The sequence below is a fragment of the Pseudomonas sp. FW300-N1A1 genome (assembly GCF_058789115.1).
On record NZ_JBYTBK010000039.1, the window covers coordinates 1 to 49,092 of the forward strand.

Annotated in this window: 28 protein-coding genes and 1 pseudogene; 17 read left to right on the forward strand and 12 right to left on the reverse strand. The window is 58.5% G+C overall.

Annotated elements, in window-relative coordinates:
- Both AC3WQN_RS21225 and AC3WQN_RS21230 read right to left on the reverse strand, forming a co-directional pair.
- Positions 1-4,622 (reverse strand): RHS repeat domain-containing protein (locus AC3WQN_RS21225; protein WP_492589252.1); only part of this gene is annotated, 4,622 nt, incomplete at its 3' end.
- 77 nt (positions 4,623-4,699) lie between these two features.
- The gene (locus tag AC3WQN_RS21230) at positions 4,700-5,344 is read right to left on the reverse strand and encodes a hypothetical protein (RefSeq protein ID WP_146038404.1); all 645 of its coding nucleotides are present in this window, start codon (positions 5,342-5,344) and stop codon (positions 4,700-4,702) included.
- Between the two features lie 103 nt (positions 5,345-5,447).
- Between AC3WQN_RS21230 and AC3WQN_RS21235 the strand changes: the two genes are divergently transcribed.
- The 5 genes from AC3WQN_RS21235 to AC3WQN_RS21255 all read left to right on the forward strand — a co-directional run bounded on the left by AC3WQN_RS21235 (position 5,448) and on the right by AC3WQN_RS21255 (position 21,357).
- On the forward strand, positions 5,448-7,235 hold the full coding sequence (locus AC3WQN_RS21235; RefSeq protein WP_103402237.1) for a hypothetical protein: 1,788 nt from the start codon (positions 5,448-5,450) through the stop codon (positions 7,233-7,235).
- A 50-nt stretch (positions 7,236-7,285) separates the two neighbouring features.
- Positions 7,286-9,694: an Ig-like domain-containing protein gene (locus tag AC3WQN_RS21240; protein WP_146038405.1), complete on the forward strand. Its 2,409-nt coding sequence runs from the start codon at positions 7,286-7,288 to the stop codon at positions 9,692-9,694.
- A gap of 21 nt (positions 9,695-9,715) precedes the next feature.
- Complete coding sequence (locus AC3WQN_RS21245; RefSeq protein WP_103402239.1) at positions 9,716-13,117, forward strand: hypothetical protein; 3,402 nt, start codon at positions 9,716-9,718, stop codon at positions 13,115-13,117.
- 99 nt (positions 13,118-13,216) lie between these two features.
- Positions 13,217-16,597: a hypothetical protein gene (locus tag AC3WQN_RS21250; protein WP_103402240.1), complete on the forward strand. Its 3,381-nt coding sequence runs from the start codon at positions 13,217-13,219 to the stop codon at positions 16,595-16,597.
- A gap of 83 nt (positions 16,598-16,680) precedes the next feature.
- Positions 16,681-21,357, forward strand: coding sequence for an RHS repeat-associated core domain-containing protein (locus AC3WQN_RS21255; protein WP_492589254.1), 4,677 nt, complete (start codon positions 16,681-16,683; stop codon positions 21,355-21,357).
- A gap of 75 nt (positions 21,358-21,432) precedes the next feature.
- Here AC3WQN_RS21255 and AC3WQN_RS21260 read toward each other — a convergent pair whose 3' ends face one another.
- The 3 genes and pseudogenes from AC3WQN_RS21260 to AC3WQN_RS21270 all read right to left on the reverse strand — a co-directional run.
- The gene (locus AC3WQN_RS21260) at positions 21,433-22,167 is read right to left on the reverse strand and encodes a response regulator (protein WP_103402013.1); all 735 of its coding nucleotides are present in this window, start codon (positions 22,165-22,167) and stop codon (positions 21,433-21,435) included.
- Between the two features lie 51 nt (positions 22,168-22,218).
- On the reverse strand, positions 22,219-22,503 hold the full coding sequence (locus AC3WQN_RS21265) for a helix-turn-helix transcriptional regulator (protein ID WP_103402012.1): 285 nt from the start codon (positions 22,501-22,503) through the stop codon (positions 22,219-22,221).
- A gap of 370 nt (positions 22,504-22,873) precedes the next feature.
- Positions 22,874-23,029: pseudogene (locus tag AC3WQN_RS21270) on the reverse strand (bifunctional glyoxylate/hydroxypyruvate reductase B); the annotation flags it as partial.
- A gap of 228 nt (positions 23,030-23,257) precedes the next feature.
- On the opposite strand from AC3WQN_RS21270, the gene AC3WQN_RS21275 reads away from it, so the two are divergent.
- A complete protein-coding gene (locus tag AC3WQN_RS21275; protein ID WP_103402011.1) occupies positions 23,258-25,141 on the forward strand; it encodes a fibronectin type III domain-containing protein in 1,884 nt (627 codons plus the stop codon).
- Between the two features lie 11 nt (positions 25,142-25,152).
- On the opposite strand, the gene AC3WQN_RS21280 is transcribed toward AC3WQN_RS21275, so the two are convergent.
- The 3 genes from AC3WQN_RS21280 to AC3WQN_RS21290 all read right to left on the reverse strand — a co-directional run bounded on the left by AC3WQN_RS21280 (position 25,153) and on the right by AC3WQN_RS21290 (position 30,203).
- Positions 25,153-25,794, reverse strand: a complete 642-nt coding sequence (locus tag AC3WQN_RS21280) for a DUF1345 domain-containing protein (protein WP_103402010.1) — start codon at positions 25,792-25,794, stop codon at positions 25,153-25,155.
- A gap of 136 nt (positions 25,795-25,930) precedes the next feature.
- The gene (locus AC3WQN_RS21285) at positions 25,931-29,029 is read right to left on the reverse strand and encodes a multidrug efflux RND transporter permease subunit (RefSeq protein ID WP_103402009.1); all 3,099 of its coding nucleotides are present in this window, start codon (positions 29,027-29,029) and stop codon (positions 25,931-25,933) included.
- Positions 29,030-29,045: 16 nt separating this feature from the next.
- A complete protein-coding gene (locus AC3WQN_RS21290) occupies positions 29,046-30,203 on the reverse strand; it encodes an efflux RND transporter periplasmic adaptor subunit (RefSeq protein ID WP_103402008.1) in 1,158 nt (385 codons plus the stop codon).
- A gap of 395 nt (positions 30,204-30,598) precedes the next feature.
- Here AC3WQN_RS21290 and AC3WQN_RS21295 point away from each other — a divergent pair, with 395 nt between their 5' ends.
- A complete protein-coding gene (locus AC3WQN_RS21295) occupies positions 30,599-31,300 on the forward strand; it encodes a response regulator transcription factor (RefSeq protein WP_103402007.1) in 702 nt (233 codons plus the stop codon).
- 4 nt (positions 31,301-31,304) lie between these two features.
- The gene (locus AC3WQN_RS21300; protein ID WP_103402006.1) at positions 31,305-32,606 is read left to right on the forward strand and encodes an ATP-binding protein; all 1,302 of its coding nucleotides are present in this window, start codon (positions 31,305-31,307) and stop codon (positions 32,604-32,606) included.
- A gap of 121 nt (positions 32,607-32,727) precedes the next feature.
- Here AC3WQN_RS21300 and AC3WQN_RS21305 read toward each other — a convergent pair whose 3' ends face one another.
- A complete protein-coding gene (locus AC3WQN_RS21305; RefSeq protein WP_158248622.1) occupies positions 32,728-33,945 on the reverse strand; it encodes a glycosyltransferase in 1,218 nt (405 codons plus the stop codon).
- Positions 33,939-38,585 carry a hypothetical protein gene (locus tag AC3WQN_RS21310; protein WP_103402004.1) on the reverse strand — a complete coding sequence of 1,549 codons (4,647 nt, stop codon included), beginning with the start codon at positions 38,583-38,585 and terminating at the stop codon, positions 33,939-33,941. Before AC3WQN_RS21310 ends, AC3WQN_RS21305 begins: the two co-directional genes overlap by 7 nt.
- Before the next feature lie 259 nt (positions 38,586-38,844).
- On the opposite strand from AC3WQN_RS21310, the gene AC3WQN_RS21315 reads away from it, so the two are divergent.
- On the forward strand, positions 38,845-39,060 hold the full coding sequence (locus AC3WQN_RS21315; protein ID WP_103402003.1) for a hypothetical protein: 216 nt from the start codon (positions 38,845-38,847) through the stop codon (positions 39,058-39,060).
- Here AC3WQN_RS21315 and AC3WQN_RS21320 read toward each other — a convergent pair.
- Entirely contained in the window at positions 39,050-40,447 is a 1,398-nt protein-coding gene (locus AC3WQN_RS21320) for a sensor histidine kinase (RefSeq protein WP_103402002.1), read from the reverse strand. The genes AC3WQN_RS21315 and AC3WQN_RS21320 overlap by 11 nt on opposite strands.
- Positions 40,425-41,108, reverse strand: coding sequence for a response regulator transcription factor (locus AC3WQN_RS21325; protein WP_103402001.1), 684 nt, complete (start codon positions 41,106-41,108; stop codon positions 40,425-40,427). The genes AC3WQN_RS21320 and AC3WQN_RS21325 overlap by 23 nt, the downstream gene beginning before the upstream one ends.
- A gap of 1,165 nt (positions 41,109-42,273) precedes the next feature.
- Between AC3WQN_RS21325 and AC3WQN_RS21330 the strand changes: the two genes are divergently transcribed.
- From AC3WQN_RS21330 to AC3WQN_RS21365, 8 genes are all read left to right on the forward strand, one after another.
- Positions 42,274-43,326, forward strand: coding sequence for a WD40/YVTN/BNR-like repeat-containing protein (locus tag AC3WQN_RS21330; protein WP_103402372.1), 1,053 nt, complete (start codon positions 42,274-42,276; stop codon positions 43,324-43,326).
- Positions 43,327-43,358: 32 nt separating this feature from the next.
- Entirely contained in the window at positions 43,359-45,734 is a 2,376-nt protein-coding gene (locus AC3WQN_RS21335) for an efflux RND transporter permease subunit (RefSeq protein ID WP_103402371.1), read from the forward strand.
- Positions 45,735-46,161: 427 nt separating this feature from the next.
- On the forward strand, positions 46,162-46,458 hold the full coding sequence (locus tag AC3WQN_RS21340) for a DUF5629 family protein (protein WP_103402370.1): 297 nt from the start codon (positions 46,162-46,164) through the stop codon (positions 46,456-46,458).
- Positions 46,451-47,620, forward strand: a complete 1,170-nt coding sequence (locus tag AC3WQN_RS21345) for a lactonase family protein (RefSeq protein WP_103402369.1) — start codon at positions 46,451-46,453, stop codon at positions 47,618-47,620. Before AC3WQN_RS21340 ends, AC3WQN_RS21345 begins: the two co-directional genes overlap by 8 nt.
- Positions 47,621-47,776: 156 nt before the next feature.
- Positions 47,777-47,956 carry a hypothetical protein gene (locus AC3WQN_RS21350; protein ID WP_095143565.1) on the forward strand — a complete coding sequence of 60 codons (180 nt, stop codon included), beginning with the start codon at positions 47,777-47,779 and terminating at the stop codon, positions 47,954-47,956.
- A gap of 193 nt (positions 47,957-48,149) precedes the next feature.
- Positions 48,150-48,275, forward strand: a complete 126-nt coding sequence (locus AC3WQN_RS21355) for a hypothetical protein (RefSeq protein WP_256587357.1) — start codon at positions 48,150-48,152, stop codon at positions 48,273-48,275.
- A 115-nt stretch (positions 48,276-48,390) separates the two neighbouring features.
- A complete protein-coding gene (locus tag AC3WQN_RS21360; protein ID WP_103402368.1) occupies positions 48,391-48,603 on the forward strand; it encodes a hypothetical protein in 213 nt (70 codons plus the stop codon).
- Positions 48,600-48,857 (forward strand): hypothetical protein, encoded by a 258-nt coding sequence (locus tag AC3WQN_RS21365; RefSeq protein ID WP_103402367.1) that lies wholly within the window; start codon positions 48,600-48,602, stop codon positions 48,855-48,857. The genes AC3WQN_RS21360 and AC3WQN_RS21365 overlap by 4 nt, the downstream gene beginning before the upstream one ends.
- Positions 48,858-49,092 lie beyond the last annotated feature (235 nt).

Here is a 49,092-nt window from a genome sequence, read left to right on the forward strand (position 1 = left end):
CAGGCCGACCTGGTAAAGCATGGCCTGCCTAACGGCAGGCCGTTACCGGCCCGCACACAAAATATCTGACAGTCCCGTTTAAGGCGTTTGAACGCTGGTTGATCAGTAAAGAGATTAGCGCCACTCTTGAACGTCGCCTTCCCAAGGCTTCCTAACATCGGCGCGACCCCCACCATACTTGCACTCCCAGATATTGAACTGGCTCTACTCAGAGCTGGACTCTTCGTCACCGCCGCGCCTACACCTGTTGCAACACTCGTGCTGTCTCCCACGGCACCGACTACCGTCAGTCCGGCCATCACCTTTTTAATCAAGGGGACACCCACGGTACCGAGCGCTTTGATCGAGCCCGGCAAGGCGATAATAGCGAGCGCGGCAAACACTACCATGATGGCCAGCGTAGCGATCTGGAGACCATTCACACTGGATCTCATCGACTCATAAGCGTACTGCTTCAAGGCTTCATGACCCGTCGGGTCGCGATGGTTGATGGGGTCACTCAAGCCATACAGGTACGGGTTGATCCCGCCAGTACCGAAGGGGCTGAACGAGTCGGGGCTGTGGAAGCGACGCAGGTGCGGGTTGTAGGCCCGGTAGCCTTTGCCCAGCAAGTACCAGCCATGCTGCTCTTCGCGTACTTCACCGTTGTAGCCCAGCGCGCTGAGCATGGGTTCGTCACTGTGGCGTTCGCCGTAAGCGTCATACACCGCCCTGCGCAGGGTGTCGCCCTGGCTTTCGCCCAGGACACTGTGCTTGGCATCGGTGAGGAACAACAGCGTCAGGCTGTCGTCGCCAACGGTTTGCTGGCCCACTGGCTGATCGTCGCCATAGAAGTAATTGATGCGGGTTTCACCCTGTCGGGTACTGCTCAGGCGATCATCCTGATAAAACCGCAAGGTTTCGCTGTCGGTGCCGTGTTTGACCCCCAGCAACTGGTCATGGCCGTCGTAGCGGTAACGGCTGATCGCGTTCCCCGTCATTTCCTTGACCGCGAGCAGGCGGCCCTGGGTGTCATAGTGCAGGGAATGCCCTCGCTCGTCGGTTTGCAGATGACCATCGGCGTCATAGTGCAAATGGATACCCAGAGGAAACTCCTTGAGATAATCGGCATGCGTGTGGGTGACTTTCACCAATTGGCAGGGGTCGTTCGGGGCGAACTCACTCAAGGCTTCATCCGAACGGCCATCCTTGAAGGTGGTCCAGGCGTGGGTAATGTTATCCAGTGCATCGAACGCGAACAGCTGATCGACGATTGCATTGCCGTATCGGTCCCTGGGCAACAACTCACCCGTACATTGATAATGTTCGAGACGTCCTCGGGCATCGTAGGTGAAGGTTTCCAGGAGCAGGGGGCGGTTGCCTTCGTACACGTGGCGGGTCGCCAGTTTGCTGTCGGGGCGATAGGTCTGCAGTAACGTCTGACTCGGATGCCCACTCAAGGCCAGCGTACGCTGGCTCTCCCGACCCTGCTCGTCGTACACCCAGTCAGTCAGCAGGACACTGCCGGCGTGCAGGTCCTCGCTGCGGGTCGATTGCAACTGTCCCAGGCTGTTGTAACTGAAAGTGGTCTGCAATTGACCCTGGCGCATACTCTCAACCCTGCCTTGCAGATCATAGGCATAGGTGGTGATCAAGCCGTCGTACTCCGTACGGCTCACCGGCAGTCCCCGGGGGGAGCTGGTATAGCGGGTTTCCTTGAGGGTAATGTCGGCCTCGATCCAGCGTTCACCGAGCAGGCGTCCGCTCTTGTCGTGGTCAAACACATACTCGCCCTGGTCGTTCCGCGAGCGCAGCAATTGGGCGCTGTGGCGATCATAGGTGAAGTTGACGTGTTCATCCTCCGCAATGATGGCCGTGGGCTGGTCGGTCAGGCCCAACTGGTATTCGTAGGCAATCTCCCGGCCTTTGGCGGTGATGTGCTTGCAGGCCTGCAAGTTCCCGCCCTGGTACTCATAACGCAGGGTACGCGGGCCTACGTTCAGGCATGTCAGGCGATCAAGGCCGTCGAATACCTGCTCGCCGGCGAGCACTGTGTCGGTGACGCCACCGTTCGGGCTCAGGGTCAGGCTCACGACCAGCTCAGCCGGGGAATGCTCGGCATAGTGCCGGGTTATGAGCGTCCCATCGGGCAGGGTGGTGGTGGACAATCTCGACAAGGGGTCGTACGCGAACAAGGTGGGTTCACCCATTTCGTCATACTGTTTAACGCAATTGCCCACGCCGTCATAAAAGTACTCACGTTCGCTGACGGTTTTTTGTTGACCATCGAGCTGTTGAACCTTGACCGGTTTTTCAAACAGATTGGTGGTGGTCAGCGTCCGTTCACTTAGGCGGGGTGGGGTATCGTCGCTTTCCAGCCACGTGCGTTGCTCAAGCGTGATCGGGTCGTTCTGGGTGACGCTGATGACGCCGTTCGACTCGGTGACACGATGCTCCTGGCCCCAGTCGTCGTAGCGGTAGCGGGTGGTCAGTGCGCGTTCCTCCAACAGCCCGTCGTGCTCCCACCAGTCATACGCCGTATCCTGGCTCAACTGACCGCGGGCATTGTAGCGAGCGCTGTAGGTCCGTATGACCCGCTGCGGGTCGTCAGGGTCGCTGCCTATCAGTTCCTCTTTTACCACCCGATTAAATCCGTCGAGCAGGGTTCGGGTCTGTACGCCCTTGACGTCCGTAAAGTGTTGCTCGGCCTGCTGCCCCAGCTTGTTGACGAGCGTATAGCTATAGATGCGGCTGGCCGCATAGTCGCTGCCCTCTGCCACGGTGTTATGAGTTACCCGGCCCAGCAGGTCATACTGGTTGGCGACTTTCACACCGCTGTCATCATGATCGAGCAGTGCTGCCGCGGTGAACAGCGAGTGCTCCGAGGTGGTGCTCTTCTGCACGCCGTCGAAGCCGGTCAGAGTACTTACCGTACGCTGGACAGGTTCACCATTGCGCGCATGACGGGCCTGGCTGTACTGGTAAACCGTGGTGGTGGTCTTGCCGTTGAGGGTGACCTCGTCGCGCAGCTTGCGCCCGTGTTCGAAGGGGTTGTTCGGCGCGTCGATGTAGCTGAAGGCTGTGCGTTGCAGAGGTGGTTGGTTGTTGCGGTTGAGCTCTGTCAGGGTTTCAACGGCCAATGCCAGCCAGGTACCGCGGCCTTCCAACCCCTGATAACCGGCATAGCGGTATTGGATTTGCAGCTGCGGGGCCGCGCCGTACTCGGACGGGGCCGGGGTCACGGTCATGCTCTTGAGGCTGCGCACGAAGCCCTGCGGGTCTCGCGGGCACAGCACGTTGCTATTTTCATCCTTCTCGCCCTCGGCCTTGTACCAGGTACTGGTCTCGGTCACGCCCGTGGCGTTGACCTGGACCAGCAGGTTGCCGAAGTCGTCATAGGTGGTGGTCACCGTTTCCGTGCGTTTATGGGCCGGGTTGCTTTTGCTGTACCAGGTCTGGCTCGCGGTTTCCGGCAACTGGCAGTACGCCGGCTGGTGTTCGAACTCGGTGTCCGGTTTCAGGTGGTAGAGCGTGTCGTTGCGCAGCACGTTGTCGTTTTGCGTGGTTTCTTCAACCGTCATCAGGTGAAAGCGGTTGAAGGTGCGGCTGATGCTACGGATCGCCGTGTCGCTGTTGACGTCCCACAGCGACTCGATGCTGCTGTAGACATAGCTGTCCGAGGCCCGGTAAAGGTTGTCCAGGCCGTCATCGCGCCAGACCACGTCGCTGCCATACCCCAGGAAGTTGTGGTGATCGGCCGGGTAGCTGTAGCGGGTGACGACGATGGCCTCTGGCTCGGTTCCGGGGTCGTTGTGATGGGTGTCGACCCGGGCCAGGGTACGGCCCTCGGCACCGGGAAAGTAATGCGGGATCTGGGCGTAGGTGATGGTCTCGACGCCGCCCACCGGGGTTTCCACACGCTTGATGCGCAGTCCGCCGTCGGGCTGCAGGTCGTAGCAGAAACGCCAGGAGGCCTTTTCCTCGGTGGGCAGTTCGATCCGGGTCACCCAGCGATTGGTGCCCATTTGCAGGGTGAACAGCGCTTCGTAAAGGGTGCCGGGGTGCAGGCGCAGGAACAGCTTGTCCCGCGCCTCGGCCTGCTCGAGCCTGAGCAACGCGGAGCCGTCGGCATTGTCGATGGCGACCAGGCGGCGACCGCGGCCTTCAATGTCGTAGTAGAGGGTGACGACGTGCCCCTGGGCCGTACGCATCTGGCAGGGCAGGGCTATTCTGTCGGCTCCGCCTTCGCGGAGGATCTCCTCCAGGCCGGACTTGTGCACCACGCGATAGAAGCCGCCGCCGTCGTTGAAGAAATGGAAGCTGTCGAGTTTTTTCTCGCGGATATCCGGCTGCCCACCGCTGCCGGTGACCTTGAAGGTCTCGCCGGTGCTCAGCGAAAGGATCTGGTTGGCCGGGTTGTACTGCGACAACTGCAGGTCCCAGCCCAGGCCGAAGCCGCTGTCGGTGGGGTTCAGCGGGCTGAAGCGCAGGAGCAGCGGGATGTCCGGGCCACACAGGTTGTTGGCCTTGAGTGGTGGCAGGTTGAGGGTGCAGGTGTACTGGCCGGTGCGAGGGTCGGTGCCGGTGCTGACATGGCTCAGAAAATTGAATGCGTTGGAGTGTAATGAGGTGGAAGCGGTCATGGTGCTCTCCGCAAACCGGCCGGAACACCTTGGCCGATAGAGTAATCATGAGGAATAGAGGCGCGGCCAGGTTCTGGTTACTTGCTATCGGGCACGGCTGAACGAACGATTCGCACACATCCCAGCAGATCTCGTGGATCCCTCAAGGAGTGATTTTTCTCCATTCTCAGCGTGGTACCTGGCAGCAGTTGCCCGACCGGGGTGGGTACCATCGATTTGATAGGGATTGACAGGTCTGTGGTGGTCGGGTTCTTGACCGATTTCAACGTATAGATAAAAACCTGATTATCCCTGTCGCTGCAGTTTTCATCGTCGTAGAGTGTGAATGTACTGGCGGAGGGAATGCCGATAACTTTGACCCGGGTAACGTCGTCCCACTTTCCTTTGCAATTGTTTTCGTCATACCTGAATGAGTAAGTACCACTGACAAAAGTGAGTGAACATTGAAGCTTGCCGTCTCCGCCGCCGCCACCTTCGGGTTCTTGGAAAAACTGAATAATTCCATCTGGATAGGCTGAAATTTCTGTCGAAGAATTAACAGCTGAAGAAGTTTGTGCAGTGGCCGGGCCTGAGCAAATGCACGCGACTATTAGTGTGGCTCCGGTAATGCTGTTTCTTATTGATAACATAACGATAAACCTCTTTCGCAAGTGGTTGGCCACGTCATCGTACGGTGGCGGGATGGCTTGTATTTTCACCGTTACACTAGCAGCAAAAAGCATTCGTACAACCTAGCAGTTCTGCTAGTTCCCAGTGCCAGGAAACAAGCGTAAAAACGGTTCAACGTTAACAAGCAGGTTTCCTGAGTCACGGGAGTGTTGTGTTATGAGCAGTCGTCCACCTGCACCGGTTATTCCTGTTTATTTGAAGAATAACGCCATTGATCCTGATGAGCTGGGCAGCGCCGATCTGATCACCTACGCCGGCTATGATGGTCCAATCGATGGTGATTTGCTTTACCCTTCGTGGTGGGGGCGTGGTGCCGAAGGTGAGGCAGTCGACTACGGCAACGGGGGTGTTCTGCCTATTCATTATGACAGCGCTATTGCTGATCCGACGCTTGGCATGCCGATGGAGATTGAGAACTCTCTGGTGCGCAGGCTGGTCAATGGAGAAGTCTTTTACTCCTACTTGTTGGAGCGAATGCCTGGCGAGAAAGTAGAGTCATCGCGGATATTTTTTCGTGTCGGGAAACCAGACGCTCTGTCGGCACCGCAAGTAAAGGAATCCCATGACGAACAACTTGACCCGGATTTTCCGGTGTCGAGTCTTACCCTGGTAGCCTCCCCTTATCGGGCCATGGCCGCGGGTGATGTTGTGACACTTCGTTGGCAAGGAGAGCGCCAGGACGGTACCCAACTCCCCGCCATAACTCGTATGCTGCGGATAACGAATACTCATGTAGGAAAGGTCATGAGTTGGTTGATTTCACGAACCGAGGCGGTAAAAGTCCGAGGTGGGAAAGTCAGCCTGAGTTATACCATCAACTATGTGGCACCCACGTTGAAACCCACCGCTGTTTCGGCTTCCCGACAATTATTGATTACCCCCCCAGGCACGCGTCGGCTTGAGCAACCACGGATTAAAAATTTCTCAGGGAATGAGCTGGATCCCAGCGCTTTTCCACAAGGGATTACGTTATTGATCCCGCCGTGGCCCGGTCTGCGCAGTGGTGATTGGCTGGTGGTGTACGGTATTGGAAATCGGGAGGACCGAACTGTTATCAGGCACCAACAAATAGATATGTCCAGCCTTGATACGGGGAAAATCGAAGTATTGCTTGAGCATGGATGGCTTCAGGCGAATAACGGCCTGCCGGTTTCAATCAGTTATCAGTTCCTTCGAGCCGATGCCAGTGGTGCATCCGACATATTGCTACTGGATGTACTAGTGCCAATGAACCTGACCATAGTCGTTGTCGAGGGCGTTGAATTGGGGGACACCACCGTACACGGAAAGTTGGATACTCAATTTTTTGCGTCCACCGGTGTCACTGTCAACGTCCCGGGCTCAGTCAGTTTACCTAACGACGCCACGGTGAGAATGTGGTGGGAAGGCTTCGGTGAACTGGTTGAGGCTGATCCCGTGGTAGGCCAGCCGAAAAAGTTCAAGGTTCCTGCCCAGGCGATACCGGCAAACATTGACCGGATCGTAGAAATTTATTACAGCGTCAGGAAAAAGGACACTCATCCTGAAATACCTGATTCCCAATCTCAACGCTACAAGTTGGGGGTGCTGAAAATCCCTCAGATTAGGTTGGGCACCCTGGTTTGTGAAAAAGCCAGTACAGGCAACCCCGGTACCCTCAAACGCTCCGACGTACCCGAGTCGGGGGTCCAGGTTTACTTTAATCCGGCGAAGTGGATTTATCTCGCGGATACGCAATACATCGAGATGTGGCTGACTGGTGTTAGTGGTGTAAATGAAACAATCATCGAACGTCGCAGAGTAACGTCCACAGAAGTGAGTGCGGGTGTTCGCGGGCGATTACTGCCCAAGCACTTGGCCCCGCTGGAGCTCAATAAGGACTTCACGATCCATTTTATTGTCAGCTTCGATGAAAATGAATCGGATACGCCCTTCAGGTCACTGCCATTGAGGCTGCAAGCTTGAACGCGGATGAGCGGAATTAACGAATGTCGTGAAGTTCAAGGGGAATGGAAATGGCTAATTACACGGTACAAGAGTTGCTAGCCTGGATGGACGGGAAATCCAAAACCTACGGTTGGGATGCAATTGTTGCTTATGATCGACGCAAAACCAATACATTGTTGCACCAGCAATATGTTGAGCGGTTCAATAGCGAAAGTTATATCCCGTCAATCACCATCGGGCTCTCCTCCAGTGTTTATACAACAGAATATTTATACGGCTTGAAACTCAGTGTTCCAAAGTTGTCCTTTGCCAATGCCAACCTGAGCTCATCCCGGGCTGATCTGACCATGGATATGGTCGGCGGGTTGATTGTAACCAAACTCGCGGCGGCCGGCCTGCCGCCGCGAGTTGACAGTATCAAGCAAGTACTGCCCCTTGGCGGTCCGCAATTGACCATGACCTTGCCACTGGAAAACACGCAAGGCACGGTTAATGAACGGCAAGTCACATTGAACATTGCCGCGGGAGAGGACTTCAGGGCAAATTTTGTGATCGGTGACCTCGCGCAGGAAACTGTCGGCCTGATGTTCAAAACCCTCTTTCAAAGTCTTACCCCTAAACAGAAAATCTTTTCACTGGGTGGTCTCAGCGGTGAATTGAATGATGTCCTGACACCTGAAAGCTTTCAAATCCGCACCATGGCGAGCCCATCGGGGGACCGCAAAGCTGATGTGGATTATGGTAATGGGGGGGTGTTGATGTTCATCCAGTTTAAAGGAGGATCCGTTGGCGATATCCCTCCGATGCCGCAGCCGGGTAATCCTGATGGATTCAGGTACCCGATTCCGCGGGCTGATGGGCTCAATAATTATTCCGGGACGATGTTGCTGTCGAGCCAGGTATTGTTCAAAAAGATACTTTCTCCTTATCTGACCAAGACTATAGGAAAGGGGCTGGCGTATAAAGTGGATCCGTCGACCTCCGATCGTGCGAGTACGCTGGAAGCGATATCCGGAACGACGGATGATACTTGGTCATTTTATTTCAAATGCCTGACGACTCCGGGCGGCCAGCCTTCGAATCTTCGATGCAGCGTGACCAATTTCAGAATTCCTCTTTCTTATCAAGCCTCCAACGATGTAGGACATCGGGTATATGCGCAGAACAGCTGGCTCACGATAAGCTGGAATGGTTCGTTGGTTTCCACGTTCAGGCCCTTTCCGGAAAATCAATATTGGACAGACGTTTACTTTGACTTGAATTTCACGGGCACCCTCCAGTTACAAGCCAAAATTGAGGGAGAACGAGGGATTGTAAAGCTAACGCCCAATAGTTTTCCCACATTCCCGGTTCACGTGAATCCTCACGATGCGAACGATATGCCCTGGAACCGGGACCTGAAAGAAGTTAGTCAAAGCCAGATTTCTGCCAAGACCATTGCCAATGTCTGGGGCACTTTAAACTCAATCGATATTCCGGGCATCGACACCTTTCTGGCGCGTAATCTCTTGTTTAATGGTCATGACGCCCTTCAGTTGTTAAATGCGCACGTACCGGGCGATCTTGCCATGTTCGGCCATATCGACCCGGTCCGGACCAGCATGACCCTGACCCCATCCCAATCGTTGATCGAAGCCGGGAAAGAGCAGCAGTTCGATGTGTATGGAGACGGGATATCGAACATTCTCTGGAGTGTCCAGGATACCGATGGCGACATCGTGGATGTTGGTACTATCAGCGCTAGCGGGTTGTATCGGGCCCCTGCGCTCAGTGCCCTGGGTAAAGGTTATGTCACGGTATTGATAACGGCTGAGGGCAGCCAGAATAATCAACCTGTCAAGGCCTCGGCGCTGGTATCGATCATCGACGGCACCATTGCGGTAAATCCGATTTTTCAGGTGCTCGCCCCTGGACATGAGACCTCATTCAGTGCCAGTACCATAGACGGCAGTGCTCCAGAGTGGACATTGTTAAAGCCTGAACTGGGTGCGACGTTGACGCCAGACCCAGTCAACCCCCATCACCGTACCTTTAAGGCCGGACCAAAGGGCAGCGATGCATTTACCCTCGATATGATTCAGGTTCAAGCGACAAACGGATCACCGAAAGTATTGAAGATACTGGTTCCTAACTTCTCAACTGCGTTGATGCTTAAAGTGGCTGACTCAAGTAATCCGGCGTCCGGTGAAGTAAAACTGCAGGTGCTGATAAATGACGAGGTACTCGATCCGGAGGAGTACACACTAACGTTGTTGGATGGTGGTGGGGAGTTGGATGTGAGGACGGGCATTTACAAAGAGCCGGCTTCTGATAAAACAAGCTTTGCCATTATCACTGCTCGTATTGGTCGGGGCTCTCTCGGACACTATGGATTTCTTGCTTTGCTGTTACCGCTCAGTCGCTATTCCAATACGCCGCGTATGTTTGATGAGCACAACCCATCAGCTGCCTGGGGCGATGCTGGCGAGAGCAACTAATTATCTGCTGGAGCATATCGTATGTTGGATCAATCATTTGCCGGCCTGTGCCGCCGGATGCAAGGTAAGTCGATTACCCGTGGCTGGGATGCAATCGTCACGATGAACAGGACCAAAGTAAATGCGCTGCTCGAGCAGCAATACATTGCCCGGTTCAACAAGAACAGTTTCGTAGAAAGAATCTCTGGCGAGCATCCCATCGACAGCGCGGGTTATGCGGTCCTGGAGTTGAGCGGATTGTTGTTAAGTCACCCGCGGTTGTCATTCGAGAACGCGACACTGGCCAATTCTCGGGCGCGATTAACCTTTGATGTTGAAGCCGGAACAGTGAATCAGCGGCTGGATGTTCCTGGTTATCCTGCGCGTGTTACTTCCAGCTTCGTGGTGACTCCACAGCAGGGTTACACAGTATCCGCAGACATCGACCTGCGTAAAACCACGGGCATTGTCGAGAAACAAGGGCGGGTGATTATCGACCTGGAGGACGCTGTCAACTTCACCAGTAACCTGGTGGAAGGCGATATGGCGCAGGCGGCGCTCGGGCAATTTTTCCATCGGCTTTACACCAGCTACCCTCCGGAAATCAGGGTCTATGAATTGGGCATGCTGGATTTTGACGACGATGACCTGCTGGTGCCGCGTGAGTTCGAAATCAGGACCCAGAAGGCACCGGGTGGTGACGATGTGTCATCCGACAGTTACCAGGACGGTGCGGTGGTACTGTTTGTCCGTACTCGCAACAACCCGACCAACGGGTCGGTGCCAGTAAATGAGAGTGATTTTGATTATTATATTCCGGATGACCGTCATCCTGGTACAGGCGAGTCTATTTATTCCGGGTCGTTGGTGTTGGCGAGCAGGGTGGTATTTGATTGGTTCATCGAACCCTATTTGATGAATGCGATTTCCACTAACTTGCGACTTCGATCCGATGTGCAATCCAATGATGTCGCGCGGTCATTGCGGGCCGTGGCGGGTGGTTTTCATTTGGAGGACTTTTTGCATAAGCACACGTGGGGGGCGGGCACCAAGATCACCTCGGCAGTCTGGAATGACGGTCCTTTCACTATTCCATTTCACAATCAGTCAGCCGCTTCGGCGCTCAGGTTTTCGACAAGCGCAGACTCCATGTTCGAGTGTACATGGCGAGGTAATCAGCCCATTCCCCTGTGGTTTGAAGACCGTAACCTGTTCGGTATTGGCGACAAGAGTTACGGTTATTTCGGTTTCGCCAAGCCTCAGTTGAGTATCAAGCTAAAGTCTGTCGTCAATACTGCCGAGGACACAGTGTCATTCCTGCGCGAGGTGTATCAATACAGTTTTAGCGGTGAGTGGCTAGCCCCTGATTACAGTAATGATACGCCAACGTGGATATTTAATCGTACGGGCGAATTACTAACCGCGGAAGTCGAAAGGCACATGGAAGCATTCAAATCCATGGTCCTTCCCGATATCAACGTCTTCCACCTCAACCATCTACTCTTCCCCGAACAAAACGCCCTGCTGCTGACCGAAGCCGCATTGCCCGGCGACCTGTTCCTGGCCGGTCATATCGACCCGAAACATACATCCTTCACCCTCGAGCCGCTGTTCGGTCGGGTGAAAGTCGGTGAAACCCTGAAGTTCGAAATTAAACAGCTGGCATCGCAAACGCGAGCCATCACCTGGCGCGTGCGCGGCATCGATGGCAGTCGCTCGACGGGGGAAATCAGCGATGACGGTTGGTTCACCGCCCCCGATGCCGGGCTGATGGAAGGGTTGGCGGTGCGCAATGTAGTCACGGCGTCCTATCGGGATGTCGAGACCGGGGAACTGCGTGAAGCGTCGGCGTTGGTGGTGATTGTCGTCGAGCCCATGACCGTGACGCCATCAATGCTCACTATTGATGTGAACAACGCAGACCCCGTGTCGCTCAAGGTATCCGTCTTGAAGGATGAGGAGTTGAAGTGGACAGCGCACGGTCCGGGGGACCTGGTTGTGGCAGGTTACAACGCTACGTACACGCCACCGTCGACAATCAGCGAATCTTTATTGCCCATCGAGATCGAGGTGACAGGCCTCGTCAGCGGTAACAGGGTGGTGGCCTCCATAATATTGCTCAAGGGAGCTTTCACCTTGCCAGTCAAACCGGGTTTTCATCCGGGACTGCCGACGAAAGCATCCATGCAATTGCGGGTGGATAACGACGAGGTAGAACCTGACGAGGTTGCCTGGTGTGTGGTTGCCGGCGAGGGTACTGTCGACCCGTGCACGGGGGAGTTCAAGGCGCCCGGCCAGATACGTTCACCCTATGCGGTCGTACAGGCAACCATCGGTAGCGGTGCATTGGCACACAAAGGGTACGGCATCATCCATTTATCCGACTACGCCAGAGCACCACGCTGGAACAGATTGCAAAGTTTCACCTTGACCACCGACTCGCTCTCGACCCGGGTACTGAGCAACGGGATGCAACAAGTCAATGTCGTTGTCGAGGTCAAGCCCGAGAGTGGCTCCGATGGGGTTCCCGTCGAGATTACCGATGAAGAATGGGAAAGCATTCGCCTGGTCACAAAAGCCTGGGCTCCGCTCAAGCAAGTAAGCAAAGACGGCGTGCCCCCCAAGCCCGAGGACTCAAGTATTTCATGGGACCCTTGGGGTTACAGCAATACAAGAAACGAGTTTCGGCAGTATCAAGGCACAACGGACGAGCCATCGATTGCAGGAGAAGGGCGCGTTCGGAGCGGTCGTAGCAGAACTTTCTATGTCCATACGCGTGCCGATACAAAATTGGAGATTGCCGCTTACATGCGAGGTGATAACGGCTTGCCGTACTACTCGAATGAAAACGGCGGTTCGGTAGCGGACAAGCGGCTTATCGAGATTACACCACTACCACCGACCAATTATGCGGACAGTTTCTACACCATGACCCCTGTTCGTGTGGCGGGTGGGCAACACAACGACGACGACCTGGATACCATTGACTATTACACCCTTAAATTAGAGCTGCGCGATAGCTTGATCAGGTTGAAAACCATCGAGTTCGAGTCAGCGAAAAGTACGGTTCAGTGGGAGAGCCGACAGTTCGAGGAAGGCGTCTGCAGTTTTACCGGTTATGCCCAGGCAGGGAGTAATACATTGAACTTTGATCCCCTGTTGTATGCCAGGATGCCGGATCCACCCGCACCCGGGGAAGGCGAAGTGGACAAGCGAATCAGACCCGAGAAGGTATTGAAACCAGGTTATTCAGTCCCCGAAGGGATGTTTTTAGTCAGCCTGCATCGCTGTCAGTACTGGAACTTCGACCTGGGCTGTGAGCCCGATTATACCAGCGGCTTGAAGTTGAGGTTGCATGACATTGATGGCAACAGGCATGCGGTCAAAATAGACTTCAAGTCCAATACCGATCGCAATGAACTGGTGGCTGTAAAAGACAGTTGAGTCCCTGGTTGCCAGTGTATCTGATTGCCGTACATATCGATTGCCGGGAAGTGGCCACGGGCAGCGTTGCCTGTACCACGTCTCAACAGGAGCATGAACATGTTGGATCAGTCGTTTATCGGTCTTTGCGAGCGTATGCAGGGCAAGTCTGTTACTCGTGGCTGGGATGCCATCGTCACGATGAACAGGACCAAGGTCAATGCGTTGCTTGAACAGCAATATATCTCCAGGTTGAAACGGGATAGTTTTCTCAAGAAAATATTCGGCGAGGTCAAGATAACGCCGAACGGTTATGCCATGCTCGATTTCACCGGCCTGGTGTTGAGCCAGCCACGTCTGTCATTCGAGAATGCGACGCTGAGCAACTCGCGTGCGCGACTGACGATGGAGGTCGAGTCAGGAACGGTATCCCAGCGCGTGAATGTACCCGGATGGCCTTCGCGGGTGACCGAGAGTTTCAACGTTACACCGCAACACGGGTTCAAGGTCTACGCGGATATCGATCTGTTTGCCTCGAGCGGCACGGTCGAGGAACAGGGGCGGGTCATCCTTGACTTGGGCAACGCCGTCAATTTCAGCAGTAACCTGGTCGATGAGGCGCTGGCCCAGGAAGCACTCGGGGCGTTCTTTGCGCGTCTGTACCGGGCACTGCCGGCGGAAGACAGGGTCTATGAACTGGGGACGCTGGACTTCAACGACGACGATCTGTTGGTGCCACGAGAGTTTGCAATCCGGACCCAGATGGCCCCGGGCGGCAACGACGTATTGTCCGACAGCTACCTGGACGGTGCGGTGGTGCTGTTTATCCGTACCCGTAACAACCCTACCAATGGGTCGTTGCCAGTGGACGGCAGTAATTTCCCCTATCTGATTCCCGATGACCGTGATCCTCAGACCGGCGTGGCTATTTATTCCGGGTCGTTGGTGTTGGCGAGTCGGGTGCTGTTTGACTGGTTTGTTGAACCGTATTTGATGAGCACGATTGGCCACAATTTGAGATTCCAACGCGAGAGCTTATCAAATGATGTAGCAAGATCGTTGCGTGCAGTCGCGGGTGGTTTTCCTGTTGATGATGTCTATTACGAATGGGATGAAGGGGCCTGGAATTCGGGCAAAGGCTATGTGAAAAACACCTTGCCATTATCAGTGTTGTTTGCAAGTGATCAACCTGAGAGCGCATTTCGTGTTTTTTCCGCCAGCGGAATACTTGCTTATGAGTGGGTAGTTGATAAGCCAATTCAGTTTTATATCTACGAAGATGTATTGTTTCCTGGATGGCTGCCGTGGGAGGAAGTAGTTGACGGCGCCACCATGCCGAGAATTCGGGTGAAGATCAAAGCGGTCATTTCTGCGGTAGACAACGTCGTAGTATTTGGCACTCAAGTCGGTTCTCAGTTTGATGTCTTTGACAATATTGAAGCGAGGCTAATTCCTTATGTTTCTTATGCATATGTAGTTAGAATACAAAATCTGCTTGGTCCCGTCAGAAGCTCTATCAGAGAGACCTTCAAGGGACTTGAAGCCCCCGCCATCAACATCTTCCACCTCAACCACCTGCTCTTCCCCGAACAGAACGCGCTGCTGCTGACCGAGGCCGCGCTACCCGGCGACCTGTTCCTGGTCGGGCACATCGACCCGAAACATACGGCCTTCACCCTTGAGCCTCTATTCGCCCGGGTCAAAGTCGGTACCAGCCTGCAGTTCGAGGTCAAGCAGCTCACACTGCGAGCGATCCCCATGACCTGGTCGGCGCGCAATATCGATGGTGAGCAAGTCCCGGGCGTGATCAACCAGAATGGCCTGTTCACGGCACCCGATCTTTCGCTGATCAAGGGGCTGGCCGAGCGCTATGTCGTGACGGCTTCCTACACCGGTGATGACGGCTTGCTGCGTGAGGCCTCGGCCATGGTGGCGGTGGTGGTGGAGTCCCTGAACGTTACCCCATCGATTGCCACGCTGGAGTTTTCCGATGCCAAGCCGGTCAGGTTCAGGGCTGCCAACCTGGGCGCCGGACCCTTGCGATGGACCCTGCGCGAACCCTTTGGCACATTGCAGCCCAATGGCGATGAGGCCCTCTATACATTGCCCGATACACCTGGGGAGCAGGCCGGTGGATTGGTGGTGATCGATGTCGAGGATCTTTCCAGCGGTGAAAAGACCAGCGCCTGCATTTTGTGGTTGCGTAGAACCTTCGCCCTGCCAGTCGACCCTGGATTTCACCCGGGTTTGCCGGCCGGGGCCGTAACCCAGTTGCGGGTCGCTGACCGCGATATCGACCCCTATGACCTGGTGTGGGAGGTGCTGGCCGGCGATGGCCAGGTGGACCCGGAGACCGGCCTGTTTACCGCGCCGGACACCATCGAGTCGCCCTACAGCGTGGTGCAGGCGACCTACGGTCGAGGAACACTGGCGCACAGGGGCTACGCCATTATCCACCTGTCCAACTTCGCCAGAGCATCCGATTGGACTGAGCTGAGCTGGATCAAACTCACCTCGAGTTCGAACTCGTTGAGCCTGTATGGCAATGGTTTGCAGCAGGTCAATGTCACGGTTTCGGTCCAGCCCAAAGAGGTCGGAGGCAAACCCGTGAACGTCTCTGAAGAAGAGCTGGCCAGTATCGAGTTGCTGCGCAAGGATGAGAATGGCAAATGGCTGCCACTTGATCGTGTCGGTCCTTCCGGGGTGCCTGAAGGTGGGGGGTGGGCGTACAACCTTGAAGCCAACGATTACGAGCCGTACCCGGTAGTCACGGGCAATCTGCAAGCGGCTGATGGGGCGGTGCCTCACGAGCGCTCCGCGTTGTTTTATGTCCAGTCCCGAGCCGTGGGCACCTTGGAAATTGCCGCATCGTTACGAGGTGATAATGGCATCACCTATTTGTCCAATGGCGTGGGCGACCCCTCAATGCCGGAACGGACGATCACATTGCGCTGCGAAGAGCCAACGGACTTCTCGAGCAGTGTCTATACCTTGATCCCTAAACGGATGGCGGGTACGGATGAAGGCTTTAATCCGGAGTTTGAGAACGATGGCAATGACAAAGACCTGACCACAGTCGATTATTATTTGTTACGCCTGGAACTTGATCGGGTGATTATTCCCATTCAAAAAGTTGAATTCCTGGCGGCGAAGAGCATGGTCCAGTGGGAAAGCCGGCAGTTTGCAGAGGACGTCTGCAGTTTCACCGGTTATGCCTACGCCGGTAGCAGGGAGTTGCATTTCGACCCGCTGTTGTATGCACGCATGCCAGAGTCCATAAGGCCTGATAAAGAAATTGATCGATCATTCGTGATTCCATCTGGTCAGTTCATGCTCAGCCTTCACCGCTGCGAGTACTGGGCATTCGATTTGAATTGCGAGCCGGATTACACGACGGGTCTGGATCTGATTATTCATGATCATTATGGTAATCGCCACCGAGTAAAAATTCATTTCAAAGATGCCAACAGTCGCAACAGTCTGAGAACAGTCAAGTACTGATGTTGATATTTTCAGCACGACGATAGCCGTCGCGTTGAATAGAGTATTGCTAATTGGACTGTCAGTTTATTCAGGAGAACACCATGACCGCGTCTACCTCTTTGCACTCCAATGCATTTAACTTTCTAAGTTATGTCGAAACCGGCACCGACCCTCGCACCGGCCAGTACACCTGCACCCTCAACCTGCCACCGCTCAAGGCCAACAACCTGTGTGGCCCGGACATCCCGTTGCTCTTGCGCTTCAGCCCGCTGAACCCCACCGACAGCGGCTTCGGCCTGGGCTGGGACCTGCAGTTGTCGCAGTACAACCCGGCCAACCAGATCCTTTCGCTGAGCAGCGGCGAGACCTTCAAGGTCACCGGCAGCGGTGGGCAGCCGGATATCCGCGAGAAAAAACTCGACAGCTTCCATTTCTTCAACGACGGCGGCGGCTTCTATCGCGTGGTGCACAAGTCCGGCCTGGAGGAGATCCTCCGCGAAGGCGGAGCCGACAGAATAGCCCTGCCCTGCCAGATGCGTACGGCCCAGGGGCACGTCGTCACCCTCTACTACGACATTGAAGGCCGCGGTCGCCGCCTGGTCGCCATCGACAATGCCGACGGCTCCGCGTTGCTCAGGCTCGAGCAGGCCGAGGCGCGGGACCAGCTGTTCCTGCGCCTGCACCCCGGCACCCTTTACGAAGCGCTGTTCACCCTGCAAATGGGCACCAATCGCTGGGTGACCCGGATCGAACTGCCCACCGAGGAAAAGGCCTCCTGGCGGTTCGACTACGACCTGCAGCCCGACGGCGGACTGCGCATCAAGCGTGTGGAAACCCCGGTGGGCGGCGTCGAGACCATCACCTACGCCCAGATCCCGCATTACTTTCCCGGTGCCGAGGGCCGTACCCTGGCCCGGGTCGACACCCATCACAACGACCCCGGAACCGAGCCAGAGGCCATCGTCGTCACCCGCTACAGCTACCCGGACGATCACCACAACTTCCTGGGGTATGGCAGCGACGTGGTCTGGCGCGATGACGGCCTGGACAACCTTTACCGGGCCTCGGACAGCTATGTCTACAGCAGCATCGAGTCGCTGTGGGACGTCAACAGCGACACGGCGATCCGTAGCATCAGCCGCACCTTCAACCGCTTTCACCTGATGACGGTTGAAGAAACCACGCAAAACGACAACGTGCTGCGCAACGACACGCTCTACCACCTGCAACCGGACACCGAGTTCGAACACCAGCCGGCGTACTGCCAGTTGCCGGAAACCGCGAGCCAGACCTGGTACAGCAAAAGCAACCCGGCCCATAAACGCACGGAAACGGTAACCACCACCTATGACGACTTCGGCAACCTGCTGGTCCAGGTCAACGCCACGGGCGTGACCGAGACCAGTACCTGGTACAAGGCCGAGGGCGAGAAGGATGAAAATAGCAACGTGCTGTGCCCGCGAGACCCGCAGGACTTCGTGCGCAGCCTCAAGAGCATGACCGTGACCCCGGCCCCGTCCGAGTACGGCGCGGCACGGGTACTGCAAACCCAATACCTCTATGCCGGTTATCAGGGGTTGGAAGGCCGCGGTACTTGGCTGGCATTGGCCGTTGAAACCCTGACAGAGCTCAACCGCAGCAAACAACTACCTCTGCAACGCACAGCCTTCAGCTACATCGACGCGCCGAACAACCCCTTCGAACACGGGCGCAAGTTGCGCGACGAAGTCACCTTCAACGGCGAGACTACCACCACGGCTTACCAGTACGGCCCGGAAACTTTTGCCCGGACGGGTGAAGCTGTACTGCGCACCGACAGTGAGACGATCGGTTTTGACGACCAATCGGCACAGTCGGTACGCAAGCGCATTACGCTATTGGACTCCTTGCTCAGCGGTGAGTCGCTGCGTACCCATGACGACACCAATGTTGAAATTGACTACGAGTACGACCTGTTGCGCCGCGTGACCAAGGAAACCGTGGCACCGAATTCAACTCAATACAAAGCCAGCCGAACCTATACCTATACGCTCACCAATGATGTCGGTCAGCGGGCGAAGCAAACCGCCTGTGATGTCAAGGGCGTGGTCACCACCACCGAGCTGGACGGGTTTAACCGGGTGATCGAGGAGTCCCGCCAGGATGCCGATACCCCTGGCTTTGATCGCAATGCAGAACCTCGCAAGATCTACCGGGCGAGCTACAACAATCGGGAGCAGGTGATCCGCGAGACCGTCATCGATTGGGAAGGCCTCAAGGATGTTTCCTTGACCAGCCTCTACAGTTACGACGACTGGGGCGAACAACGCCGGGTGATCCGCCCGGACGCTGTCGAGGAGTACGAGGTCACCGACCCGATCACCCGAACGACCACACAATGGCTGGGTATCAAGGACGAAGAGGGCGAGGACAGGGAGGTCAGGGGGAAAATCGTGACCACCAACAATCTGTTCGACAAACCTGACAGCGTCCGCCGCTACCACCTGGGTGATGACCCTTCCGCTCTTGGTACTCGGTCGTACAGCGAACATGTTTACCACTACGATGGCATGGGGCGAACCGCCGAGGAGTTTGATGCGGTCGGCAACTGGACGACCTATGAATATGATGCGTTCGACCGCATGATCAGAACCCGTTTGCCGGACTACAACGAGGTCGAGCGAGAATACGCAGCCCATAGTCGCGAAGACTTGCCGATCAAGATCAGTGTCAACGGTCGTGTCCTGGGCGAGCAGGCGTTCGATGGTCTGGACCGGATGACCCAGTCCATCACCGGAGGGCGTGTAAGCGTCTACTCCTTCGATCCAGGCCAAACCCAGCCCAAGCGTGTCAAGCGCCCCAGCGGCGTGGAAACCGATTATGTCTACCGGCCGGAACTGGGTGAGGATCCGGAGCAGCGCATCGCGCTCGAGAGTACCGCCATCTATGAGTACGACGCCGAGAATGCGCGTTTGCGTAAAACCGCGGAGGTCGATGCAGACGGCATCACCCATAACCTCGTCCGTGACTATTTCAGCACCGGTGAACTGAAAAGCGAGCGGCGCGAGCAACGACGTGAGGGTGCCGCCGGGGCGTTCGAGAGCTTCGAGATGCATTACGGGTACAGTCGGCTAGCGAGACTGTTGAGCTATACCGATGTTCTGGGACAAACCCAGACTTACACCTACGACGAGGAAAAAAACGCACGGCTGATTGCCACAAGACTGGGCAACACTGAGTCGACCTTTACCTATGACGAAGCAGGCGAACTGACGAAAATCGACACCTGCGATGGCATGCAGAGGCTGATAACCGAGCTTGAGTACGATGACTTCGGCCGCGAGGTGCTGCGTACATTCCATCTGGGTAACGGGATCACCCAGACGCTGAGCCAGACCTACGATGAGGTCGACAGGCTGACTCAGCGTACTCTCGCGCAAAGGGTTGAAGGCGGGGCTGACGAAACCTTGCGTGACGAAATGTACAGTTATGATGAGCGCGGCCGCCTGGTCTTTTATGACTGCAGCGGTAGCCAGCCACCGGTGGACCCTTATGGCAAAGCCATCAAGAGCCAGATGTTCGGTTTCGATGCCCAGGACAATCTGGATTTCGTGGAGACCACATTCGAGGGGGGACGCCATTCGATCTACTTCGAGTACGAAAATGAGCACGACCCTTGCCAACTGACCGGGCTGCGAAATGAACTGAGTCCTCCACGGCCTGGAGATCCGGACTACCCGGACCGGATCGATTTCCCCTATGACGCTGACGGCAATCTGCTGCGGGACGAAGTCGGGCGTTTGCTGGCGTACGACAGCCTGGGTCGTTTGAGCAGCGTCAGCGCCGATACGGCCGACGATTATGACTATGACCCGCTGGACAGGCTGAGCGGCGCCCGCCACGGCGGCACACAGGAACGGCGTTTCTACCGGGGCGATGACCTGGCAAACCGGATTCAAGGCGCTGACAGCAGCACCTTCGTGCGGGCGGACGGGATTGTGCTCGCCGAGCACCAGGCAGGTGCTGACCCAAAGTCCCTGTTGCTGGCCGGTGATGAGAAGAACAGTGTGTTGTGCGAGGTGAGTCAGGATGCGCGCAAGCACCTCAAGTACATGCCTTATGGTTATTGCGCGGATGATGCCCTGGTGAGCAGTTGTCTTGGGTTCAATGGAGAATTGCGGGAGGCACAAACCAATAGTTATTTGTTGGGCAATGGTCATCGGGCATATAGCTCACAACAGATGCGCTTTCAGAGCCCGGATAGATTGAGCCCGTTTGGGAGGGGGGGATGGAATACATATACGTATTGCGGGAACGATCCCATCAACTTTCTGGACGAGACCGGGGGGTATCGCTTCTTGCATTGGCTAGCAAAGCGAATGGGTCTCCCTCCAAAAGCACCAGCAAGTAAAGTGCCCAGGAGTGCGACACCACCCTCACCCGAACCTACCGGTGAGGTAATGGTATCGCGCGCGTATTTGAATAAAAAAGGTAATCGGGACGCTATAAGTCATACGTTGGGAAAGCAACCTGAGATAGCTCCATCTGTACAAGAAAGGTTACATGCAGCTCATGACGAGATTCATCGAGGGGGTAATTTGGCGTTTAACAATCCCTCTTACGTTGGTACGCAACGGACAAGACCACCTATAGATGAAATGTCGTCTTCAACGTCTAGTTCTATTGTGGGCGCGCCGACGTCATCACGGCCACCCGTAACTGCGGAGACAAAAAACATTAGACAAAAAAATAAAAAACCTAACGTGATTTCGAAGGCTATGCAACGACGCTATCAATAGCGTTGACGGAAAGTCTGCTGTTAGCTCCTGTGCTCCACGGCACGGGAGCTGCTTTTTTCTGCATGGCGGTACAGGCTACTCCTTCAACCCACTCACCCGCGCAAACTCCACCAACCCACCGTCATGCACAAGTCCCAACTTGTCCATGGCGGTGCGTTTTTGTCGGCTGATGGTTTTTTCGCTGCGGTTCAATTGCGCGGCGATCTGCCGGCCGGACAGGCCCTGAACAAACAAGCGCACCACTTCCAGTTCCCGTTCGGACAGGTTCACCTGCGGCGCGTCGGCACTGTCGGTCGGCAAGGCCTGGGCCTCGAGAATCCTGGCGAACGTCGGACAGAGATGGCGACGCCCCCTGGCCACGCGTTGTACCGCGCGCCTGAGTTCACTCAACGGGCTGCGTTTATCGAACAGTCCGCAGGCGCCCTGGTTGAGCAACGCCTGCAACAGGGACGGATTGCGCAGCATGGTCATGACGATCAACCGGACATGGCCGAAGTGGCGTCTCACGTAGCCCATCAGCGCCAGGCCATCGGGAAAGTCCCCGTAGGGCATCGCGTAGTCGCTGACCAGGATGTCACAGGGTGTGCGTTCAAGGCGGTCAATCAGCTCTTCGGCGCTGTGGGCCTGGGCGACAATCGCGAACCCGTGGCTGGAGGGGGGGCACAGGGCCATTTCAGCGCCCATCAGCACCACGGGATGGTCATCGGCGAGAATGATGCGTGGTGTGTTCAGCTCGCGGTGTACAGGTGTTTCAAGCTTCTCACCGCAGCGGTTTGGGGCAGTAGTGGACAGCGATTGCGCAGGGTTCATGCGGTGTCTCGACAGGGGGCAATGGCGCGTCGTACACCGCTGTCGACCCGTTCAAGACAGCTGAATCAAACCTTGCTCCAGTGCCTTGAACACTGCGGTCCAGCGTGAACTCACGCCGAATTTTCGGCGGATATTGCAAAAGTGATAATTCACCCCGGATTCGCTGCAATTGACGATCTGGCCGATTTCCCAGGACGACTTGCCTCTGGCACTCCATAGCAGCACTTCTTTTTCACGCTTGGTCAGCGTGATGTCTTGCACCAGTCCGGTTTGTTGCAACTGAAGCCCGGGCTGGAGGTTGCGAGCACGACTGGCGATCGGGGCTGAATGGTTCATGACAGGCACTCCCATTTATCAATCAATGAGGTGGGCGCGACGGATCCTTCCTGAAGCGGGCGTGGTTCCTGCGTCCGGCTGACAGACGCCGCTCAGGGCGCTGTAGGTTCAGCCCAGTTATAGCGTGGATCCAACGCCTTGAAACCTGTAAGAACTAACAGGTGCTGCACCTTAATGCAGAGGCTTGAGAGGTTTCTGTCTCTTGTTTCTCAAGCTTGTGTAGGTGGACTCTCTGATTCGGTGAGGTTTTCGGTCCTTGCGAGTCCTGGCACGGAGCAGATCCTTGCGGATCTGCCGTTCATCACATTTATACCGCGCAGGGTTATTGATCGAAGCACGCCTGATCTCAGACCACCTCAAGCCTCTGCCGTCACACCACCTCGTTCACCAGATTCGCTGGCCGCTCGCCCGCCAGTGCCGCCAGCAGGTTGTCCACCGCGCACCGTGCCATGGCCTCGCGGGTTTCATGGGTGGCCGAGCCGATATGGGGGATCGCCACCACATTGTCCAGTTGCAGCAATGGCGAAACCAAAAACTATCACAGCGTCAAGAGGCAAGGGTCAAGCAGCGCAAAATTCGCTCGCCACCCACAAGCGGCTCGATTCGAATCATAGAACGTGCAGCAGCGCCACTATCAGACCTGCTAGTGGCGGGAGCCGGCATCCTCATCTGTAATGGCTACTCACAGTAATCCAGCGACCAAGGCTGCCTCCAGCCTTGGCGCCCTCTGAAGCTCAGATAGGGGAATCAGGCCATGACTTCTCAAGCAGTGGATATTTCGGCCAATACTCAAGTGCGCAACCTGCAGAATCCAGGGCGAACTTTTAATGAGGCGTGGATTACGTGGGAGATGCCTTTGGACTCGTCATACCTGATCGGCTATGACGTCAGGTGGGGAGGAGGGGCTTCTCTCTATACCCCGGCGCGTGAATGCATCGTTCCAGGATTGACACCTGAAGTCGAATACAGGATCGAGGTGCAACCCAGGCGTTCCCAGGGTACGCCCGCCCAAGTGGCGTCGATCCGGGTGGTGACACACGATCGAGTGCCGCCTACCCAACCCCGGGGATTACAGCGAGAGAGTCTCCCGGGCAACAGGTCGATGCTCAGTTGGGATATGTCGCAAGATAATGTGGGCGTCACCGGTTATTTGCTTCAATGGAATGGGGAAACCGAGCGACTGGTTACGCCGAGTGCTTATGTCGTGGACTTGCCTGTGCAACAGATCAAGTCCTGGCAGGTCAGCGCCAGGGACGCTGCAGGAAACCGTTCTCGGATAACCCGCTGGAATAGTGGCGTGCCGCCGAGTAAGCCCACCGATCTGCGAGCTTCGAGTGTGACCGGGAATAGCGTCACTCTGGAGTGGGTTGCATCCACCGATGATATTGCGGTTGTCGGTTATCAGATCTACTGCGACAACAGGTTGGTTGACATAGATACCACTGGTAACAACCGTTTTACCGTCACCGATCTGGACGAGCTGACGACTTACACTTTCAAGGTGGGTGCATGGGATACCGATGGGCATCTTACTTTTTCAGATGTGTTGACCGTTACCACGTCAGACGCTACAGCACCTTCTCGCCCGACCCGCCTGAGAGCCACAAGGATTACGGGTGGGACCGTTGATCTGACCTGGGACCCCTCTTTTGATAATGTCGAAGTCACTGGCTATCGGATCTATCGAAATAACGTGCCGATCGATACGGTTAGCACGACTTACTACACCGCAGGCGGTTTAACCGACGCTACGTCTTATACATTCAGGGTGCGCGCGCTGGATGCAGACGAGAATTTTGCCGATTCCGATCCGTTGACAATCACCACAGTTGATGTGACCGCTCCTTCCAAACCAACGGACTTCAGGGCCTCTGTAGTTTCTGCCAATACTGTTTTCCTGCGGTGGGATGAATCTGTAGATAACGTCGGGGTCATCGGCTACCAACTCTTGCGTGACAATGTTTCGATCGAGATTGTTACCACGTCGTATTACTTCGCAAAGGAGCTGTCCGAAGGTGCTACTTACCTTTTCAAGGTGCGCGCTCTGGATGCTGCCGGAAACCATACCGACTCCGACTCAGTGTCAGTGACCGTACCTGACGAGACACGCCCCTCCAAACCAGGCAATCTCAGAGCCTCAACGATCACCGGCCATTCGGTTGCGCTGGAGTGGGATGCGTCGGCTGATAACGTCGGTGTCACAGGCTATCGGATTTGGCGCAACAACACGGCAATCGATTTCGTGAGCAACACTCGCTACGTTGCCGGTGGTTTGAGTCAGCTTACCTCCTATGAGTTCAAGGTCAGTGCGCTGGATGCGGCCGAAAATGCTACCGACTCGGATTCATTGACTGTCAGAACCCGAGATGGAAGCCCGCCTTCCAAACCGACCAACCTAAGAATTGTCATAATCTCAAGTCTCAAGATGCTCCGGTGGGACCCATCAACTGACAACATTGCCGTTACCGGCTATGAGGTTTATCGCAATAACGTGTACATCGACACAACTCCGTACACGTATTACGTCGGTCTCGACTGGACTCCACCGTATGTGTTAAGGGTGCGTGCGTTGGATGCGGATGGAAACTTTACCGACTCCGATCCCTTGACGGACGAGATGCTCCAGGGACGCCAATAGCCCCTAGGCGGTCAGCCAAATAACCCCGCCGCGATATTGATCGAAAACCCCAATATCGCGGTATTGAACACAAACCCGATCAGCGACTGCGCCAGCACAATCTTGCGCAGGCCTCGGGTGGCGACCCCGACATCGGCGGTTTGTACCGCCACGCCGATGGTGAAGGAGAAGTACAAAAAGTCCCAATAATCGGGTTTTTTCAAACCTTCGGCAAAGCGCAGCGCCGGCTCCTTGCCGTCCCAGGTGTAGAACAGCCGGGCGTAGTGCACGCTGAAAATCACCCCGATCAACAGCCACGAGCCGATCACCGTCAAGCCGGTGAAACCGTAGCGCATGAGCTTGTGGGTTGAGTCCATGTCCCTGGTACCCGCCAGTTCGAAGGTAATGGCGGCCAGGCTGGCAATGGCGGCAATGCTGACGATAAACAACACCAGCCCGGCGTTTTCGTCTTCGACCTCGGCAATACGCTTGACGTCATCGGCCTTGGCGCGGGCGGTGAGCCATAGCATCAGCGCCAGGTAAACCCAGATGCCGGCGTTCCAGCCGACGAGGGCTTTGCTGATCAGGGAGTGGGCGGGAACCAGAGTGCCGATCGCCACGCCCAGCAGGGTTGCGGCGGTCAGGCGAGGGTGGGTGCGCAGGAGGTGGGGCATGTGAACTCGATGGGCCGGGGTGTTGCATCACCTTAGCCCAGTGCGGTCCATTGTGGCGATATAGGTCGACGACACCCCTGGTGTTGATGTTGATCGCTCCCGCGCAGAGCGCGGGAACGATCACCGTCACGGTCTGTCAGCTGTCCTTATGGCGTTTACGCACCAGCCTCATCACCACCACAAAGAACACCGGCACAAACACGACGGCCAGGGTCGCGGTGATCATCCCGCCGATTACCCCGGTGCCGATCGCTTGCTGGCTCGCCGAGCTGGCCCCGGTAGCGATCGCCAGCGGCACCACGCCGAGGATGAACGCCAGCGAGGTCATGACGATCGGCCGCAGGCGCAGGCGCGCGGCTTGCACCGTGGCGTCGATCAGGTCGTGGCCTTCGTCATACAGGCTCTTGGCGAACTCGATGATCAGGATCGCGTTTTTCGCCGACAGGCCAATGATGGTGATCAGGCCGACCTTGAAGAACACATCGTTGGGCATGCCCCGCAGGGTCACGGCCAATACCGCCCCCAGTACCCCCAACGGGACCACCAGCAGCACCGAGGTCGGGATCGACCAGCTCTCGTACAGCGCCGCCAGGCACAGGAACACCACCAGCAGCGACAGGCCCAGCAAGATCGGCGCCTGACTGCCGGACAAGCGCTCCTGCAATGACAGCCCGGTCCATTCCTGGCCCAGCCCGGTCGGGCCGAGGGCCACCAGGCGCTCGATTTCCGCCATGGCTTCACCGGAGCTGTGGCCCGGGCTCGGTTCACCGGAAATGCTGATGGCCGGGTAGCCGTTGTAGCGGGTCAACTGGGTCGGGCCCTGGGTCCATTCGGCGCGGACGAAGGTCGACAGCGGCACCATTTTTCCGGCGTTGTTGCGCACGTGGATCTTCAGTAAATCCTCGACCTGGCTGCGTTGGTCGCCTTCAGCCTGCACCACCACCCGTTGCATCCGCCCCTGGTTGGGGAAGTCATTGATGTAGGCCGAACCCACGGCCGTGGACAGCACGTCACCGATATCAGCGAACGAAACCCCCAGGGCGTTGGCCTGTTTGCGGTCGACGATCAACTGCACCTGCGGCGCTTCGGCCAGGGCGCTTTCGCGCACGTTCATCAGGACCGGGCTTTTCTCGGCGGCGTCCAACAGGGCAGTACGCGCTTGCATCAACGCGGCGTGGCCGAGGCCGCCACGGTCTTGCAGGCGGAATTCGAAACCGCTGGAGGTGCCGAGGCCGTCCACCGGCGGTGGCAGTATGGAATAGGCCACGGCGTCCTTGATCTGGCTGAAAGCGATGTTGGCGCGGTCGGCGATGGAGGCGGCCGAGTCCTGGCTGTCACGCTCGGACCAGTCCTTCAGCGTGCTGAACGCGAGCGCCGCGTTCTGGCCGCTGCCGGAGAAGCTGAAGCCGAGAATGATCGTGCTGTCCCCGATCCCCGATTCCGTGGCGTTGTGCGCTTCGATCTGTTCCACCACCTGCACCGTGCGATTCTTGCTGGCGCCCGGCGGCAGCTGAATGTCGGTGATGGTGTAGCCCTGGTCTTCCACTGGCAGGAACGAGGAGGGCAGGCGGCTGAAAAGTACACCCAGGCCGATCAAGAGTACGCCGTAGATCAACAGGTAACGGCCGCTGCGTTTCAGCGCATACACCACCCAGCTTTCATAGCGGTTGGTCAGTTGGTCAAAACGTCGGTTGAAGGCGCCGAAGAAACCACCCTTGGCGTGATGTTCGCCCTTGGCAATCGGCTTGAGCAAGGTGGCGCAGAGGGCCGGGGTCAAGGTCAGGGCGAGCAGCGCCGAGAACAGGATCGAGGTGGCCATCGACAGCGAGAACTGCTGGTAGATCACGCCCACCGAGCCCTGCATGAACGCCATCGGGATAAACACCGCCACCAGCACCAGGGTGATGCCGATGATGGCCCCGGTGATCTGGCTCATGGCCTTGCGTGTTGCTTCCTTGGGCGACAACCCCTCGGTGGCCATGATCCGCTCGACGTTCTCCACCACGACGATGGCGTCGTCCACCAGGATCCCGATGGCCAGCACCATGCCGAACATGGTCAGCACGTTGATCGAGAAACCCAGCGCCAGCATGGTGGCGAAGGTACCCATCAGTGCCACCGGCACCACCAGGGTAGGGATCAGCGTATAGCGGATGTTCTGCAGGAACAGGAACATCACCGCGAACACCAGCACCATGGCTTCGCCGAGGGTCACCACCACCTTGGTGATCGACACTTTGACGAACGGCGAGGTGTCGTACGGGATCTTGTATTCCACGCCGGCCGGAAAGTAGCGCGCCAGTTCGTCCATCTTCTCGCGCACCAGGGTCGCGGTGTGCAGGGCGTTGGCACCGGGTGCCAGTTGCACGCCGACCGCGGTCGAAGGCTTGCCGTTGAGGCGGGTGGAGAACTGGTATTCCTGGCTGCCGACCTCGACCCGCGCCACGTCGCTCACGCGCACGGTGGAGCCGTCGGGGTTGGCCCGCAAGACGATGTCAGCGAACTCTTCGGGGGTCGACAGCTGACCCTTGACCAGTACGGTGGCGGTGATTTCCTGGGTGGTGCGGGTCGGCAAGTCACCGATGCTGCCGGCCGAGACCTGGGCGTTCTGCGCGACAATCGCGGCGTTGACGTCGGCCGGGGTCAGGTTGAAACCGACCAGTTTCTGCGGGTCGATCCAGATCCGCATCGCTCGTTCAGAGCCGTACAGCGTGGCCTTGCCGACGCCGTCCAGGCGCTTGATCTCGTTCATCACGTTACGCGCCAGGTAATCACTGAGCGCTACGTCATCGAGCTTGCCGTCGCTGGAGGTGAGGGTGATCAGCAGCAGGAAGCCGGCCGAGACCTTCTCGATCGACAAGCCCTGCTGGATCACCGCTTGTGGCAGGCGCGACTCCACCGCCTTGAGGCGGTTCTGCACATCGACCTGGGCCATTTCCGGGTCGGTGCCGGGCTGGAAGGTGGCGGTGATGGTGGCGCTGCCGAGGCTGCTCTGGGACTCGAAATACAGCAGGTGATCGGCGCCGTTGAGTTCTTCCTCGATCAGGCTGACCACGCTTTCATCGACCGTCTGCGCCGAGGCGCCGGGGTACACCGCGTAAATCTCGACCTTCGGCGGTGCGACGTTGGGGTACTGCGCCACCGGCAGTTGCGGGATGGCCAAGGCACCGGCCAACAGGATAAACAGCGCGACCACCCAGGCGAACACCGGGCGGTCGATAAAGAATTGCGGCATAAAGTCTGCGTCCTGCCTACTGCCCGGTGACCTGGGCAAGGGGAAGAGGGGTGTCGTCGATCGCTACTTGCTCGCCGGGACGGGCGTGCTGCAGGCCTTCGATGACAATGCGGTCGCCGGGCTTGAGGCCACCGGTGACGATCCAGCGGTCCTGCTGTGCCTGGCCCAGTTGCACCGGTTGCTGGCTGACCCGGGCCTCGCTGTCGAGCAACAGCACCTGGGCGATGCCGGCGCTGTCACGCAGGACCGCCCGTTGCGGCACGCTGATGCCTTGCAGCTGTACCGCTTGCTCCAGGCGCACGCGAATGAAGCTGCCCGGCAGCAGGTCGAGGTCCGGGTTGGGGAACTCGCTGCGCACAATGATCTGCCCGGTGCCCGGGTCGACGCTGATGTCGGAGAACAACAGCTTGCCGGGCAATGGATAGAGGCTGCCGTCGTCCTGAATCAGCGTGGCCTTGGCTTGATCCTGGCCGACCTGTTGCAACTGGCCAGCCCGCAGGGCCCGGCGCAGGTCGTTGAGCTCGCGGGTCGACTGGGTCAGGTCCGCGTGGATCGGGTCCAGTTGCTGGATCACCGCCAGGGGCGTGCTTTCGTTCTGTCCCACCAGTGCGCCCTCGGTCACCAGCGCCCGGCCAATGCGCCCGGAGATCGGCGCGGTGACGGTGGCATAGCCCAGGTTCAGCCTGGCAAGTGCGACAGCGGCCTTGCTGGCGGCAACGTCGGCGGCGGTTTGCAGGGCATTGGCCCGTGCGTTGTCGTAGTCCTGGGCGCTGATGGCCTTGTCCACGATCAGGCTGGCGTAGCGCTGTTCCTGCAGTCGGGCCTGGAAGGCATTGGCCTCGGCCTTGCGCAGTGCGGCCTCGGCGCTGTCCAGGTCGGCCTTGAACGGTGCCGGGTCGATGCGAAACAGCACCTCGCCCTTTTTCACATCGCTGCCTTCGCGGAAGGTGCGTTGCAGGACCACTCCGGCGACTCGCGCACGCACTTCGGCGATACGTGGCGCCGCGATCCGCCCGCTCAGTTCGCTGCTGATCGACAGCGGGCGGGCTGAGAGGGTTTCGATTCGTACCGTGGCCAGTGACGCAGGCTCTTCGGCGGTGGAGGACTTGTCACAGGCGACCAGCGTCAGGCCCAGTGCAATCAGGCCGAGCTTCGCCAACAGGTTCTTTGACATGTGAATACCCCAATAATGACCCGGGCATGCTACGGGCAGCCGGGCAGGGTAGCGGTGAACGTTTGTAGTGGCTGTGTGAAATTGTGTGAAGGTTTTGCTCGCGTGCGCGTGAGGGCGTATATCCTTGACGCCTTGATTTCTAATGCGACTGATAGATTGCTCTCGCGGGCCAGCCCTAATGCCGGTCAGTTAAGCCAAAGACCAACTGAACATAGAGCCCGTGGCGAGGGAGCTTGCTCCCGCTGGGCTGCGTAGCAGCCCCAAAGCAGGGCCGCTTCGCGCCCCAGCGGGAGCAAGCTCCCTCGCCACGGGTTTCGTGCTCGGCTTTATTTCTCTTAACTGATCGGCATTAGGGCCAGCCCCGACAGTCACCTCAGCACTTCCTGGAAACACCCATGCCCAACATCCTCCTGGTCGAAGACGACTCCGCGCTCTCCGAGCTGATTGCCAGCTACCTCGAACGCAACGGCTATCAAGTCAGCGTGATCAGCCGTGGCGATCAGGTGCGCGAGCGTGCGCGGCTCACGACGCCGGACCTGGTGATCCTCGACCTGATGCTGCCGGGCCTGGATGGCCTGCAGGTGTGCCGCTTGTTGCGCGCCGACTCGGCAACGCTGCCGATCCTCATGCTCACCGCCCGTGACGACAGCCACGACCAGGTGCTGGGCCTGGAGATGGGCGCCGACGACTACGTCACCAAACCCTGCGAGCCACGGGTGCTGCTGGCGCGGGTGCGCACCCTGTTGCGACGCAGCAGCCTGAACGAGCCGCAGACTGCCAGTGACCGGATCCTCATGGGTAACCTGTGCATCGACTTGTCGGAGCGCACCGTGAGCTGGCGCGAGCAGCCGGTGGAACTGTCCAGTGGCGAATACAACTTGCTGGTGGTGTTGGCCCGACATGCGGGTGAAGTGCTCAGCCGCGATCAGATCCTGCAACGCTTGCGCGGCATCGAATTCAACGGCACCGACCGCTCGGTGGACGTGGCCATTTCCAAACTGCGGCGCAAGTTCGACGACCACGCCGGCGAAGCGCGCAAGATCAAGACCGTGTGGGGCAAGGGCTATCTGTTCAGCCGTTCCGAGTGGGAATGCTGAAGCCATGTTGCGCATTCTGATTCGCCTGTACCTGATCACCATTGTCACCTTCAGTGCGGCGATCTATCTGGTCCCGGACCTGGTTATCAAGGTTTTTCACGAGCGTTTTGCCAGTTACAACCTCGACCATTCCCGAGGGGTACAGAACCTCATCGTCCAACAGTTTCACCGTGTGCCACCCGAACAGTGGCCGGCGCTCGCCACCGAAATGGATCAACAGTTCCGGCCGTTGCAGATCGCGGTGGCGCGGATCGACGACAGCGGTTTTACCGCCCATGAACGCGAGCGCTTGCAACGCGGCGAGATGGTCGTGCGCATGGGGGACTGGGGTTGGCGCACCCTGGCGGTGGCGCCGCTGAACGCTGAGCTGGCGGTGAAGCTGATCGTCCCGCCCGATCCGATGGACGTCAATCTGCTGTACTGGAGCATCAATGTGCTGATCGGTGCGGCATTGCTGGCCTGCCTGCTGATCTGGCTGCGCCCGCACTGGCGTGACCTGGAGCGCTTGAAACATACCGCCGAACGCTTCGGCAAGGGCCACCTGAGCGAGCGCACCCAGATTGCCGACAGCTCCAACATCGGCCATCTGGCCCATGTCTTCGACACCATGGCCGGCGACATCGAAGACCTGCTCAACCAGCAGCGTGACTTGCTCAATGCGGTGTCCCATGAACTGCGCACGCCCCTGACCCGTCTGGATTTTGGCCTGGCCCTGGTCCTCTCCGACGACTTGCCGACCGCCAGCCGCGAGCGCTTGCAGGGGTTGGTGGCGCACATTCGCGAGCTGGACGAGTTGGTGCTGGAGTTGCTGTCCTACAGTCGCTTGCAGAACCCGGCGCGGCAACCGGAGCGGGTGCAGGTGTCACTGGACGAATTCATCGACAGCATCCTGGGCAGCGTCGATGATGAACTGGAGTCGCCGCAGATCGTTATCGATGTGTTGCTGCACGGTCAGTTGGAGCGCTTCAGCCTTGACCCGCGCCTGACGGCCCGGGCCATCCAGAACCTGCTGCGCAATGCCATGCGCTATTGCGAAAAGCGCATTCAGGTCAGCGTGCAGGTCGCGGCCCAGGGCTGTGAAATCTGGGTCGACGACGACGGCATCGGCATCCCCGAGGACGAACGCGAGCGAATCTTCGAACCCTTCTACCGCCTGGACCGCAGCCGCGACCGCACCACCGGCGGCTTCGGCCTCGGTCTGGCCATCAGCCGCCGCGCCCTGGAGGCCCAGGGCGGTACTCTTACCGTCGAGGCATCGCCACTGGGCGGGGCGCGGTTCAGGTTGTGGTTGCCGATCCAGGTCTGACGCTTGGGTATACCCCCTGTTGATAGCTCTCACGCGCGAGCGTGGGAGCGATTGATCGAGAAGCTACAGGTACTGGTTTGCCAGCGAAGGGGCTACGTCAGATCCGGGCAAGCTCAAGCCATCAGGTGTTGAACCACGAATGTTCGTGTCCAATGTCGACCTCTGCTTTTCGATTGAACGGGAAGTAATGATCAATCAGGGCCATCTGCTGGTCGACATACGTTTGATCCCACAGCTGATGAGTGACCGAAATGTTGGTGCGTGGCTCGGCATTGAAGCACAGCCGATAGTAGTCCGCCCGTTCGACGGCGATAACGTCATTGAGCACACTTGGCCCCGTCAGTCTGAACAACTCACGTGCGTAGGCTGGCATATCCATGACGGCTTCCTGCGGGTTGGTCAGGACGGCTTGTCCGTCGACATAGGGCCGGGCCTTGGTGAAAAAGCCGTCGCTTTGCGCAAAGCGCACCTGCATCTCCTTCGAAATTTCCTCCAGCAGCGGATTATTGGGGTGCGAGGCGAAAATGCTGCTGTTGTACCCTGAAAATCCCGTCATGGCCTCGCTGACCTTGGGGCCAAGCAACAGATCATTGGGCGCGGCGAGCAGTTCGATGTCGTTGATATCGACTCTAAACGTGTCATCGACATCCATGTAGATACCCCCGTGGTGGTGGGTCAACGGGTAGCGCAGCACATCGGAGGCGGCGGAATAATTGCGTCCGGGCCCTTGCATGACCGTGGTGTACTGCAGGTAGTTGTCGGACTGCGAGAATCCACTGAAAAACGGAGTGCCTGCCAGGGGCGTTATCACCAGTGAAGGTGCCGCCCGTTGGAATTGTTCCCGGATCTGCGCCAGCACAGTGGCGTCCTGCACATCGACATGCAGTGTCGAAACGTAGCGGGTGCTGAGTCGACAGTTATGGGCGATGTTTTCGATCAGCCTGGTCGACGGTACCGCATGCCCCAGCCACAGGTAGTGAATGTTCGCAGGGATGGGCGAGAGGTTGGTCGGGAAGGCCGGGAGCCTGGGTAATTGAACTGACCGGAATCGCGTTGGCGCCGGCAGGCTGTCCTTGATTGCGCGCCACTGCGCGACGGGGCCGGTGCTCCATTGTCCCTGGGCGTTGCGCCAGGCTGGCGTGGTCAGCCTTCCCGTGAAATCGGTCAGGCACCAGTAACCTTCCTGGACCAGGAAAACGGCTTGGCAATCCTGTTCTGGCCCCAGGCGAACCCAGCCGGGCACCGGCATGTCATCGATGGGAATGGCGACCTCATGGGCCGGTGCCAGCGGTTGTTGCGGCGTGCGTGGCAGGCTGCACAGGCCGCTGACGCTCAGCATGTGACCTCCCATGCCTGGCGCGCGGGGTTGAAGGTCACCACCGGCCCCTGTAACTCACCGGCGTGGACCCGCCATTGCGTGGTACCGGGTAGCGGGCTGACGGCATAGGGATGGCCCTGCATGAGGATGTAGGTGTACCGGTTCTTCGTATAAAGGTTCATGACGGGTGTGATGTCCGAAAGATCGATGCCGTGGGCGACCAGTTGTCGTTGTTGAGGAATGGTCAGTGCGTTACGGGCGGTAGACAGGTCCGGCTTGAAAAAGGCCAGCGAATCGGCTTGCCTGAATGTTGCCAGGGTGGTCAGTTCCTGCGCGCGCAACAGCTCGCCAGAGGCTGCGCCCAAGGGCGGCAGGTTCAAGCCGCTGGCCAGCCGTGATGCATGGAGTTGCCCGCGAACGAAGCGCGAGCCGGCACGTACCAGTGCCACACCCTTGATGCCCCCTTGAAACAGGAAGATCGCCGGCCCCAGAGGGTTGGCCGCCTGAGTGAAACCCATGGCCAGCACTCTGCTGAACTCCCGGGCACCCTGGGCGGTTTGCGCAGCCTTGAGTGCCAGCCGGGAAACGCCGAAGGAGGTCGAGCGCACCACCAGGCGGGCCACTTGCAGATAGGCCCTCATGGCATGCAGCACGGCGCTGCCAAAAGGGATCAAGTAACTCAGGGCTTCCAGTCCGGCGAACAGAAAGGTGCCCGGCGTGACGGTGCCTCGGCTGATGTCCTGATAGATCGAGTAACCCGGCACGAAGAACGCCGCCAGTCGTTCGTTACTCGCCAGCAGGTTTTCGCGATAACGTTCGTAAGGCGTCGGTTCGCGCAAGGTGTCGTAAGCCTGTTCAACGGCTTTGCCAAAGACGTTGTCGACCATTTTCTGACTGAGAAATTGAATTTTTCCATCGCGATCCAGCTCGGCGACCTGGCGGGCGACGGTGTAGAAACTGACATCCAGCTCGGGTGTGCCACGCACATCGGCGGGGCGCCCCAGAAGGTAGGCGTTCTGATCCAGGTCCGGCATCTGGGTCAGGTAAGGAGACTCGTGGTAGAGGTAGTCGGCCGTGGGCGGCGAAAACTTTGCGTTGATGCGAATCTTTCGGGTGCCGTTGCGTTCCAGCAGGCGAATCGTGCCCGAAGGGCAAAAGATTTCGTAGGCATACTCCTGATCGTCTTTTTTATAGAGCGCGATCAATCCGTGGTTGGCTGTCTGGCGTTGCCCTTGTGGATCATTGAATGAAACCGTGATGAATTTGTAGGCATCAAGGATTCTGTCGCGATCCAGTGCAGGCAGATCGTGCAGTGCCAGGGCCATCCGCGATACCAGGCCTTGCAGGTAGTTTTTCTTGAAGTCCTGGTATTGCTCGTCGAACGCCGCTTGAAGCGCACAGCCACCCTCTAGATCAGGGACAAAACCCAACTGGGCGTAGTCGAATGATCTTCCCGCGCCGCAGGTCATGTAGTGTTCCAGCAGGGTCATGTGCATATGACGGCCAACGTTCAGATAACCCTTCACAAAAAATTGCTGGACTTCACTTTCCGTGAATGACCTCTTGCGCTGCAGGTCCAGTTCCGGTTGCGATTTCAGGCGCGCCATCGCCATGGCTTTACGCACGGGTGGCACCTGTGCCAGTTGGGTAAAGGTCCGGGCTTCGAGCTGTTGTTGCCGTTGCACGTGCAGCAGTGCCGCCAGCGTCTGGTCATGGCTGACCTGGCCAAGCGGCACTTGCGGGATGACCCCGCGGCACATCGCAAAATGCAATGTGGCGTGCTGGCCACTGACGGCGACCGCCAGTTGCGTATGTTCGGGCAGGCGCTCGAACGGGCTTAGGGTGTAGAAATCCATCAGCTCCTGATAGGTATGGGTGAGCGCCGAATCTGGGCGAAGCTGCTCCGCCAGGGCGACGGCGTGCCGAAATTGAGTGGCGCTCAGGGTTTGTCCGAACAGCAGTGTGTCAGGGACACCCTGGACCAGCAGTTCCGGTGCATGGCGAGCCGCGAGCAAGGCAAAGGTCACGGCGGTTACACTGCGAGCGGTACTGTGCGCAAAGGTCGTCTTCAGGTGCTGCTGCAGGTGTTTGCGTACGTGCGGATGAGTGTGCTCCCCCAACGTCACCGTCATCAGGTTCAATCCACAGATATATCCGGGTTGGTGGGTGGTCGCAGGCTCGAGATAGTCGGTTATCGCCGTGAGTGCCATGGCGCGGCGCGCGGCCGCAGGTTGACGATGGTCAGGATCAAGCGCGCGCTCGAGTCGATGAAATCCCGGGAAATCGCACAACAACTCCAGGAACAAACCGTGGGTCAGCCGGTAGGGGTCGTGCGGGGAGGGGGGCGCTTCGCCGGGATACACAAGGTCTGTTTGCAGGGCGTTGCACAGGGCATCGACATCCGGCCTCGTCGTTGAACCGGCAATGAGTGGATGCAGGTCGACAATGCCGGCACGCACCCGGGCCTGGGCTTCGTCAAGGACTGTCGAGCTGTAGCTGACGTTCACACTCTCCGAGGGGGCAGGGTTCAATCCCAGCAGATTGAGGCTGATCAGGTTGGCGATGTGTCTTGCCTGTTCGCGGGGCGAATGGCTGGCCAGTTGTTGCTCCATGACGAAACACTTGTAGCGGCGACTGTCGGGCACCTCCCACTGCACCTTGAGGCGTCCGAGTTCATGACGGTAGACCTTCTCGATGACGCTGAAGGCGAGCGTGGGGGTTATGGCACCTTCTGCAAAATAGTGAGGCGTTCGGTTCAACACTTCGCGAACATGAGTGATGGTCCGGGGGCTGGCCAGTGCCTCAAGCATCGCCTGGCGGCGCTCGTCGTCGCTCAGTGCCCGGGTCTTGAGGGGGGGCATGTCGAAGAAGGTGAAGGGCTGGGGATTGCCATCGAACGTGCTTTGGTTGCGGCAGGCTGACCAGGCATCGAACAGCTGTTGATCGGGAATCCACTCGATAAGCCGCTGGTTTCGCTCGGCGACCAAAGATGTGAAATCTTGAACGCGAGTTGTTTCAAGGGCACTGTCCAGATGAGCCAGGAAAGCCGACAGGCCTTGATCCAGAACCGATCCCTTGCCGGTTTCAAAGGCAAACTCCAGGTTTTTGTCTTGCATGGCCAGCGTTGCGTCCAGGGGCTCACTGAACAGGTCGCGGGCGATCGGGTGTGCTTGCAGCGACACCCGTTCAACGCTTTCGCGCAAGGCGTCGGCCAGTTGCATGGCATCTGGCCTGGCCAGGTAATTGATCAATGTCCGTTGGCCTTCTGCCTGGCACAACTGCCTTGCGAACTCAAGGGTCAGCGCTTTCCAGTTTGCAAACACCTGCAGTCCTTTATCGGGTGTGAAACAGATGATTGGGTTTGCCAACGGCTCGACGTCCGGGGTGTCGGCCTGGGCGGGCGCGATAACCCAGCACCGGTTGAGCTTGCAGGACCGCGAGCGGGCCTCGTCCTTTAACGAAAGGGTATAGGTGCGAGTGCTCGCCGAGTCTTGTGTCGCGGCGGTGATGGACCCATGGTGGGCGGTATCCAGCGTTCCATCCAAAACGCCCAGGCGTGTCGCGTCCAGCAAGCGTGCCTGATTCTGGGTGCTCCACACTTGCTTGCGGGAAACGCCGGGGATCGGTGCGCTCCAGTATTGCTTGAGGTTGTCGAGCAGCTGCAGCCGCAGGTTCAGCAGTCGGTCAATGAAACGATCGAACAAGGCACGGCTGACTGGCAGGAAGGCGTGCACCATAAACAGGTTGTAGTTGACCGGACCTTCCTTGAGCAAGTCCGCGCAACTGACGGCGCTCGGCGGGCCGTTTTCCTGTTGGACATGAAGGTCCTGATACAGCGATATCCAGAGGGATTTCCATACCTGCCCGTGTGCAAGGTGAGGGCGCGCGCCGCTGTGCAGAACATCGCTTGCCAGTTGTGCAACGCTTTGGTTGTACAGCAGGGGAACGGAGGGGCGTCGCGTGGTGGCATCGGGAGCGATCAGGGCGGGGTCATCTTCGCCTGCAGCGTGTATGACCATTGCGTAGACCGTTGTAGGGTCGAGCGTGGGAGCAACGTTGGCGATCAGATCGCCGATCAGCTTCAGCAGCCCCTCCGGCGCCGTCGGCTGCTCCGATAGCAACGCGATCTGTTCGTAGCGGTTACCCAGCAATCGGTCCACGTGCGCCTGCTGCAATGAGCGTATGTGACGGCTGTCGAGGATGCTGGCGAGCAGGGCGATCTGATCGTTATTCAGTGTGTAGGCGCTGTGGTTGTACTGTCGGGCCAGGGCAATGAAGTTGGACTTGAAGGTACGTCGTGCCTCGAGATCCGGAAACGAATGCGGGTAAACCGCACGGTCTGCAAAGTCTTGCCAGACGGCCGTGGCCAGTTGATACATCACCTCCAGTATCACCGCGGGCGTGATGCTGGCCACGGAGAGCCCGGTGGCGCGGGCGACGATGTCATGGGTGGCCTTCAGGTTGAGCAGCAAGGGCAGCACGCTGCCGTCTGCCCATTGATCATCGGCGTGGGGCGCGACGGCGCTCAGGGCGGTGCGGAGGTTGGCACTGGTCAGATAGCCCAGCAGTTGCCGGGCTTGCATGCTTTCGGGGTTTCCGATGGACGGATCGCCCAGGTTGACGAGGTAGGTGCGGATCGATAGGGGTGTGAAGGGCTCCATGGCAGGGCTCCGATTGAGAGTGAGCCCCACTATCAAAGAAGCCGGAATGCACGATGTGGTACAGGGTTATCGCTTTGCGTCCTTGATGGGTGCCGTCGTTTTGCAAATCATTGCACGCGTGCCCCGGATGGCTGGCGAAAAATGATGACGCGCTCTACCTGCCAATGGATGAACTCTCTCAACTCCCCGGCGCTCTACTGTTCAGGCCCCCGAGGCTTACGTTTGGAGAAATGCTCCCCACCTATTGGCAGGCCACCTCATGAACACTGTGTTGAGATCTGCGTTCACGCCCCTGTTGTTCGGACTCTGCGTTGCTACCCTGAGCAGTTGTGCCAGCCCGCCGCCGCCGGTAGTGGTCCATGCCCCGCCCACCAAAGAGTGCAGCAGCACTGAAAATACGCAGGTGCTGGGCGATGCGCGGGCCGAGGGCGAGGTCACCCGGGTCACCACCAAAACGGTGTGCGTCACGCAGTAGCGGGCAGTAGTCGCTGGCAACAATCGAGCGTCAGGCGGGCGCCGCCCAGTTCGCTGCTGCCCACGTCCAGGCTGAAACCGTGGAGGTTGACGATGGCCGCGACAATCGACAAGCCCAGGCCGAAACCGCCGTGCTTGTCAGTGTCGTCGACACGGTAGAAGCGCTGGAACACGGCGGCGCGCTTGTCCGCCGCAATGCCGGGGCCGGAGTCGAGCACTTCGATGCGCGTACTGCCGGCGTTGTTGCTCGCCCGTACCTGCACCTGGCCGCCCGCCGGGGTGAACTTGATCGAGTTGCTCAGCAAGTTCGACAGGGCTTCGAACATCAGCGCCCGGTCGCCGGTCACCGCCGGCAGGTCCTGCGGCGCTTGCAGGCTCAAGCTCAAGTGGCCTTCCTCGGCCAGCGGCAGGTAAAAATCGTGCAGTTCCTGCAGCAGCGGCAGTGGGTCGAACAGCACAAAGCCCGAACGGCGTTGCTGGTCTTCCAGTTCGGAAATGCGTAGCAAGCCGCGAAAGCGCGCCATCAAGGTGTCGGTTTCGGCGATCACCTGGTCCAGTTGCGCGGCCTCGCTCGAGCCTTCGGCAGCGTGTTGTTGAATGCGGTAGAGCTGGGCGCGCAAGCGGGTCAGCGGGGTACGCAGGTCGTGGGCGATGTTGTCGCAGACACCTTTGACTTCGTTGACCAGGCGCTCGATGCGTTCGAGCATGGCGTTGACGATGGCGGCCAGCATGTCCAGTTCGTCACGGCGGCTGGACAGCGGTAAGCGGTGGTTCAGGTTGCCGGCGACAATGGCTTCGGCGCTGGCCTGCAGGGCACGAATCCGTTGCAGCGGGCGACGGCGCAACAGGTACCAGCCGGCGATACCGGGAATGATGGTCAGCGACACTCCCCACAGCAGTGCGTGCAGGATGATCCGGTTCACGGCAAACAACGAGCCGTTGTCGCGTGCCAGCACCAGCCAGCGTCCATCCAGGGTGCGGGTCGCCACGGCATCGCAGCTGTCCGGCGGCAGGCTGGCGTCATCCGGTTCGCTGCAGCGGTCGAGTTCATGCACCTTGCCGTCCAGCGGCAGGTCTGCCGGAATCTGCCGGATCAGCCCGTGCAGGGGCCGTTGCTGTTCGTCGAACAAGCCGTAGGCATCGACTCCGCGCTGGTCGAAGGTGGTACTGGCGATCAGCGCTTCGTCCAGTTGGATGCCGTGAAAGCGTGAGAACAGATGCTGGCGCTGCATCATCGAGTGGCGGGCCAGGTTGTCCAGGTAGTGCGACACCTCGTAGTACATCACCCCCATGAGCAGACCGCTCCAGACCACGAACAGCGCGCTGTAGAGCGTCAGCAGGCGGCTGCTGGACGAACGCCAGCCTTTAGACGGGTTCAGCAATGACATAACCCGAGCCTCGCACGGTGCGGATCAGCGGCAGCAGGCCCGGTGGGTCGATCTTCTTGCGCAGGCGTCCGATGTGTACATCGATCAGGTTGGTGCCGGGGTCGAAGTGATAGCCCCAGACTTCCTCGAAGATCATCATCCGCGAGAGTATCTGCCCGGTGTTGCGCAGGAGAAATTCCAGCAATTTGTATTCGGTGGGCAGCAGGGTCAGCAGCTGTCCGGCACGGGAGGCTTCGCGGCTGATCAGGTTCAGTTCCAGGTCGGCCACCCGCAGCAGGGTTTGCACGTCCTTGACGGTGTTCTGGCGGCGCAGCAGGACTTCGACCCGGGCGGCCATTTCATCGGTGGCAAAGGGTTTGGTCAGGTAGTCGTCGCCACCGGCCCGCAAGCCGCGCACGCGCTCGTCGACATCGGAGAGGGCGCTGATCATCAGAATCGGCGTCGCCACCCCCATGGTGCGCAAGGTGGTGACAATGGCCAGCCCGTCGAGCTCCGGCAGCATGCGGTCCAGGGTGATCAGGTCATAGTCGCCGCTGACCGCGCGCGCCAGGCCCTCGCGACCATTGGCCACCCAGTCCACGTCCAGGCCATGGCTACTCAGCTCGGCCACGATCTCCCGGGCGGTCACGGCGTCGTCTTCAATGGTCAGGATTCGGGTCATGGGGTTTGCCTGAAAGAAAATGAAACATGGGTGCCAGTGTGCCAAGAAATGCCTGACAGGTTTCTAAAAAAACTTTCATACAGGGTAGGTTGAACACAATCCCGTGGCGAGGGAGCTTGCTCCCGCTGGGGTGCGCAGCAGCCCCAAAGCCGTCCACCGCGTTCTTTCTGTCAGACCGCAACAGGCTTGTCGGGGCCGCTTTGCGGCCCAGCGGGAGCAAGCTCCCTGGCCACGAAGGTGTTCAGTGTTGGGCTGTCGGGGAGGTGGGGAGTGCGGTGCGGCAACTGGTGAGTGAGGCGGTGCCGGCGGCTAAAGTCAACGGCAGCTAGACCCGTGTTCTTGGCACGGATTGACGGCTGGACCTGTACCCCGTTGGAGCGGGATTGCCCGTGACGGCGGCCTGACAGTCGACCATTCTCTTGCGTAGGTATGCCTGTGGGAGCGGGCTTGCCCGCGAAGGCGGCCTGGCAGCTAACCATTCTCTTGCAGGTAAGGTGTGCATATCCGTTGCTGCGGTCACGGCGGCTTATGGTTCCGCCCTTACGGCGTGTCACTTTGGCAAACGCCCCAAAGTAACCAAAGGTCTCGCCCCGAGCGTCCGGCCCCTCGCCGAGGCTCGGGGTTCCCTCGACTCCGGCATTCCTCAGGGGGCATCGCCTCCGGTCGGCTTCGCTCGACCTCCTCTCGATGTGTTCGGCTGCGCCGAACGGCGCTGCGCGCCATTCCCCTGATGAACGCCTGCGCTCGGCCTGCCGATGGGGCGGGTGGATCAAGATCAACAGCCAAAGCAAGATCAAGAGCGGCAGGCGAGCTAACGCTCGGCCTGTTGAGTGGTGGTGGTGGTGGTGGTGGTGGTGGTGGTGGTGGTGGTGGTGGTGGTGCAATTGCTGGGTATGTTGATGCTTTGTGTTGTGGGGCGGGCGTGTTTTTGATCACGCCATGGGATGTCTTGTCATTCAGCGCCTACCCTTACTCCTCAGGTTAACAAAAGATAACGTGGCGTCGATTGTCAGAGGTTTCGAAAGCTGGATAGGATAGGCCAGCTTCCGAAGGGGCTCTAGATTGCAGGTTTGCGCACTGTGCGTCGAATCCGCCATCAGACAAACGCCCTGAACGGCGCCCTGAAAGGTTGAATGACCTAACAATAATAATGGGGGAAAGGTCTATGAGTGAGCCTGTCATGGGTGTGGGTATTGGCCGCCCGCCGGTATTACGCAGATTCGCGTTGCTGGCTACAGCGCTCTCGCTGTTGGGCACGGGCGTGTTGTCGGCGCCGGTGCTGGCGGTTGCCACGCCAGCGGTCGACACGGTCTATTCGATCGAGTCCGGCAAGTCCGCCAAGGGCTTGATGCTGGATGTCGTGCACGCCGGCAAACGCCTGATCGCGGTCGGTGATCGCGGGCACATTCTTTATTCCGATGACCAGGGTGTCACCTGGACCCAGGCCAAGGTGCCGACGCGCCAGCTGCTGACCTCGGTGTTCTTCGTCGATGACCGACACGGCTGGGCCGTGGGGCACGATGCGCAGATCCTCGCCAGTGAAGACGGCGGCACCACCTGGACCAAGCAATTCGAAGATTTGAAACGCGAAGCGCCGTTGCTCGACGTCTGGTTCAAGGACGTCAACAACGGCTTTGCCGTGGGTGCCTACGGTGCAGTGCTGGAAACCAGCGACGGCGGCAAGCACTGGGAAGACGCCAGTGACCGCCTCGATAACGAAGACCAGTACCACCTCAATGCCATCGCCGCGGTCAAGGATTCCGGGCTGTTCATTGTCGGCGAGCAGGGCAGCATGTTCCGCTCCGCCGACTGGGGGCAGACCTGGGAGCGCGTCGAAGGGCCGTATGAGGGTTCGCTTTTTGGCGTGATCGGCACCCGCCAACCGTCGACGCTGCTGGCTTACGGCCTGCGCGGCAACCTGTTCCGTTCCACCGATTTCGGCACGACCTGGGAGCCGGTTGAGCTCAAGGCCGCTCGTGGTGCGCTGGAGTTCGGGCTGTCGGGCGCCACCCTGCTCGATGACGGTTCCATCGTGATCGTCGGGAACGGCGGCAGCGTGGTGCGCAGCAGCGACGACGGGCAGACCTTCAGCGTGTTCAACCGACCGGATCGCATTTCCGTCTCGGCCGTCACCGCGGCGGGCAACGGCAATCTGATTCTGGCAGGACAGGGCGGCGTTCGCGTCACTTCGCCAAATGGCGCCGAGCTGAGCAAGTAAGCCGGGCAAATAACAAGAAGGCGAGGATTTCCATGAGCAGTCATCATCAAGACAAGGCGACGTTTCTCGAACGCCTGATTTTCAACAATCGCCCGGCGGTGATCATCATCTGCCTGGCGGTGAGTATCTTTCTGTTCTGGCAGGCGACGCTGATCCGGCCGTCCACCAGCTTCGAGAAAATGATCCCGCTGCAGCACCCCTTCATTGAAAAGATGATGGAGCACCGCAACGACCTGGCGAACCTGGGCAACACGGTGCGTATTTCCGTGGAGGCCACCAATGGTGACATCTTCTCCAAGGAATACATGGAGACCCTGCGTCAGATCCACGACGAGGTGTTCTACATTTCCGGGGTTGACCGTTCGGGCCTCAAGTCGCTGTGGAGCCCGAGCGTACGCTGGACCGAAGTGACCGAGGAAGGCTTTGCCGGCGGCGAAGTGATCCCCCAGAGCTACAATGGCTCGACTGACAGCCTCGACCAGTTGCGCAACAACGTGCTCAAGTCCGGCCAGGTCGGCCGCCTGGTGTCCAACGACTTCAAGTCGAGCATCATCGACATTCCGTTGCTGGAGTCCTACCCGGACCCGGAAGACCAGGGCAAGCTGCTGGCCCTGGACTACCAGAAGTTCTCCCACGAGCTTGAAGACAAGATCCGCAACAAGTTCGAACAACAGAACCCCAACATCCAGATCCACATCGTCGGGTTCGCCAAGAAAGTTGGCGACCTGATCGATGGCCTGCTCATGGTGGTGATGTTCTTCGGTGTGGCTTTCGTCATCACCCTGTTCCTGCTGCTGTGGTTCACCAACTGCCTGCGCAGTACCGTGGCGGTGTTGAGTACGACCCTGGTGGCGGTGATCTGGCAGTTGGGCCTGATGCACGCATTCGGCTTCGGTCTGGACCCGTATTCGATGCTGGTGCCGTTTCTGATTTTCGCCATCGGCATTTCCCACGGCGTACAGAAAATCAACGGTATCGCCCTGCAGTCCAGCGAGGCGGACAACGCCCTTACAGCTGCGCGACGCACATTCCGTCAGCTGTTCCTGCCGGGCATGATTGCAATCCTGGCGGACGCGGTGGGTTTCATTACCTTGCTGATCATCGACATCGGGGTGATCCACGAGCTGGCCATTGGCGCCTCCATCGGTGTGGCCGTGATCGTGTTCACCAACCTGATCCTGCTGCCCGTGGCGATTTCCTATGTCGGCATCAGCAAGCGCGCGATCGATCGCAGCAAAAAAGACGCGACCCGTGAACACCCGTTCTGGCGCCTGCTGTCGAATTTTGCCAGCTCGAAAGTGGCACCGGTCTCGATCCTCATCGCGTTGATCGCTTTTGGTGGCGGCCTCTGGTACAGCAAGAACCTGAAGATCGGTGACCTCGACCAGGGCGCGCCGGAGCTGCGTCCGGACTCGCGCTACAACCAGGACAACAACTTCATCATCAGTAACTACTCCACCAGTTCCGATGTGCTGGTGGTGATGGTCAAGACCAAGTCCGAAGGCTGCTCGCGCTACGAAGCCATGGCGCCGATCGACGAGCTGATGTGGAAGATGCAGAACACCGAGGGCGTGCAGTCGGCGATCTCGCTGGTCACGGTGTCCAAGCAGATGATCAAGGGCATGAACGAGGGCAACCTGAAATGGGAGACCTTGTCGCGCAACCCGGATGTGCTGAACAACTCCATTGCCCGTGCCGACGGCCTGTACAACAACAGTTGCTCGCTGGCGCCTGTGTTGGTGTTCCTCAACGACCACAAGGCCGAGACCCTCGACCGTGCGGTGCACGCGGTGCAGGAGTTCGCCCAGGAAAACAACAAGGACGGCCTGGAGTTCATCCTCGCGGCCGGTAACGCCGGGATCGAAGCGGCCACCAACGAGGTGATCAAGGAATCGGAACTGACCATCCTGATCCTGGTGTACATCTGCGTGGCCACCATGTGCATGATCACCTTCCGCTCCTGGGCGGCGACCTTGTGCATCGTGTTGCCGCTGGTGCTGACCTCGGTGCTGGGCAACGCCCTGATGGCCTTCATGGGCATCGGCGTGAAAGTCGCAACCTTGCCGGTGGTGGCGCTCGGGGTGGGGATTGGCGTGGACTACGGCATCTACATCTACAGCCGCCTGGAAAGCTTCCTGCGTGCCGGCCTGCCGCTGCAAGAGGCCTACTACCAGACCCTCAAGTCCACGGGTAAAGCAGTGCTGTTCACCGGCCTGTGCCTGGCCATCGGTGTCTGCACCTGGATCTTCTCGGCGATCAAGTTCCAGGCCGACATGGGCCTGATGCTGACCTTCATGCTGCTGTGGAACATGTTCGGCGCACTGTGGCTGCTGCCAGCGCTGGCGCGTTTCCTGATCAAGCCGGAGAAACTGGCCGGGCAGAAGGGCAACTCGCTGTTCGCTCACTGATCCTCGCCTGACATGAAAAACCGCAACCTTCGGGTTGCGGTTAATGAGATGGTCACCCCCACACCCTGCAAGGGCTACGCTTTCGCAGGGTGTTTTGTTTTCGCGGATCATCATCATGAGCAAGTCAACTGATAGGTCCGGCCGCGGGTTCTACGCAAAAGCTCTTACAGGCGCAGATGATGCTGCACACATGCCCTGTGGCGAGCGAGCTTGCTCGCGCTGGGCTGCACAGCAGCCCCAAACGGGACGGCCCGGTTTATCTGAAAGCCTGCAATAGTCTTGTTGGGGGCGCTTCGCACCCCAGCGCGAGCAAGCTCGCTCGCCACAGGATAGATTCAAGCAAACGCAGAGAAGGGGGCAGTGGACCCGACACCTTGCGCAAGGTGATGGGCTATCATTGCGCCTTTCAACTTGAAGATTGATCGCCATGACTGCTGCAACCGACACCCTGCTCAACGCCCTCGAAACCTGTGACATGCTGGAAATCGATGGCCTGCACGCCTTTGACTTCTCGCTGGACGAGGACGATCAGTTGCACATCGAGTGCATGGACGGCCGCGCGGCCAAGCGTTGGGTGTTCAGCATGGCCCAGGTGCAGGCGGCGGTATTCGACAGCACCTTGCAAAGCTGGACCATCACCGGTGATTCCGGCGAACACCGCCTGGTGTGCCTGAGCGCGTTCAGCGGTGCTAACGACGAAGACGACGAGCGTGAGGATGCGTAACGTCTGGCCATTGTTGATGGCCGGCAGCCTGGGGGCGATGAGCGTGCAGGCGGCGCCCGCCGAGCTGCATGACCTGTTGATCGGCAGCTACACCCAGGGCCAGAGCCAAGGCATCTACCGACTGCAGTTCGACAGCCAGAGCGGCCAGCTCAATGCCACACCCCTGCAGGTGGTCAAGAGTGCCAACCCGTCGTGGCTGACCGTGTCCAGCGACCAGCGCCGGCTGTTTGTGGTCAACGAAAACGGACCGGGGCAAGCCGATCCGGTAGGGCGGGTCAGCAGCTTTTCGATCGAGCCCAAGACCCGTCAACTGAGCCTGATCAACCAGGTGCAGAGCCTGGGCAACGAACCGACCCATTCGAGCCTGAGTGCGGACGGCCAGCACCTGTTCGTCAGCAACTACTCGGTGGCCGAAGACCCGGGCGGTAGCCTGGCGGTATTGCCGGTCAACGCCGAAGGCCGGTTGGGATCGGTCGTGCAACTGAGCAGCCACCCCGCGAGCCGGGTCAATCCCGAGCGGCAGATGTCGGCTCACGTTCACTCGACGGTGTCTTCACCCGACGGTCAGTACGTGTTCTCCAGTGACCTGGGGGCCGACAAGGTGTTTGTCTACCGCTATGACCCCAAGGCCAACCCAGAGCGGCCGCTGATTGCCGCCACGCCGGCCTCGGTGTCGTTGCCGGCGGGTAGCGGGCCCCGTCATCTGCTGTTCAGCGGTGATGGCAAGCACGCTTACCTGACCCTGGAAATGAGCGCGCAAGTGGCGGTGTTCGATTACCAGACCGGCCAGTTGACCCGGCGCCAACTGGTGGACCTGGCAGCGGGGCAACCGGCTGCCAGGAAAGCCGCCGCGGCGCTGCATGCATCAACGGACGGCAAGTTCCTGTATGTCAGCAACCGTGGCACTGCCAATGAATTGCTGGTGTTTGCCATCGACCCGCTCAACGGTGAGCTCAAGGCGCTGCAACGGCGCGCGGTGGACGGCGACCACCCTCGTGAGTTCAGCCTCGATCCGAGCGGCAAATTTGTGCTGGTGGCCAACCAGAAGAGCAACCAGGTCGTCGTCATCGAACGCGATGTGAGCACCGGGCTGTTGGGCAAAACCGTGCAAAAAGTGCCGTTCGACGCACCCAGCGACATCCGCTTCTTCCTGCATCAATAAACCGTAGGCCCCGTCTGCCGGGGCCTCTACGGTTCTATTAATCGCAGTGATATCCGCTACTGCTACAAAAGATTTCAAGCGCGACAACCCTCGGGCGTACGTTTGCTTCACGGCCTACACAGGCAAGCACGCCAACTGAATACGAGGGTTACCGCCATGAACTTCAATCTCTTCTCCGTGATCGCCGCGTCCGCCATCTCCGCCAGCGTTGCACTGCCGGCCAGTGCCAGTGTCGAGATCAACTCGAAAAAATCCGGCACCCACACCTACACCCAGAAGTACCTGCAACAGAGCGCCAACTTCTACGCCGCGCTGGACCACAAGATCCAGCACTGAGATTCGATACCCGCCGGGTTGATGCAGGCGCGACGTCACTGGATCCATACCCGGACAACAGTGATGTCGCGCCTGCATGACGCATTTGCGACAAATCGCAGCGTCGAGGTAAAAAAAGCGGGTAATGGCACATGGCTATATGTTTAAATTTGACGCTAATAAATTGACTCAATCTTTCCCAAGGATCGACGACATGGCAATGCGTCTGGCTGTGGTTCTGCTGTTTCTCTACTCCACCCCGATTCTCTCCGCAGCACAGCCTGTCGAAGGCGAACCTGAAGCGTCGCGCGAGCGCTTGATGAGCCTGTTGCACGACTGAAGTACGTGAGTTGATCGATCAATTTAACTGATAGCTACTATGGATAAAGGTCACTATTCATAGCTGCTTGATTGATTGATTCTGTGGGCACTGAAACATGCCCACGGAGAACTTCATGGCCAGCGCAATCCTGACTTCTGCCAAGCACGGTGCCTACATTGCCATCGGTGTGTACGTGGCCATGGTCCTGGCCGTCAGCCTGGCGACCCAATCGCAACGGGATATTCAGGCGCCGGTAGAGGCCGCATCCCCCTCAACCCGGTTCGAGTATCGCGCCCACAGCGCAACCCTTGATTCTGCCGACGTTGCGCAAGCGGTGGTGCTATGAGAGGACGCAAGCTCTGGGTCGTGGCCTTCCTGGTATTCTTGACCAATGGCGCTTCACTGCTCGGCGTCGGCCAAGCCTCGGCGGGCTCGCTGGCGCGGGCCATCGAGTGCAATCACAGCATCGCCCGCAACATCGAAACGGCCAAGGCGCTGGGGTTGTTGGCGGGGAATCCGCCCAGCAAGTCCAGGTCGCCGCTTCCGGGGCCGTTCCAGGTGGATTGCTCGGCGCTGAAAATGTGTAGCGCCCTGGCTTAACCCTCAATGCCGCGTTGTAGGAGCGAGCGTGCTCGCGATGAACTCAAGAACAACGTGGTTACTCAGAAAAATACGCGTAATCGTTAACATCCATCGCGAGCGCGCTCGCTCCTACCTCCTACAAAGGTTGGCGTGGGTTACCCCGGTTTTTTTGCCATTGTCCCGTCCTGAATAAGGTTTACACCTTCTGACCGATTCTCAGGAGGGCGTAATGAATACGGGAAAAAGGCGCAGT

What these genes read in the sequence shown, in the direction of transcription:
- AC3WQN_RS21365 (WP_103402367.1), top strand. Translation starts at nt 48,600, where the DNA reads ATGAGAGGACGCAAGCTCTGGGTCGTGGCCTTCCTGGTATTCTTGACC.
- AC3WQN_RS21280 (WP_103402010.1), bottom strand. Translation starts at nt 25,794, where the DNA reads ATGCCCCACCTCCTGCGCACCCACCCTCGCCTGACCGCCGCAACCCTG.
- AC3WQN_RS21305 (WP_158248622.1), bottom strand. Translation starts at nt 33,945, where the DNA reads ATGCTGAGCGTCAGCGGCCTGTGCAGCCTGCCACGCACGCCGCAACAA.
- AC3WQN_RS21330 (WP_103402372.1), top strand. Translation starts at nt 42,274, where the DNA reads ATGAGTGAGCCTGTCATGGGTGTGGGTATTGGCCGCCCGCCGGTATTA.
- AC3WQN_RS21250 (WP_103402240.1), top strand. Translation starts at nt 13,217, where the DNA reads ATGTTGGATCAGTCGTTTATCGGTCTTTGCGAGCGTATGCAGGGCAAG.
- AC3WQN_RS21265 (WP_103402012.1), bottom strand. Translation starts at nt 22,503, where the DNA reads ATGAACCATTCAGCCCCGATCGCCAGTCGTGCTCGCAACCTCCAGCCC.
- AC3WQN_RS21290 (WP_103402008.1), bottom strand. Translation starts at nt 30,203, where the DNA reads ATGTCAAAGAACCTGTTGGCGAAGCTCGGCCTGATTGCACTGGGCCTG.
- AC3WQN_RS21240 (WP_146038405.1), top strand. Translation starts at nt 7,286, where the DNA reads ATGGCTAATTACACGGTACAAGAGTTGCTAGCCTGGATGGACGGGAAA.
- AC3WQN_RS21335 (WP_103402371.1), top strand. Translation starts at nt 43,359, where the DNA reads ATGAGCAGTCATCATCAAGACAAGGCGACGTTTCTCGAACGCCTGATT.
- AC3WQN_RS21320 (WP_103402002.1), bottom strand. Translation starts at nt 40,447, where the DNA reads ATGTCATTGCTGAACCCGTCTAAAGGCTGGCGTTCGTCCAGCAGCCGC.
- AC3WQN_RS21345 (WP_103402369.1), top strand. Translation starts at nt 46,451, where the DNA reads ATGCGTAACGTCTGGCCATTGTTGATGGCCGGCAGCCTGGGGGCGATG.
- AC3WQN_RS21315 (WP_103402003.1), top strand. Translation starts at nt 38,845, where the DNA reads ATGAACACTGTGTTGAGATCTGCGTTCACGCCCCTGTTGTTCGGACTC.
- AC3WQN_RS21340 (WP_103402370.1), top strand. Translation starts at nt 46,162, where the DNA reads ATGACTGCTGCAACCGACACCCTGCTCAACGCCCTCGAAACCTGTGAC.
- AC3WQN_RS21255 (WP_492589254.1), top strand. Translation starts at nt 16,681, where the DNA reads ATGACCGCGTCTACCTCTTTGCACTCCAATGCATTTAACTTTCTAAGT.
- AC3WQN_RS21350 (WP_095143565.1), top strand. Translation starts at nt 47,777, where the DNA reads ATGAACTTCAATCTCTTCTCCGTGATCGCCGCGTCCGCCATCTCCGCC.
- AC3WQN_RS21260 (WP_103402013.1), bottom strand. Translation starts at nt 22,167, where the DNA reads ATGAACCCTGCGCAATCGCTGTCCACTACTGCCCCAAACCGCTGCGGT.
- AC3WQN_RS21275 (WP_103402011.1), top strand. Translation starts at nt 23,258, where the DNA reads ATGACTTCTCAAGCAGTGGATATTTCGGCCAATACTCAAGTGCGCAAC.
- AC3WQN_RS21360 (WP_103402368.1), top strand. Translation starts at nt 48,391, where the DNA reads ATGGCCAGCGCAATCCTGACTTCTGCCAAGCACGGTGCCTACATTGCC.
- AC3WQN_RS21355 (WP_256587357.1), top strand. Translation starts at nt 48,150, where the DNA reads ATGGCAATGCGTCTGGCTGTGGTTCTGCTGTTTCTCTACTCCACCCCG.
- AC3WQN_RS21295 (WP_103402007.1), top strand. Translation starts at nt 30,599, where the DNA reads ATGCCCAACATCCTCCTGGTCGAAGACGACTCCGCGCTCTCCGAGCTG.
- AC3WQN_RS21310 (WP_103402004.1), bottom strand. Translation starts at nt 38,585, where the DNA reads ATGGAGCCCTTCACACCCCTATCGATCCGCACCTACCTCGTCAACCTG.
- AC3WQN_RS21300 (WP_103402006.1), top strand. Translation starts at nt 31,305, where the DNA reads ATGTTGCGCATTCTGATTCGCCTGTACCTGATCACCATTGTCACCTTC.
- AC3WQN_RS21245 (WP_103402239.1), top strand. Translation starts at nt 9,716, where the DNA reads ATGTTGGATCAATCATTTGCCGGCCTGTGCCGCCGGATGCAAGGTAAG.
- AC3WQN_RS21230 (WP_146038404.1), bottom strand. Translation starts at nt 5,344, where the DNA reads ATGCTTTTTGCTGCTAGTGTAACGGTGAAAATACAAGCCATCCCGCCA.
- AC3WQN_RS21285 (WP_103402009.1), bottom strand. Translation starts at nt 29,029, where the DNA reads ATGCCGCAATTCTTTATCGACCGCCCGGTGTTCGCCTGGGTGGTCGCG.
- AC3WQN_RS21235 (WP_103402237.1), top strand. Translation starts at nt 5,448, where the DNA reads ATGAGCAGTCGTCCACCTGCACCGGTTATTCCTGTTTATTTGAAGAAT.
- AC3WQN_RS21325 (WP_103402001.1), bottom strand. Translation starts at nt 41,108, where the DNA reads ATGACCCGAATCCTGACCATTGAAGACGACGCCGTGACCGCCCGGGAG.